This is a genomic window from Flavobacterium sp. FG19 (assembly GCF_057809475.1).
Map to the genome: position 1 here is coordinate 115,344 of NZ_JBMDKA010000001.1, position 57,671 is coordinate 173,014.

Consider the following 57,671-nt stretch of genomic DNA (forward strand, 5'->3'; position numbering starts at 1 on the left):
TTAATAAAAGTCGGTTTCTTTTATTCAGTAATTTAATTTGATTTTTTCCCGGATAAATTAAACTTGGTGCATTTGGCAAAACGGCCAAAACTGCATTTTCCGCCCACGACAATTGATTCGACTGAACGCCAAAATAACGCCACGAAGCCATTTCTAATCCTACAACATTTCCTCCAAATGGCGCATGTGCTGCGTACATTTCCAGAATTTCATGTTTAGAATAACCTAATTCTAATCTTGTAGCGAGAATTATTTCGATAATTTTTTCAAAATAAGTTCTGTTTTTTCCTTTTCGGGATAATCGAATGACTTGCTGTGTTAATGTACTTCCACCTCGAACCACTTTACCCGCTTTTTTATTTTGTTTAAAAGCATTAATCATCGCTCCCGGATTAAATCCTGGATGTTTATAGAAATATTCGTCTTCAAAATAGACAATACATTTTTTGAATTTATCCGGAACACTGTCCTGAGCAGGAAAACGCCATTGTCCGTCTCTCGCGATTTTGGCTCCGAGCAATTCTCCTTCTTTGCTTTCTATAACTGTTGAATACGGTTCTTTGAACAAAGTTCGGGGTATCGAAAAATAGTAAATCAGCAAGAGCAGAAATGCAATTGCTGATTTTATTTTGTTTCTTTTTATCCAGTTTAGAATGCGTTGAAGAAACGCTTTTAATTTATTTTTCAATGCTTGTTTTTTTTAACCGCAAAGGCGCTAAGTTATCGCAAAGCTCACAAAGTTTTTTTCTCGCAGATTCTGCATTTATTTTATCTGCTTGATCTGCAAAATCTGCGGGAGACTTTTTATCATAAAGTTTTTTTGCCACAGATTAAATTGATGAGCACAGATTTATAAAATCCTTTTAATCTGTGGCTAATAAATTTTACTTCACAACCTCAACCCAGAATCCTTTTGTTCGGGCTAAGAAAGTATTATCATACATCGCTTCGCATTGTAAGCCTGGCAGGTAATAATTTCCTAGATACGATGCGTTCAGCAGGATTCTGAATACTTTCGTTTCTCTGGCTTTCAATCCGAAATAGAAATTCGTTCTGTCGTCACGGATATCGATATAATCAGCAATATTATTTACTGCGTCTCCGTAATCTGTGAAACGAGTATTTACAATTTCGAACCCTGAAGGCAGAATCTGCGATAATGCCACATTCTGTACACTTTCTCCTCTTTGATTTTTAATCGTAACCTCAGCAACAAACTCCGTTCCCTGATTGATTCTCGAAACATTGATGACACTTCCTTTTCTGTTTTTAAATACAATACTAGCCGAAACATCATTTTGTGTTGCATTTTCCTGTCCAATTGGCAATATTCCTGTGTTCAATACACGAATATAAACTGTATTCGCCTTATTATTTTTAAGCGTAATGCTGTTTGTGCCTGAAGCAACAGGCAAACTGCGGTCTGCAACCGATTTACCCGTGTTTATTGTCTCTGCTTTTCCATTTTTACTAAACTGGATATTGATTCCCTTTGGACCGTTGCTCACTGCAAATTTCGACATGGCATACAAACAATAAGCGGTTGTCTGGGTACTCATCCACTGATTGGCCGACATTTCTTTAGCTAACTTTGTCGCTGTTACAAATGCTTTTTGTTTTTGATCCAGAAGAAGCATAGTTTCCAATGCCATCGCTCTGTTTCTTTCGCTTGAACCGTAGTAGTAATAACTGTAGCCGTCTGAAGTTCCTTCAATACTCGTTTTTAAGAACAAACTTTGTCCAGCCGATTTCTGGCCTGCCAAAACATAAGCCGCTGCCAAACGCAGCATACTTTCATTTGAAATGCCTTTGGTTTCTCTCAATCTGTTCATTGATGATAAGTCGGCATTTCCTGCTAATGCTAAGGTGTATAAACGATACGCCTGTGCTAAATCATTTCCGTATTTCGGTTCAAAACGCCATTGTTTTGCTTCTTTCTGCTGATAGGACAGCCATTTCGATTTGAAGTTAATTGGCAGTACATATCCTTTTTTCTCTGCTTCAATCAAGAAATGTCCTGCATAAGAAGTTCCCCAATCGTCTGCAATCGCATTTCCCTGCCAATAAGGCATTCCTCCATTTGATAACTGGAAATTCCCTAATCTGGCGATTCCGGCTGCAATGTTTTTCTGAATCAAATCTTTTCGTTTCGCATCAATATCGGCCACATCACCTAAATACAATTGAGGAAAAACTGATGACGTAGTCTGCTCTACACAACCATGCGGATACTGAATTAAAAACTGCAGTCTTCCGTTCAGATTCATCGACGGCATAGACGAAACTTCCAATCTGGCTTTGTTGCTTCCAGCTATTCCAAACGTTTTCCAGGAAATTGTTTTAGTGCTATTTGGTGTTAAAACAACATCTGTAAAGGTACTTGTAACTGGATTTGGATTGGTCATATCAATTTCAACATCATAGGTTGATTTCTCACTTCCTGATGTTGCGATAACCTGAACTTTTGCAATTCCGGTGGCAGAACCAACCACTAAATTGAAATATGCCATTTTCTCATCTGGCTGTGCAAAACTTAGTTTTTGAACGGCACTTCCTGCTACTTTTAATCCGTTGCTGGTTTTTACCTGAATCGAAACATTTTTAATCTTGTTTTCAGTCGCAAAAACAGTAACCGGAAGTGTCACTTTTTCTGATGGCGAAATTTTTCTTGGCAGCGAAGCCAAAACCATCAGCGGACTCTTAACCTGTGTTGCTTTTTCTGCACTTCCATAAGCGCTTGTTACGGCATCTCCCGCAACCACCATAGTTCTAACTGAACCAATGTATTTTGGAAGTTTTAACTGATGCGATTTTGTTTCACCTTTTCCTAATTTAAATGGTCCGTAATACAATACAACCGGTTTAAAACGATTGGCTTTTTTCGCTTTTCCGCCACCTAAATCCTGATCTCCACCAATACTGAAAATTTGATTTATTTTTCCGCCGTAAGCTCCAATTACATCATCGTAAACGTCCCAGGTTTTTACGCCCAAAGCTTCACGAACATAGAAACTATCCCATGCATTTGGTGTTTTGAAACGGGTTAAATCTAGAAGTCCTTCATCAACAACAGCAATCGTATACGTCATTTCTTTTCCTGATTTCTCACCCACTTTAACGGTAAACGGCTGTTCTGGTCTAAGAACGTCAGGCATGTTTAACGTTGGAGCTAAAATCGTGTTTTTATCTACCACTTCAATTGGAACAATTCCATACATACGAATTGGCGAATCGTTTTTGGTTGAAGCGTGTGGTTGCAATAAGGTTATATTAAAATATACATTTGGCGCCATAGCTCCTGTAATCGGAATTTCGACTTTTGTTTCTCCTTTTTTGGTTTCAGCCCAAACCGTTTGTACAACTCTTGATCCGTTTTCTATAGAAATTAAAGCACGACCGCCTTCACTTGAAGGGAAAGAAATCTGCGCTTTTTCTCCTACTGCATAGTTTTTCTTATCGGTAGAAAACACCAACATATTAGCGGTTGAAGCATCTCTGTTTCGTGTTTTTCCTGACCAGATTGGCCAGTCGATATTTACGGTTAAAGAAGTGGCATGTTCGCTTTCCCCGTCTTCAACACGAATTAAATAACGTCCCCATTCTTCATCTGCCAAAGCAAACTGAAAACTTCCTTTTCCGCTGGAATCAGTGTTAATTACAAACGATTTATATGATGTTGTAGAATTCGAAGAGTTATAATTGGACAAATTATCGCTTGAAGAATCCCACCACCATCTCCAGTCTACTTTGTAAACTCTGACTTCGAGGTTACGAACAGATCTTGGTCTTCCGTTTTCATCAACAGTCACTACTTCAAAACGATTGCTTGTTCTCGTTTCAAGCATATTATACTTGTTTAATTCAGGTGTTTTTAATCCAACATAGGTTTGGTATGGCGAATAGGTTGTAGACATCACATCGGTGCTAAAATCTCCGCCTTCTTCATACACTTTTGTAATGAATGAAGCACGAAGCATTCCCGGTGCCTGTCCTTGTAGTCTTGGCTGAATGTTTACAGATGCTTTTCCGCTTTCATTTAATTTTCCGGAGAAAACATTAATTTCTTCTGTACTGAACTGACGCGCCAGATCATCAAAAGTATATTTCTCATAACCTTTAAAAGTGGTGGTTTGCTGCGAAAATTTAGCCTGCATTTCTACATTCAGGTTTTTCGCAATCGCTCCATGAAGCCAGGTTACTTCCAGATTATCGGTATTTGGATAAGATGCCGAAAGTGTTTTTCTGCTAAACGTATTTTTGATTTTTAAACGATTCGGTTTAATCGTTTCTATTTTAATGCTCTTATAGAATTTAGCACCACCAACGCTTACCATTGCTTCCCAGTTTCCTGTTGGCGCATCCTGATTGGTTGGTACTGTAAAAGCGTAATGATTTAAATCGTTTGTTTTTTGAACAGTCTGATAAACCGTTTTCCCATTCGGATCATTCAATCTGAATTTAATTGGATGCGATTTCGGAAGTTTATTCGCTGCATCATTCAAGATAAATGATAAATACAAATTATCTCCTGGACGCCAAACACCTCTTTCTCCGTATATAAATCCTTTCAGACCTTTTTGCAAAGTCTCTCCTGCAACATCAAAATTACTGACAGATAATGAAAGTCCGTCATCCAGTTTCACATAAGTTGACTGATCTCCTAAAGTCACAATGGCAAAATAAGCGAATTTATCTAATTGGAAAGAAGCAATACCTTCGCTGCTTGTCGCCTCAGTTGCAATTTTCTGTTGTTGGAAATTATATAAATCTACTCTTGCGTTTGAAACTGGTTCTGTAGTCACGATATTATTTACGGCAAACAAATACGATTTATTTTCGCCTCTTTTGGCAATAACTCCTAAATCAGAAGCTAAGATGTTAGTCGCAATTCTTGCATTGTAATAATAGGAACCTGTACAAGGATCCTGGCTTTCTCTCCAGTCATAATCATCATAATAGTAATAATCGTCGTAAGAGTTTCCACTGTAGTTTACATCATTTTCATCTACTTCTTCTTCCTCCGCTTCATCGTCACTGCTATCTGATGTTTCACATTTGTACAGTGAATATTTCTTTTTGTAGACAAACTCCACTCGGTAAATTGCTCCTGGTTCTGGTTTGATTATTTTAGATAAATCCAAAGCATACGTATTCCATTTGGATAGATTGACGAGCGTGCTTTCCCTTAAATTGAGTGTAGTTTTGGCAATTGGCTGTGCTACTTTTTTAAGATTTTGTCCGCCGTTTAATTCGTTATATTGTAAAAACTGAAGAATATTGTTTTTGTAAATTTTATACACTTTTACATCCACAGCGCTTAAGTTTACCGCTTCGAAATTCAGTTTTAAATTGTTCGAGCTTGGCAGAATCGTTCCGTTTTTAACAAAGCGGATATTTGGTTTTATCTGATCAAACGAGATTTTTTCTGAGTAATTGTTTTCCATTTTTTTGCCATACTGGCTTTCAATTCCTTGAAAAACTTCCAATAATAATTCTCCCGTAACCACTTGTTCCGGTTCTTCATCAGGAACATATTCAACAGCTTCTTCTACAACTGCGGCTGCTGAATCTACAGCAACTGCAGCCGAATCAACCATAACAGCAGCTGAGTCTACTGTAACCGCAACTGGTTCTGTAACAGCTACTGCTATTGGCTCTTCTTTTTTAGGAGCTTTTTGATTGGTAAAATATACTTTTAGTAAATTTCCTTGTGTAGAAAACTTTAGGTTATTGGTATTTTGAATCGAAACCAATCCGGCAAAATCCTGTCCTTTTTCTAAAGGTTCAGAAAAGTTAATCAAAACCTGCTGATTGTTTCCATCCGGAACTTCAACCTTAATCACTTTAAATTCGTTGATACTTGTAATCGGGAAATCGATTTGTCCTTTCTGGTCAATGTCAAAATCATTTCCGTCATAAATAATCTCTAGATTTGAAGCTTCTGACTGACGCTGAATACTGTCAATTATAAAACGGAATTCTTTTGCAGGACCATTTGTTTTCTCAAACTTGATTTTAAGGTTATTCCCATTATGTTTGGCTTCAACCAGCTTTTGGGCCGTTTCCAAATCAATATTATCGGCTGTTTTTAAAACACAGTTTAAATATTGATATTCTTTGCTATACGACTGGATATCACCTGTATTGATCGTAAAATCCTGTTTTACCGTTTTAACTGTAAAATTGAATTTTGAAAGTTCCTTTTCTTTTTCTTTTGGAATTGCAGTCAGTTTATCAAGGTTTAAAGTAACTTGATATTCTGTTCCCATTTTTAGTTTTTTCTCCGGAATAAAAGCTAAAGTATTAGTTGAAAGCGCAACAATTTTTCCTTTTACACTTGGCGAAATATCTAATAAATCATCGTCCAATTCCTGATTAGGTTTCCAGTCGTTTTTATCAAAAGCCAGGACTACACGAATATCAGAGTCTGCCGAAACGATGCCGCCCGTAAAACTGGTTATGTAATCTTTAAATAATGAAAAATCCGAATTGAAGTCGGCAGCTGATTTTCTGCCGCAGGATTGAAAAATAAAAAACACAAAAAATACGAGAACTAAACCTTTTGCTTTCACTTTTACTTAAGTTAATTGGTTAATAAAGTAGTAATTTAATCTTTAGACTATTAATGCCATAACAGCAAAAACCAAATTAAATTATTATAAAAGTAAACTATTTTCTAAATCTTTTAAGAGGAAAATTCTCTAGTACTGGTTATTTAACTTTTGTTGAAGTTTTAGGGTATTTGATAAAATAAAAAATAATATATTTCTCACTTTTTAAAACATATAAAATGGCAGCCAATTCTCAAAAATATTCTTCTGAAAATGAATTCATTATAAAAAACAAAAATGTAATTGTATATCTATTAGGGGTAATCTCTTTTGTTATTCTGATTGCTTTTACAGATTATTATATTTTACCTTCTTCAAATACTAACGATGTAATTACTGATTACTTTGTTCGAACTTCCGGAAAATCCAAACAAAAAGTTTCCTATCATTATTTTACTCACAAAGGATTTACCTTTTCAACAACTAAAGAGTATATTGAAGAAAATAATATTAAAATCGAAACTTCTCCATTACTCAAGTCTGTAACAAAGATAAAGTCCAAAACAAAAGACTACACCGATTTGCTTTCCAGCGGCTTAAGCATTAACGGGATTCAATTCTACACTTGCCTTGTTTTACTGCTTTCACTAGGAATAAGTATAAAAATACTGCTTTCAAAAAAAGGCTTTTCTGAAAACACATTTTACAATATTGTTTGTTTTAATTGCTTTATGATATTTATTTGTATTTATCTGGGAGGATATTTGTTTTAGGCAGAATGTTTTTTATTTAAAACTTTAAAATTCCGTTCCCAGTTTTGACAATACCTTATCCAATTCTGTAAAATGTTCCTGACTTGCTGACGAATAAAAGAGCTGATTATTACTCATGACAATAATTACCTCATCATCATGATTGCCATAGAAACTAACCCCTTCTATCCATTGTGTAAAAGAAACGCCTTTATTTTTATAATTTTCAGCAATAAAGGTTAAATCTTTATCTTCTATTTCATAAAAACATTCAGCGGTATATTCCAAAGCAAAACCAGCCTGAAGAAAAGCCATAGCTTCAAAGAAATCCATTAAAGTTTCGGTTTCTTTTTTCCACTCTTTATCATCATAACTTATATAAACGGGAGGATTCGGGGTTGACAAATCATCCCTATGAATTCCCCAGACACAAACTCTTTGATTTTCGCAATAAAAAATCAAATAGTCATTATGTTTAAAATATTGAAATTGGTCTGGTTTATTTAAAGAATCCTGAGTATTATTTAGATTTTCGATTTTACCTAATTGGCTATAATAATCAACAAAAACTTTCGGAAGATTTCCAAAAATATCTTTTACAGTCTTAAGTTCATTTTCTGTGAACCCATTAGATTCAGTAATACCAAAAAGCTTTTTTATTGCTGAAAAGTCCGTCATAATTTCGGTATTTATTTTCTTCTTTCCAGAAAAAAACGTTTCATTAAATCAGCCGCTTCGTAAGCCATTACGCCCGAAACCACAGTAGTTTTTGGGTGCAGTTTGGTTCCCATGTTTATAAAACCACGCTGTTCGTCTCTCGCACCAAAAACAATTTTAGAAATCTGGCTCCAGTACAAAGCACCTGCACACATCTGGCAGGGTTCAAGTGTTACGTAAAGCGTACAATCTTTTAGATATTTCCCGCCAAGAAAATTTGCGGCCGCAGTTATGGACTGCATTTCGGCATGAGCCGTAACATCATTCAGCAGTTCTGTTAAGTTATGGCTTCTTGCAATTACTTTATCAGCAACGACAATGACAGCCCCGACAGGAATTTCGCCTTTTTCAAAAGCTTCTTCGGCTTCCTGTAAAGCCTTTTTCATAAAATATTCGTCGGTAAAAGGATTTTCCATAACTGCAAAAATAGGATTTTTACAACGTATTTTTTATTACATTTAATTTTTGATATTTGAATATGGAAAGAAATTATAAAATCAGCATTCCGGAACCTTGTCACGAAGACTGGAACAAAATGACGCCGGCTGAAAACGGCCGTTTCTGCATGAGCTGTTCAAAAACGGTTGTTGACTTTACATCGATGCTGCCGGAAGAAATTCAGCATTTTTTCATTCAAAATCAAGGTAATAAAATTTGCGGAAGATTTAAAAGTGAACAATTAGATTCGATAATAATTCAGATTCCAAGCCAGGTATTATATACACAAACCAGCTATTATAAAATTTTTGTTCTTGCAATGTTCATTTGTATGGGAACAACTCTGTTTAGCTGTTCTGATAAAGATGGAAATAAGAGTAGTATTAATAAGATCGAGATTGTTAATAATACTGATCAAAATCAGGATGAAAGCGAAGCATTACCCGCATGTTACGGACATCAGATCGAATCGAAAAAAGTAAACTCAAAAAAAACTCAGGAGAGAATTGTGATGGGAATGCCTGTTCCTCCTAATTCTATTCAAACAGGAAATTTTCACTACGACATTATTTATGATACTGCTGATTTGGATGTTTTACCTGTTCCTGAAAGCGGACAAAAAAAATTCTATGATTTTTTTACTGAACATTACACTGCTCCTAAGGAAACAGAAAAATTTCGGGGAAAAATCTATATTTTATTCGTTGTAGAAAAAGACGGCAGTTTAAGCAATTTTAATATTGTGAAAGGTACACCTCAAAAAATTGGGGAAGAAGCTGTTAAAGTTTTAAAAAAGACTCCAAACTGGATTCCCGGAAAATTCAAAAACAAAATTGTACGTTCGTCGTATTTTTTAGCTCTTACAATTAAATAATGGACAAAAAATATAAAATAACCCTTCCCGAACCTTGTCGGGAAGACTGGAATAAAATGACGCCGGCTGAAAACGGACGTTTCTGCATGAGCTGTTCAAAAACGGTTGTTGACTTTACATCGATGCTGCCGGAAGAAATTCAGCATTTTTTTGCGCAGAATCAAAACCATAAAATCTGCGGCAGATTTAGAAAATCACAGCTGGATACTATAACCATTCAAATTCCTAATCAGGTGTTTTACACACAAACTAATTATTATAAAATGTTTCTGCTCGCTTTATTTACAGTGATGGGAACTTCATTGTTCAGCTGTCAGAATAAAGACGGGCAAAAACAGAAAATTGACAAAGTAGAAGTTGTAAAAGATACAACAGCCGAAGTCATTTCAGTTGGAGAAGTCCCCTTTGATCCAAATGATTCTGCTCATGCTGTTTTACCGCCGCCGCCGCCGCCGCCAAAAACAGATCAGGTTAAATTTGTTAAAAATCCAGTAACTAACACAAAAGAAGAAAAGCCTGCTGCTAAATCAAATTCTAAAAAAACAGCAGAGGAACCCGTTTATAACGGTGGAACTGCCATTGAAACCAATGCAGAATTCCCGGGCGGTATTGATCAGTTTTACACTTTTTTTGCAAAGGAATTTAAAAAACCTGAAGAATCGGGAATTTACAAACTCAAAATAAACCTCTCTTTTGCGGTAGAAAAAAATGGTTCCGTATCTTTTCTTCAGTCTGTACCGGCTATTGACAAACCTCTGGAAGATGAAATTATCCGGGTTTTAAATTCATGTCCCAAATGGCAGCCCGGAGAAATTAATGGCAAAAAAGTAAAGAGACAGTATTCCCTGCCAATCGTACTGCAGTAGAGATTATGCAAATATCCCGCTGATAAAAAATTTAAAAACCGTAAATTTGCTTTTTACCTTACAATGAAAAGCGATTTACTTTCCCACATATATAATCCAGCCGATTTACGTCTGCTTCAGGAACAACAGCTTCCTCAGATTGCACAGGAATTACGTCAGTTTATTATTGATGTGGTTTCGGTAAAAGAAGGTCATTTAGGTGCCAGTCTGGGGGTAATTGAACTGACCATTGCCCTGCATTATGTTTTTAATACTCCGGATGATTTACTAGTTTGGGACGTTGGACATCAGGCGTACGGTCATAAAATCTTAACCGAAAGAAGGGAAAATTTCCACACGAACAGACAGCTTGGCGGTATTTCGGGTTTTCCAAAACGGGACGAAAGTATTTACGATACTTTTGGTGTCGGGCACTCTTCTACTTCTATTTCTGCAGCACTCGGAATGGCTATTGCTTCCAGACTGAAAGGTGATTTTGAAAAGGAACATATTGCCGTAATTGGCGACGCTTCTATTGCCAGCGGAATGGCTTTTGAAGGTTTGAATCATGCCGGGGTCACTGATGCTAATATTCTGGTAATTTTAAACGATAATGCTATCGGAATTGATCCCAGTGTAGGGGCTTTAAAAAAGTACCTGACAGCTGTTAAAAACGGGAAAAACCCAAAACAAAACAATATTATAAAGTCGCTGAATTTTGATTATTCGGGGCCAATTGACGGACATGATTTTCCGACTTTAATCAAAGAACTCAACCGGTTAAAAAAGATAAAAGGCCCTAAATTCCTGCATATAGTAACCACAAAGGGAAAGGGGTTACAGCAGGCCGAAGAAAATCAGGTGAAATATCATGCTCCTGGAAAATTTGATGCTTCGACCGGAGAAATCCATTCCAGACCGGAAGAAAATCTTCCGCCTAAATTTCAGGATGTTTTTGGTCTGACTATTTTAGATTTAGCCAAAAAGAATGAAAAAATTATTGGAATCACACCGGCAATGCCATCAGGAAGTTCATTAAAATTTATGATGGAAGAACTGCCTGAACGTGCTTTTGACGTGGGAATTGCAGAACAGCATGCCGTAACCCTTGCTGCCGGAATGGCAACTCAGGGCATGATAGTGTACTGCAATATTTATTCTACTTTTTTACAGCGTGCCTACGATCAGGTGATACACGATGTGGCATTACAGAATTTACCTGTAATTTTCTGTCTTGACAGGGCCGGATTAGTGGGCGAAGACGGTGCGACTCATCATGGTGTTTTTGATATTTCGTACCTGCGTTCTATTCCCAATATGATCATCTATGCGCCAATTAATGAAAAAGCACTTCAAAACATTCTCTATACCGCCCAATCAGGCCTGAATAATCCTATTGCAATCCGGTATCCAAGAGGCCGCGGAGTTCTTGAAAACTGGGAAGTAGAAAATTTCGGACAATACGAAAAAATTAAAATCGGTGAAGCTGAATGCTTAAAAAAAGGTACTAAAACTGCCGTTTTATCAACCGGAACAATCGGAAATAATGTAATTACAGCCCTGAAACAATGTCCTAATTCAGAGGAAATTGCGCATTATGACTTTCCATTCATTAAACCACTCGACATCAATGTATTACAACATATTTTTTCAACATACGAAAGCATAATAACGATCGAAGACGGAGCCCAAAAAGGCGGTTTCGGAAGTGCCGTTTTAGAGTTTGGGGCATCGCATAATTTTAAAAACAGTATCCAGGTTTTGGGCATTCCCGACGAATTTATTGAACACGGAAGCGTTACGGAGCTGCAACAATTGTGTAAAATCGACGTTAAAAGTTTAATAAATCTTTTTTCTAACGGCACAAAATAATTATTTTGCGGCACCTAAAAAAAACAAATCTAATGAAATTATTACGTTCTATCTTTTTATTATTATTCCTGTTATCTGCCTCAAATAACTTCGCCCAGATCATACAGACGACTTTGAGTCCGAATCAGGCGCCAAAACCTCCTTCTAATTGGTCAAAAAAGAATCAGCTGGGTTTTGATATTTCCGAAATTGCTTTTGTGAACTGGAGTGCCGGGGGAACAAGCTCTATTTCGGGTTTATTTAAAGGAGAATTTGGAAGAACTTATGTAAAGAAAAACCATAAATGGGTAAACGAACTTATCGTAAAATATGGTCTAAATAAACAAGACGGAACAGAGTTAAGAAAAACTGACGACGCTGTCCAGTTTAACTCGACTTACGGGTTTAGAAAAGATACGGCATCAAACTGGTACTACTCTTCAAAATTAAATTTCAACACTCAGTTTACAAACGGTTATAATTATCCTAACAGAGATGTTGCTATCTCTAAACCTTTTGCTCCTGCCTATATCTTTCTGGGAGCCGGAGCGGAGAATGCTAATAAAGCTAAAAACAGGGTATTTTATTTCTCTCCTATCACATTAAAAACTACTTTAGTATTAGACCAATATCTTGCTAATCAGGGTTCTTTCGGGGTTAAGAAAGCGGTGTATGCACCGGATCCGCTGGATCCAAACAACCAGATTATGGTTCAGGAAGGGCAAAAAGTAAAAGCGGAGTTTGGTATTCTTTTCACGGGATATATGAAAAACGAAATCTATAAAAACGTTTTTTATGAAAACAGGCTGAGTTTATATACGGACTATTTAAACCGATTCGGGAATGTCGACATTGATTATGACACCCGCTTAGATCTGGTTGTAAATGCTTATGTAAAAGCGAATATTGGGGTGCATCTGGTATATGACGATGATATTAAAACGAAAAAAGATGTTGTTGATCCTGCTACCGGAACTACTTCACAGGTGAACGACGGACCACGAATGCAGTTAAGGCAGGTATTGGGAGTAGGTCTTGTTTATGCTTTCCAGTAATTAAAAATATTACTTACCTAACGTTCTGTTCAGAGAACATTATAAAAAAGGCTTTTTAGAAAATTTTCTAAAAAGCCTTTTTTATGTTTCAGTGTTATTATTTAACTCTTTTTTCTCCCCTGGATCATTTCATATAATTCTAAGGCATTCCCGTCTGTTAAAAGCGAAACATAATGACAAATATGCAGCAGACGTTCGTATAAATTTTCTTTTTCTAAATGGTGTTTTTCCGGCAGCATTTTCAGGATCAGTTTATCGTAATTGGATGCCGTTCCTTCGTATTTGTTATTAAATGCAGTAATAAACTTATCCAGTAAAGTCTGGATGATCTGATAGCCTACGATTTCTTTTTCGATTACTTCACGGCTTTGATAAATTTTATCAACACTTAATTTGATAATATCATCCATCTGTGCTTTGTACTTGCTTTTTTCTGTTAAAGCAAAAGGAAAGTTTCCGCTCAGAATGGCTTCTTCATTTTCAATAAAAACATCAACAGCATCATTAATTAAAGCGCCAATTGCCAGAGCACGTAAATAACTTATACGGTCTTCTTTGGTTTCCAGCAAATTGTACTTTTCAATTCCGATATTGTCTTTTACCAGCTTAATTAAATATTCTAAGGCGTAATCTTCAGAAACCAGCCCCAGATTAATTCCGTCTTCAAAATCAATAATGGTATAACAAATATCATCTGCTGCTTCCACCAGATAGGCCAGCGGATGTCTTTCAAAACCAATATCACCGTCGGTTTTATTCGGGATTAATCCCATATCATCGGCAACTTCTTCAAAAAATGATTTGTCTGCCTGAAAGAAACCGTACTTTTTATCTGCAATATTACTGGTTGGCTTTTTCGGAAGGCTTTCTTTTGGATATTTCATAAATGCACCCAAAGTAGCATATGAAATTCTAAGTCCGCCTTCGATTCCCGGACGGCTTGCTGTTAATACCGAAAACCCGTTTGCATTTCCTTCAAAATCTATTAAATCCTGCCATTGTTTGGCTGTTAATTTGTCTTTGTATTTTAATCCTTTTCCGCTTGAAAAATACTCTCCGATTGCTTTTTCACCCGAATGTCCAAAAGGCGGGTTCCCAATATCATGCGCTAAAGATGCCGCAGCAACAATAGCACCGAAATCGTTCATATGATAACCGTGAACTTCTTTTAAATACGGGTATTTTTCAATAATTTTTTTTCCAACCAAACGTCCTAATGATCTTCCTACCACCGAAACTTCCAGACTGTGTGTTAAACGGGTATGAACGAAATCTGTTTTGGAAAGCGGAATTACCTGGGTTTTATCCTGTAAAGACCTAAAGGCCGCCGAAAATATAATTCGGTCATAATCGACTTCAAAACCTAATCGGGTATCATCTTGTTCTGCACGTAATCTTTTAATTGTATCTCCCTGTCGTTTTAATGATAAAAGTTGTTCCCAGTTCATTTTTGAATTTTAGATTTCTGATTTTAGACTTTAGATTTTTCATCTAAACGTCAAAAATACGTTTTATTTTAGGATAAAAACAGGCAATAGATTAAGTTTTATTCACCACGAATTCACGAATTATTGCAAAGCATTTCGTTTAAAATAATACATGAATTCCTGACTAGAAAAAAATCAAAACTCCAAAGCCGTACTATGCTTAATTTCACCCATCACAAAAATACTATTTGTATTCCCAATGTTTTCTATGGTTGAAAGTTTTTTCATAAGTTTACTAAAAATCAAAAAATCGAATTGTTTTTTGAAGCAGAAAATTTTCATTTTCAGAATTGTGTTCTGTCCCGCTATTCACTATATCTTTTCCTGACCGAAAAAGTCAGAAAAAGGATGCCGTTTCTATCGGGGCTAAGCAATATGTTTTAGTTTTCATAAATTTCCGTACAAAAAAAGCACCTCAACAGAGGTGCTTTATAAAATATACCTTTTAAGTCTAAAAGTTTTTAGAAATTCCGATACTAACCGTTTTACCAAAGTTGAAGTAAAAAGAGTTTTCATCTGCATGAACAGCATCATAATTGACAGTTCTGTAACCTAATCCGCCAATACTGAAATTTAATCCAAAGCCTTTTTTCATATTGATAAAAAGAGCCGGGGTCAGGTCTGTGTAAATACCGTCTGTTTTGCTTTCTGAAATAAGCAGCCCGTTCTGGTAATTTTTTCCTTTACCATTGTGAAAACCTGCTCCCAAATCGGCAAAAACAGAAAAGGTATCGCTCAACGGCATTGTATAACGTACAAATGCACCTGCCTGAAAGGTGTTGTATTTTGACTCGTCTGTTTCTGTTCCGGCAGTTTGTTTTGAAGATGAAATCCCAAATTCTACTCCTGCAGTCCAGTGCTCGTGAAACTGATAACCGGCTTTGGGAGAAAAATCAAAGGTGTGTGAATTTGAATCCGATAATTCGCTGTTGAAATTTTTGGAAGTATATTCGATACTTCCGCCAACTAAAATGGTTCCCTTTTGGGCATTTGCAAAGCCAAAAACGGACAAAGCAAGAATAAGTAACATGTTTTTCATAGGTAAATAATTTATTAAGTTTTCACATATGATCAACAACAAAAATACCAATCCCCTGCTGTCATCTGTTTCGTAACAATTACTTAAAAACAGCCTGCTTTCAGGGATTCAAAAATGAATAAACCTTAAAAAAAATGTTAAGATAAAAAAAAGCATCCGCCGCGGCGGATGCTTTCTGAAATTGAATTTACAAAACTAAAGATTAGAAGTTTTTAGAAATTCCAATATTAAATGTCTGACCAAAGTTGAAGTAGAAATTACTGTAATCAGGTCCGTTATTATCAAAACTTAATGTTTCATATCCTAAACCTCCAATACTGAAGTTTAAACCGAAACCTTTTTTCATATTGATGAAAAGAGCCGGAGTTACACCTACATACAGACCGTCTGCTTTAGATTTTGACTCTAATAATCCATTTTCGTAGCTCTTAACTTTTTGATTCTGGAAACCAGCTCCCATATCTGCAAAAACAGCAAAAGTCTGACTTAACGGAACAGAGTAACGAACAAAAGCTCCAGCTTTGAATCCATTGATTTTTTCTTCGTCACCAATGAAACCGCTTTTTGAAGAAGCAACTGTAAATTCACCTCCAACAGTCCAGTTATCGTGAAACTGGTAACCTACTTTAGGAGAGAAAGTAAATTCATTTGTTTTGGCTTCAGTAAATCTGTACTCGCTTTTTTCAGAAGAGTATCCAATGTTACCTCCTACTAAGATGGTTCCTTTTTGAGCGTTTGCGAAACTGCAGACAGCTAATGCAGCCATCACTAGAAATTTTTTCATAATTTGGGTTTATTTTAATTTTAGCATTCCTTTAACAATAACAATGCCGTGAATTCAGGGCTTTCCAATTTTTATTTATACTTACTTTAAACGGCAAATTGTAGTAATCGAAGCTATTTCTGTTTACTTTTGTAGCAAATAAAAAGTCATGTCGATAGAAGTAAACAGTATATCAAAAAGTTACGGAGAGCAAAAAGCTTTAAATGAAATTTCTTTTAAAATTGAGAAAGGAGAAATCGTTGGATTTCTGGGGCCAAACGGTGCCGGAAAATCTACTTTAATGAAAATTTTGACCACTTATTTACTTGCCGACAGCGGCTCAGCCCTTGTAAATGGTCATGATGTCATGACAATCCCAAAAGCGGTCCAGCAGTCCATAGGCTATTTACCGGAGCACAATCCTTTGTATCTTGATTTGTATGTCCGTGAGTATTTGGCTTTTAATGCTGATGTTTATAAGGTGTCGAAATCAAGAATTGAAGAAGTTATTCAACTGACAGGACTGACACCGGAAAGCCATAAAAAAATTGGCCAGCTCTCTAAAGGATACCGCCAGCGTGTAGGACTTGCCAACGCTTTACTGCACAATCCCGACGTTTTAATTCTGGACGAACCTACTACGGGACTGGATCCTAATCAGTTAATGGAAATTCGAAATGTGATCAAAAATATTGGTAAAGACAAGACTATTTTTTTATCAACACATATTATGCAGGAAGTAGAGGCTATCTGCGATCGTGTCATTATTATTGACAAAGGACAAATAGTTGCCGACAATAAACTGGACCATCTGGTTGCCGACAATAAAGAGCAAATCATTGAAGTTGAGTTTGATTATAAAGTCGAAGAACAGCTTTTAGCTAAACTGGAAAACATTTCTTCCTACATCAACACACATGACATGACCTGGGAGCTGACTTTTGTAACTGACAAAGACATGCGTCCGGCAATTTTTGACTTTGCCAATGAAAACGGATTAAAAACTTTACAGTTAAATCAGAAAAATAAAAATCTGGAAGCAGTCTTCAGGGAAATTACAAAATAAGTTTTTCCATTTTTTCCTGATACCTATTGGGAATGTGTTACCGTTTTAAAACCAGTTTATTCTTTTTACGGGAATAAACTGGTTTTCTTTTTTAGAAAATTTCTTATTTCTTCGCTAATCTTCGTTTTATAAAAAAAAGCTGTTACCTTCTCTTTATCAAACGATTAGATTTTTTTTGGGTAAATTTTAACTATTTTTATTTAGACTTGTTATAAATAGTGTTATATTTGCCAACACAAACTTAATAATACCACATAATGTCATCTTTATTCGCCCATATAAAAAACTTCTTCTTATCCATTTTAAACCGTACCGTGAGTTTTCGCAAAAAACTATCGGATAAAATTGAACAAATCGTTTTACCTTAAAAAAATACGCCTGTTTACAAAATTAAAAGCCCAAAAACGACATGAAGAATATTTTAACCTCAATTATGCTGGCATTTTCCGTCTATTCCTATTCCCAAACAGAGCAGGAAAATGACAGTATAGTTGAGACCTCTATTAATGTTTTAGATGAAATTGTAATTACAAAAAAGAAAGTCTTGTATACTCAAAAATCAGATCGTCTTGTTTTTAATGTCGAAAACAGTATTGTTTCCGAAGGAGGAACGGCACTCGATGTTTTGTCCCGTGCTCCCGGCGTCGTGGTTTCGCAGGACGGCGATTTATCGATTCGCGGGCAGCAGGGTGTTGCGGTCATGATAAATGGAAAACTGACACAGCTTTCGCAGAAAGAACTGGCCAATTACTTAAAATCGACAACTTCATCCAATATCAAACAAATTGAAGTAATTACCAATCCTTCTTCTAAATATGATGCTGCCGGAAAAGCCGGAATCATTAATATCATCCTGAAAAAACCAAGCAATTCAGGTCTAAAAGGAACTGCTTTTACCAGTTATGCAAGAGGCCGTAAGAACAGAACCAATTCCGGACTAAACCTGAGTTACAACAAAAACAAACTGGGCTTTTACGGAAATTACAGCTATACTTTCAGAGGCGAAGAGGAACGCAAAGAGTTTAACCAGATTCAGTATACTGATCAGACCCGCCAGCAGATTGCAACAACAAACCATCAGACTTCTGTTACTGATGAGCCGCTCACGTCTAACAATTTTAAAATTGGTACACAGTATGAAATCTCCTCAAAAACAAATATCGAAGCTTATGCAGATGCTAAAATAGGACGTTACGAAAACAGGGCCGACGGAACCAATACGGTATTAAATGCCATGAACCAGCCGCAGTTTGATGCCCTGACGTATAATGACAGCAGAGAAAAATGGTTTGATTACACCTATGCTTTTTCGGGAATTCATAAGTTTAATAACGAAGGAAAAAATATGGCTTTTGATTTTGAGTATGAAACCTCAAAATTCAGATCCAATCAGTTTCAGAGCGCCGATGATTTTTCTAATACAACCAATATTAACGACCGCAGAGGATATATTCCTTCTCAGTTAAGGGTATTTACAGGAAAAGTAGATTTTACCAATCCGTTAAAAGAAAAACAAACTCTGGAGTGGGGATTTAAAGGCAGTATTAAAAACAATGATAATCCATCAGTTTATGAATATTTCGACAATAATTCGTGGGTAATCGATGCCAATTCGACGAATCATTTTGAATATAAAGAACAGATCTATGCCGCCTATGCGAATTACAAATACCGAATTGGTGATTTTAATCTTCAGGGAGGATTACGAACAGAATATACAGCCATTAACATCCTGCAGAAAACACTGAATGAAGAACATAAGGACGATTATTTAAAATGGTTCCCAAGTCTTTCATTAAAGTATGATTTCACCAGCAGTCATGCTGCACATATTTCATACAGTAAACGAATCAACAGACCAAGTCAGTTTGACCTGAACCCGTTCCGTTTTTATGATGATGCTTTTAATTATTCTCAGGGAAATCCAAATCTGGTTCCTGAAATTACACATACAGCAGAAATTGGATATGCCTGGAAAAATGCCTTTATGGCTTCGCTGTATTTCAATACAACCAAAGATGTTTTTACAGAAGTTTACAATTATGATCCGGACACTAATATTACGGTAACCACGCAGGTCAATATTTCAAAATCGTATAATTACGGGCTTAACATTACACATACTGCCGACCCTACTAAATACTGGTCTGTAAACACTCTTTTTAATGTTTTCGAAAACCGCTTTATGGGAAATGTGCTGAACTCTTCTACCATTACCCCTGTTACAACGGTTAATCTGAATGTACAGAATTCGTTTACCATAAACGAAAACCTAAAAGCAGAGGCCAATGCAAGATACCAGTCTAAATCGAATCTGGGCGTTTATCAAAGAGATGGCTTTTTTGATTTGAGCATCGGGGTTTCGAAACAGGTACTGGCCGGAAAAGGAAATTTTAAACTGAACTTTACCGATGTACTGAATACGAATAACTTTTACATAAACTCAGTAGTGGGGCAAACTGCAATAAACAAACGATACGACCTGGATAATCGTATTGCCACGCTGGCGTTTACTTATAGAATTTAATCATCCCTTGAAACTTGTTTTTTTGTTTTTTATTTTTTTTTGAAAAAAGAGCCTGCTGATTTCAGCAGGCTCTTTGGTTTTATGACTTATTTTTTGCTTTTCTTTCGTCCCCACCAGATGTAAAATCCGGTAATAGGTAAACTGGCACAAATTAAACTGGCTATAAAATAAATTATTTTAGTGTAAATACCTCCTATTGCGCCAACATGCAGACTATAATTGGAACGCCTCATCCAGTCATGAAACTTTTCATCGCCAATATATTTTCTGGAATCAGGAAGCATTTCTAAGGTTTTCCGGTCAAAATACAAATCTCTCCAGTTTCCGTTATACATATCGGTACAGGCGTAAAAATTATCTTTAGGTTCATCCGGAAAATGAATAATTACAGCTTCTTTATTCTGTTTCGCAATTTCTTTTCGGACCTTATTAAAGATCAGGTCCGACGAGGTAAGTATATCGTATTTAGGCTTTAAAAGTGTATCTTTTAGAGGCGCTGCAGCGATCTCTTTCTTTTCTTTTTCATTACTAAAACCTCCTGTAATCCAGTAGGTGCTTTCACGAACCCAATGAAAACTCATGATTAAACCAGTCAGTGCAATTAAAGCAGCCAAAACAAGTGAATAAAAACCCAAAACATTATGCAGATCATAATTAATACGTTTGAATTTAGCCTTCCATTTGATTTTAAAACTGCTGTTAAAAGTTGTTTTATTCCACTTTTTAGGAAACCATAAAATCAGACCGCTGATTAAAAGAAAAAAGAAAATCAAAGTAGCCCAGGAAGTTATGATGGTGCCTGTTTCGCGGCCCAGCCATACATAACGATGCCCTTCATCAATTTCATGAAAAAAATCTTCATGGTCTACCATTCCGGTAATTTTGCCATTGTACGGATTTACATACACCAAAGTATCAGAATCAATATCTACTTTTATGGTTTTATCCAGACCGTTGTACCATAAACCATGAATGTCTTTTTCGGGCAGTGCTTTTTTTACGGAAGCATAAATTACAGAAGGCGGTAAAACTTTTTCCGGACTTTGTGCTTCAACCTTCAGCCAGGGCGATGTGAGTTCTCTTATTTCCTGTTCAAAAACCAGAATACATCCGGTAATTCCCATTATAAAAACAACAATTCCGGAGGCCAGTCCCAGCCATAAATGCAGCCAGGCGTTTATTTTACTAAATCGGGATTTGCTTTTAGACTTAGATTTTTCTTTATTATTCATCATTCTGTTTATTTTTTAATGCTTTTTTTCTTCCCCCACTTTCGGTTGTACCAAATTATAAATCCGGTAATGGGCAGACTGGCTCCAATGAGGGCCGCACAAAAAGCAAGTACTTTTCCGGGAAAACCTAAGATAGATCCTATATGAATATCGTAATTCAGTTTTCTCAGTTTTCCTCCAAAACCTGCTTCCTCATAACTTTTGGCATCGAGTCCGTCATCTGTGATACGTTTTGCCGTATGCTGATCGAAATAATAAAAATTGGCATTATAAAATTGTCCTCTTGTTGGATAGGCCATCATATAAATCGCTTCTTTGGCTTTTGTAGTATCCGGAAAGCGATAATAGAATCCCTGAGCTCCCGGATTATCGGCGATTACTTTTTTCCAGGAAGCGTCCATTATTTCCTTTACAGTGCCGTATTTTCCTTTTTGTAAAGAATCAGACTGTCGTTCTTTCCATTCAACCAGTTTTTCGCCTCCCGAAGTAGTCCAGTACAATCCTCTGCTGTACCATTCAATACCCCAAACCATTCCTGTTAGTGCTATGGCAAGTAAAAACAATAAGGAATAAAAACCTAAAACGTTATGAAGATCAATGTTTACACGTTTCCAGCTGGCACTCCATTTAATTTTAAAACTTTTTTCTCTTGTGGTTTTATTCCATTTTTTAGGATACCACCAGATTAGTCCTGTGATTAGCAGAATTACGAAAACCAGGGTCGCATAATTGACAATCGGTCTTCCAATTTCCCATGGCAGCCATAAAAAACGGTGTCCTTTTAAGATCCAGTTAAAAAATACAAATTCGTCTTTCTGATGGGTCTCTGCCTTTACAATCTTACCGCTGTAGGGATTTAATTTTAAAGTATAACGCTCTTTGTCTTCCCATTGGCCTATTCCAACATCGATAGTTCTTCCCTGCTTAAAAATAGCCGATTCTACTTTTTTATGGGGATATTTTTTGACCGCAATATCCATTATTTCCGATGGAGTCAAAAGAGCTTTGTTTTCTGTTTTGGTATTGCCTTCCGGATCGGTTAATGCTGTTATTTCCTCGTTAAAAACCCAAATACAGGCCGTTACACAAACTACAAATACAATGGTTCCCGAAATAAGGCCCAGCCATAAATGCAGCCAGTCATTGACTTTACGAAAAGCTGATTTTGATTTATTGCTTTTATTTGGGATCTGTTTTTTGGTAAAAGTCATGATTTACAATATTTACATCCGATAAAAATGTCTGTTAGTAAAAAAACCATACAATCAATACCCCAGGGCAGTGATTATATGGTTTAAGAAATTTTAAAAAAAAATTATTTTGCTGTTGTCGCAGGTGTTGTATGTGTTAATTTAGTGATAGCAGATATATCTACTCCTCCCCCTGTTACCAATGCTCCTTTTGTTGCGACACCGGTAGTCAGGTCAATTTTATATACACGAACCTCATCATTTGTTTTAAATGCTTTATAAGCTTTTCCGTCTTCTACATATAAACTTCCAATTCCAAAATAATTATCTCCCGCGTGGTCTGGCAGTCCAGTTACTTTTGTTATGGTTTTTGTAGGTAAGTCTATAATAGCAGATTTAAACTTGTAAGAAACATGGTTTAAGAATCCCCAAAGCGCTGTATCTTCAGCAGTTGGAATATAAACAACATATGCTTTTTCTCCTCCAATAGGATAAGCTGCGATTACTTTTCCGCCCAATGAACTTGATTCTGTTTCAAAGAAATAGTTTGCATCAAATTCTGATGCTCCTTTGTTTATACGAAGAATTCCTGATTTTTTATCTGCTTCAGGAGTTTTGTAACCTGCAGAAAGAGCATTAGAAGAAAAAGTATACACATTTCCTGAGTCGGTACGGATCACCCCTGTACCTGTATAATACATACCGGCAGCTGTAGTACGGGTATCTTCAATTCTTTTTACAAAAGTTAATGACGGGTAATCATATACTCTGATATATGCTTTATCCTGAACCATATTCCAGTCTTTATCTCTGTTGAAAACAGAAACATAAATTTTACCATCGCTTACCGTTACAGCTGTAGGGAAATCAAAACGTCCTGTTTCAGTTTGAAAATCATTGAATTTACGGGCTGTAATAGCTTGTTTTTCCGGGTCGTAAACGATTAACTCATTATCTGTTGATGTTCCGTCCCAGGATGCTCCAATAATTAATAGCTTATCATCATCAGTAACACCATAAGCAAAAGAGGACTCAATAAAAATACGGTTTCCTGCTACTAACTGGCTGGCGGCATTTAAGTAAAAAGGCGCTGCACCTGTTGCCTCGGTATCAAGAGCAAACAAGGTATTGGCAACCGGTACATAAGATCCTCCCTGTTCAATACCTTTACCTGTCATATCAATTGTTCCTGACATTAATTGCTCTAATGAATCAAATGCCCATAAATAGTTAGCGTTCCAGGTTTCTGTCCAGTATCCCAGTACATATTTACTCACTACGATTGGTTCCGGAGTCTCTACTTCTGGTTCTTCCTCTTTTGGAGCGTCGTCACTGCTGCATGAAAATAGCGTAACTGAAAACAGCATTATAGCTAACAGGTTTTTAATTTTAAATGTTTTCATAATTGTGTATTTAATTAATTAACATCTGCTGAAAAAAGCAGATTTGAATTGAGTTATTTATAATTCGATTACATTAAGAAGTATCTCAGTTTAACTGTGAAAGAACGTCCCGGTTTTTGCACCATAAAGTAATCGTATAATCTTTCGTTCGTAATGTTACGGCATTCAAAAGCCACATTGTATCGGCCATTTTTAAGCGAATAAGCCAGCGAAGCAGAGTAAAAAAGCTGTTCCGGAATTTCCTTTTTGTATTCTGGCGCTCCTAATGAAGGATAATTTAGATAATATCCGTCTGAATAATTGGCGAACACATTTACAGAGAACAGATCCTGTGTATATTTTAAATTTCTGAAATAGAGTCCTAAGTCAGCATTACCATACAAAATAGGAACATTAGGCAGTTGTTTTTTATACAGATAGTTAATCTGATTAGTCCCATACTCTCCGTTTGGATTCATGTCTACTGTTTTTTGGTAAGTTGCATTTACCTGAAAAGTCAGCCAGTCTTTGTATCCGTAATTAAAAACTCCGTCTAACCCTGTAACACGTACATTGGTTTTATTTACGGACATACTGTGTGTTCCTACCGCTGTAGGCTGAATAAAGTCTTTGGCTTCCCTGTAAATAAAACTTCCCTGCAATTCGAAAGAGTGAGCATTGTAACCTTTTTTATAACCAAAACCGACATTAAAATTATCACTGCTTTCCGGTTTCAGACTTGGATTTGGATCAACTAATAATCCGTCTCCTAACAATTCAATTGGAGACTGAAGTCTGTAAGCATGCTCATAAGACGCTTTTAACTGCAGTTCTTCAGGAATTATAAAATAAGCTGTGGCAATACCGTAACCAATATCATTAAAAGAACTAGTCTCTGTACCTTCTGTTTTAGAAACTTTTGATTTTAAATCATACATTTTACCAAATGTATTTACGGTCAGACGCTTTTCCAGAGCGCTTAAATTATAAGCCACACCAAGAAAGTTTTTAATTAAATACGGTTTTACCTGTACATCATCTGTACGGTATTCATCATCCTGTTCTCTTTTGTATCCCAGATAAGTATAATTAAGTGAAAAAGAGTTATTCTCATTTACATCATATTTAAAATTGGCATTACTCTGCAATGACTTAACATCAAACACCATTATAGACTTTTTATCCGGGTTCACTTCTCCCCCGCTTGCGTAGTTTTTAACTTTTGGAATTCCGGACCAGTCATATCTAGCAGATGACGTATCTATCTTTCTTTCTTCAGCAATATTATAAGACATGGCTAAATTTGCACTCAGATTCTTTACAAACAAATTGGTCTTTTTGTATTTTAAAGAGGTTACTATATTTTTACTTTCTGTAAAGGCATCCCCAATAACGGCATACATAGTAGCCCCCTGCTGAATTTCTTTTTTATTGGCACTTCCAGCAACTCCCACGAGCAAATAGTCGGCATAACTTTTATCTTTCACACCTGCTTCGGCCATAACAGTTCCCTGCTTATAACCATCGTGAAAATGTTTGAGCTCCTGCTCAGGTCCAAATACTCCAGAAAAAGAATCCGGAATTTTTGCATTAATCGTATAACTGTTATCCGAATAATTCAGAAAAGCATTGATGTTGGCAACGATACCATTTTGAGTAGTAAAACGGGTATTTACCGCTGCTTTATGGGTATTAAATGAACCAAAACTATAAGAAGCATCAACAAATTTTTTAGCTGCTTTATTGGTTATAATATTAACGGCTCCTCCAATAGCATCTCCCCCAAGTTCAATAGGAACAACCCCTTTGTAAACTTCAATACGTTCTGCCATAGTTACCGGAATATTATTCAGTGTAAAAGAAGATCCGTAATTATCCATTGGAATTCCATCCAGAAAAAACTTAACCTGATCCCCGGAAAAACCATTTAATGTAAATTTAAATTCTGATCCCATTCCTCCGCTTTCCCTTACACGAACACCAGTAGTTCGGTTTAAAACCTGATTCAGGTCGGCAGAAGTGTTGTAAAGCTGTTTCAAATCAACAGCTGTAATATTAAATGCTTCTTCACGGACACGCTGTACTTTTGATTTTCCTTTTACCTGTACCTCGTCTAAAGAAGCCATATCTTCTTCAATAGTAATGCTTGTAATTGTTTTAGACTGATCTAAGTTTATCCTGGTTTGTTTAGGTTTGAAACCAACATAACTTACTGATAAAGTATACGTACCCGGAGCAGCACTAATTTCATATTTTCCTTCGGCATTCGTTAATGTCGAATATGCTGTTCCTTTTAAAGCTACCGAAACTCCTTCAAGAGGCTGTCCGTTGTTTCCTAATACGACACCATTTAAAACAACTTTGTTATTTTGCGAAAATCCCTGCTGTAGTGAAGTAAAGAAAATGAATAACAGTACTACTATTCTATTGACCTGCATTATTATTTAGAATTAGTTTAAATTAAATTTGTCGCAAAATTAACATCACTAATCAGGTTTAACAAATTATTTTTAATTATTCTAAATAATTTTATCAATCCATATAAAAAATGGTTTTCCAATAAAAAAAAGAAAAAATCTTAAGATTTTCTTAATGTTAGATTAAAATAACATTAAAATATAAAATCACTTTATTGCGATTTCAGAATTAAGTTTTATAAAAAAACTTACAAAAAACAAAAAATCCTGCCTTATAAGCAGGATTTTCTAATAAAGACCGTTTTATTCTGAAATTAAATTATTCTAATAGTGATTTCATCTCCTCTATCACAATTTTAATATCTTCCTCGGTTGTTCTCCAGTTTACAAATGAAGCACGAATACCTTTTTTATTCTGATAGAAAGTCGGTGTCATAAATACTTTTCCGGTATCATTCAGCTCCGTTAAAAATGCAGCCACTTTGTCCTGATTTTCATTTCCTTTTAAAGTAAAACAAACATTGTTTAATCGGATTGGTGCTAAAAGTTCAAATCTACCATCATCAACTAACGCATTTCCAAAATGAAGCGCCAATAATGTACTTTTTTCAATTAAATCCTGAAAACCTTCTTTTCCATAAGCCACCAGAGAAAACCAAACCGGAAGCGCTCTTAAACGGCGTGAATTTTCAGGAACTACATTCAGGTAATTAAAATTTTCCCGAGCATTGCCTAAATAGGGAGCATTTGAATTTTGGAAGGTTTCAATCTGTAAATTAATATGCTCTTTTTGAATCAAATAAAAAGCACTTTCGTAAGGCACATTCAGCCATTTATGACAGTCAATCGTGATACTGTCTGCTTCTTCCCAGCCTTTTACATAATGTTTGTATTTTTCTGAAACCACAGCAAATCCACCAAAAGCACCGTCAATATGCCACCAGAAATTGTATTTTTCTTTTAGTGCTGCAATTGCTTCAAAATCATCAAAATCAGCAGTATTTACGGTTCCGGCACTTGAAATTAAAATGAAAGGTTTTCCATTTAAGGCTTTTATTTTTTCTTCTAAATCTGCAATATCCAAAGCTTCACGATTGCCTTCGATTGTTTTTACAACCGTATAATTCTGGCTTCCGATTCCTAACATTGATAATGATTTCACAGAAGAAGAATGCGGTGTTGCTGTTAAAATATTGATGGTTTCAGAGATTCCGTTTTTAGCAAAGTCTTTTCCAAACTGTTTCCCAAACCATTGTCTGGCAACGGCTAAACTCGTAAAATTGGACATTGTAGCTCCTGTCACAAATCCGCCCAAAAAGGAGTCTGGAAGTTCTAATAACTGAAGCAGCAAATTAATCGTTTCAAATTCAATTAAAGCCGAATTTCCACCTTGCGAAGTTACCGATTGTGTATTTTGATCATAAACTGATGCCAGCCAGTCACCAACAATAGAAGCTGGTGTAGAACCTCCCGTTACAAATCCCCAATAACGAGGTCCTGGAGAAGAAACTAATAAAGGCGCTAATCGTTCTTTAAACTCTTTTAAAGCTTCATCAGAACCTAAACCTAATTCGTTCAAACCGCGTTTTGGATCAATTGTGTTTTTGTTTGAAGTTGGAATAGCATCCAGATTATTCAGGAAATCCATCCCCTGTTGTTTTGCCTTTTCTAAAATATTTTCGAAGTTATCGAGATCGTGTTGTAATATTGAATTCATAGTATAGAGTATTAGATTTCATGCTGGTTGATTCAGATGAAAATAAATTTAATATCATTTTTATTTGAAGAACTGCTGATTTGATCTTCGGCAGATTTTGGAATTTGGAGTTTAAGACTTGGAATTTTTAAAATCTAGCTACCATTTTGTTTTTTCGGAGAATCTTGAAACCATCATAGAACAGATTACGTCGCCGTTGGCATTTAATAAAGTAGCTATTGGGTCAACCAAAGTTCCCAAAATCATAGCAACCGGAAGCGCTTGTTCCATTGGGAAGCCGTAAACTGTTATAGCTAGAATTTCTCCAATATAACCTCCGTTTGGAATTCCGCCTTCGACGATAGAAACGACAACTGTAATTCCTAAAGCGAGAAGAATCGTCATTGGATCTGAAAAATCTTTACCAAACATGGCAAACAAAAAGGTTATTTTTAAGATAGACGACATACTGGAACCGTCTTTATGCAAAGGCGCTCCAAGCGGAATTACTAAATTCCTGACATGTGATGGAATTCCCATTTTTTCTGCTGCGTCCAAATTCGCAGGAATAGTAGCAATACTACTACAGGTTCCTACCGCGGTTAAAGATGGTGTAATATTATTGCTCCAAAAGACTTTAAAAGCTCTTTTTCCGCCAGCGACAAGTGCATATAAACTAAAAAAAACGAAGAAATAAAAAATGCAGGCACCATAATAAACTGCCATTGGTTTTGCATAAACGCCAAATAACTGCGGGCCAAAAATACCAACCTGATAAGCAAAATAAGCTCCTAAACCTATTGGTGCCGATTTCATGATGATGTTCAAAAGCTGTTTCATTACCTCATTTCCTGAGTCCAAAAAACTCTTAAAAGCTTTTCCTTTTTCACCGGATTGTAGTGTAGCAAAACCAACTAAAAAAGAGAAAATAATCAATGCCAGCATGCTTTTTCTGGACAATAATTCGAAGAAATCATTGGCTGTAAGCAGTTTTGCAATTTGATCTCCTGCTGATCCTGAAGCTACTTCTTCAAACGGAACTTTGGCAATTGCTATATCTTCATGTATCGGAAAAAGATAAACGGCGCAAATCATTACAATGGCTGAAATCAAGATTGTAGCCAGAAAAACCAGAATCATGATAACAAACAATTTTCCTAATTTTTCTGTCCGTTCCAAATTAGCAATCGAAGAACCAATCGTGAAAAAAATCAACGGAATAATGGCTGTGAAAAGTAAATTCAGGAAAATATCGCCCAACGGTTTTATAATCAGAACATCTTCTCCAAATACTAACCCGAAAACACTCCCAATTATAATACCGCCAAGAAGCCATAAAATACTGCTGTAATTCTGCAAAAAATTGATTTTCTTAACTTCCATATTGAAGAGAATTATAATTCAGAAAGGTTAATAATAAAGAATGAAAGTACTGAAAAATTTGCGAAGATTTTTTTTGCCACAGATTAAAAAGATTAGAAAGGATTTTTTAATCTGTGTTAATTCGTGTAATCTGTGGCAAAAAAAATTATTTCTCCAGAACAATAGTTGTAAATGCTCTCTCGACCAATTCGCCGGTTTTGCTTTTTACTTCTTCTGTCTGTGTTTCAGTATAAACGATTTTAAAATCTGATTTTTTGATTAATTCCTGCGCTTTTTCGGTACTGTACAATTCAAATTCAAATTGCGTAAAAGGCAGTTTTTTCATAAAATCTTCTTCAGCAAATGTCAGACAGAAATTTCCGTTTGGTTTTAAAACTCTGTAGATTTCCGAAAGCAATTCTTCGGGTTTCTGCCAAAAATAAATGGTATTTACAGTGAAAATCTTATCGAATAATTCATCTTCAAACGGAACTGCGTTTCCATCATAAAGTGAAAAGAAAGCCTGTTTTTGAGAAACAAAATTTCGGTTAATCTGTCGTGCCTCCTGAAACATCAGTTCCGACATTTCCAGTCCGTAATATTTGAGTTTTTCGGCTTGTTCAAACAAAAATTCTACGTGGCCTGCGTTTCCGTGGCCTAGTTCCAGAATTCTGTTTTCATTTGAAATATTTAGATTCAGAATCGAATGTTTGGTCATATTGATGTTCGTTTCGTTCATCATATTTCCCATTTCGATTCCTTTTTCTCCCGATGGATGTTTTAATTGAGAGGCTATGGCTTGTAGTTCTTCTTGTTTCATGATTTTTAAAATTAAATTCCAATTAAAAAATTCCAAATTCCAAACATCATCTTCCACATTCTTGTCATTTCGACGAAGGAGAAATCTTCGCGAGAAACTCTACAAAGATTAGACTCCCGTTACGGAGCTACTTGCGAAGATTTCTCCTTCGTCGAAATGACAAACCGTATGTTATATCAGTCAGAAGACTAAAAAACCTGACTAGCAATCTGACGAATATTCTCAGATTTACCCATTGAATAATAGTGTAAAAACGGAACTCCAGCGGCTTTTAATTCTAATGACTGCTGAACTGCCCATTCGATTCCGACTTGTTTGATTTCAGCGTTGTTTTTGCATTTATCTACAGCATCGATTAAATCTTCTGGTAAATCAATTCTGAAAATTTGTGGCAAAACTTGTAAATGTCTTTGAACAGCGATTGGCTTAATTCCAGGAATAATCGGAATTGTAATCCCCATTTCTCTTGCTTTTTCTACGAAAGCAAAATATTTTGAATTGTCAAAAAACATTTGAGTAACTACGTAATCAGCTCCTGCGTCTACCTTTTCTTTTAATCTTTTTAAATCTGATTGTAAAGAAGGTGATTCTAAGTGTTTTTCCGGATAACCCGCAACTCCAATACAGAAATCTGCTTTGTTATCGGTATCGATTACTTCGTGAAGGTATTGCCCGCAGTTTAAATCTTTAATTTGTTTTACCAAATCAACTGCGTAATGATTTCCTCCTGCTTTTGGCACAAAGGATTGCTCGTCTTTCATAGCATCACCTCGAAGCGCCATTACGTTGTTAATTCCTAAATAATGACAGTCAACCAGCATGTATTCGGTTTCTTCTTTGGTAAAACCGCCGCAAAGCAAGTGCGGCACCGTATCTACATTATATTTATGTTTTATAGAAGCGCAAATTCCGAGCGTTCCCGGACGCATACGAGTCAGTTTTTTGTCTAAAAGTCCGTTGCCTTTATCAATGTAAATATACTCCTCACGAGAAGTCGTTACATCAATAAACGGCGGATTAAACTCCATTAACGGATCAATATTATCGTATAATTCCTGAATACTTTTCCCCTTTTGAGGCGGAATAATTTCAAATGAGAATAATGTTTTTCCTTTGGCGTTTTCTATATGTTCTGTTACTTTCATTATTTATTTTTTGTTTCAAGTTTCAGGTTTCAGGTTTCAAGCTGCCGTAGAGAACTTGAAACCTGAAACCTGAAACCAAAATAACTTTTATTAATCTGCTATATTAGGGTTTAACCATTTCATTGCGTAATCAAGTGGTACATTTCGGCGTTTGGCGTAATCTGTTACCTGATCTTCTTTTATTTTTCCGAGTCCGAAATAGCGGCTTTTTGGATTTCCAAAATAATATCCTGAAACCGATGAAGCTGGCCACATCGCCATGCTTTCTGTCAGCTTTACTCCTATTTGTTTTTCAACATCTAAAAGCTTCCAGATTGTAGGTTTTTCCAAGTGATCTGGACAAGCCGGATAACCCGGAGCTGGACGAATTCCTTTATAATTTTCTTTAATCAATTCTTCGTTGGTTAAAGATTCTTCGCTGTCATAACCCCAGAAATCTTTACGCACTCGCTCGTGAAGATATTCGGCGAAAGCCTCAGCAAAACGATCCGCAAGGGCTTTAACCATAATCGAATTATAATCATCTAGATTCTTTTCGTATTCTGCAGCCCATTCGTCAACACCAAAACCAGTTGTTACGCAGAAAGCTCCCATATAATCGGTTACACCGTTATCTTTTGGCAAAATAAAATCAGCCAAAGCGATGTTTGGAGCGCCTTTTGTTTTTTGAGATTGTTGACGAAGCGTTAAGAATTTCTCTAATACTTTTCCATTTTCATCACGCAATTCGATATCGTCATCATTCACCTGATTTGCAGGGAAAATTCCGTAAATACCTTTTGCTTTTAGTTTTTTCTCTGCTAAAATTACTTTCAGCATTGCCTGAGCATCATTAAAAACAGAAGTCGCTTCTTTACCTACAACCTCATCCGTTAAAATTGCCGGATATTTTCCGTACAATTCCCAAGTCTGGAAAAATGGTGTCCAGTCGATATACGGAACTAAAACGTCCAATTCTACTTCGATGGTTTGTGCGCCGATTACTTTTGGTTTAACTGGAGTATATTCGCTCCAATCCAATGGTAATTTGTTTTTACGCGCGTCTTCAATCGTCAAGAAGTTTTTATCTCTCGAACGATTTAAGAAGGTTTCTCTAAACGAATCGTATTCTGCACGAATATCGGCAGCATATATTTTTCTATTATGATCCAACAGATTTCCAGCAACGGTAACGGCTCTCGAAGCATCGTTTACGTGAATTACGGTTTCTCTGTACTGAGGCGCAATTTTCACGGCTGTATGTGCACGTGAAGTTGTTGCTCCACCAATCATAATTGGAATTTTAATATCTTGTTTGTCTAATTCTTTGGCCAGATACACCATTTCGTCAAGCGAAGGCGTAATCAGTCCGCTTAAGCCGATGATGTCAACTTCATGTTCAATCGCCGCTGCAATAATTTTCTCAGGAGCAACCATTACACCAAGATCTACAATCTCGTAATTGTTACAAGCCAAAACTACCGAAACGATGTTTTTACCAATATCGTGAACGTCACCTTTTACAGTTGCCATCAGGATTTTTCCGTTTCCTTGTTTGTCTCCGGCTTGTTTGCTGGCTTCAATAAAAGGCAATAAATAAGCCACGGCTTTTTTCATTACACGAGCCGATTTTACTACCTGAGGCAAGAACATTTTTCCGCTTCCGAACAAATCTCCAACCACATTCATTCCCGCCATTAAGTTGATTTCGATAACTTCGATTGGTTTTGTTGCTGCCAAACGCGCTTCTTCAACATCATCTTCAATAAAAGTATCAACACCTTTTACCAACGAATGCGTAATACGCTCCTGAACAGTTCCTAAACGCCATTCCTGAACAGCTTTTTCGTCGCTTTTTGCTTCGCCTTTTATGCTTTCGGCAAAATCCAAAAGTCTTTCGGTTGCATCATCACGTCTATCTAAAATTACGTCTTCAACGTATTCTAATAAGTCTTTCGGAATATCATCGTAAATCGTCAACATTTCTGGGTTTACGATTCCCATTGTCATTCCTTCTTTAATTGCGTGATATAAAAACACAGAGTGCATCGCTTCACGAACGGTATCATTTCCTCTAAAAGAGAACGAAACGTTACTTACACCACCGCTTATATGTGCATGTGGCAAATTTTCACGAACCCATTTTGTTCCTCTAAAGAAATCCAATGCGTTCAATCTATGCTCTTCCATTCCCGTTGCAACTGGGAAAATATTTAAATCGAAAATGATATCCTGCGGAGGAAACCCAACTTTGTTCACCAAAATATCATACGAACGCGCACAAATTTCCACTCTACGATCGTAATTATCAGCCTGACCTACTTCGTCGAAAGCCATTACAATCGCCGCCGCGCCGTAACGTTTGATTAATTTAGCATGGTGAATAAAGGCTTCTTCTCCTTCTTTTAACGAAATCGAGTTTACAACGCTTTTTCCTTGTACTACTTTTAGACCCGCTTCAATGATTTCCCATTTCGAACTGTCGATCATAATCGGCACTCTCGAAATGTCTGGTTCTGCGGCAATTAAATTCAAAAATTTAGTCATTGCCGTAACACCGTCAAGCATTCCTTCATCCATATTAATATCGATGATCTGTGCTCCTCCTTCTACCTGTTGTCTTGCAATATCAAGTGCCTCGTCATATTTCTCTTCCTTGATTAGTCTCAAGAATTTTCTTGAACCTGTTACGTTTGTACGCTCTCCAACATTTACGAAAACACTTTCCGGCGTAATAATCAACGGTTCTAATCCTGATAATACAAGGTCTCTTCTTTTTTCTGCCATTTTTTTTAAAGTTACTGAGATCCTAAGATGCTTAGATTCTGAGTTTTTTTATTCTTATTTCTATCCTGCAAGGTTTTTACAACCTTGTAGGTATTTATGATTTCAATTTTAATTTGGGCGTGTTTCGCCGCGGCGAACCGGGCTATCCGTTACAAGTCCTCGTCTCGTCAAAAGACGAGACTGCGGGCTTTTCACTTCTATCCCTCACGCAGACTCGGTTCCAAAACAACATTTTTATTATTAATGATTTCAATTATCATTTCGAAATCAATTTTTTCGTTGCTACCAATATATTGTTCCTACGGAACACTATTCTCTGCAAAACATTCTAGTTTGTCAATTTACTTTAATCCATAAAAACATGTTTCTCGAATCCTCCATAAAACACCTTCTCTATCCATGTCTTAAATTCTAAATTTGTCGTAATAGGGTAAATTTTGCCATTACTTTCTATGTTGAATTTTTCGTTATTGTCAATCTTCCTTTTAATACTTTTTAATTCGGACACACAAAATAAATATGGACTCACTGTATCATACCAGTGTGAATTTAAAAAAGCTTTAAAAACTTCTCCGTTTTCTGAATAAACAATATGTTCTACAGCCACTTTTGAAATTGCTAATCTTTAAACATCTGTATCTATTTAAATCTACAAGGTTTTAAAAACCTTGCAGGAAACATTTATGCAAATACCGGCGCCACTCTCGGTTTATAATCCTTCGCAACCTCAGCCATTAATCGAATATGATCTGGAGTTGTTCCGCAACAACCACCGATGATATTGATTAAATTATCTTCTAAATATTCTTTAATGAATGCTTGTGTCTGCTCTGGTGTTTCATCATATTGTCCGAAAGCGTTTGGCAATCCTGCGTTTGGATGCGCCGAAACATTGAAGCTTGTGTTATGTGCTAATGTTTTTAAATATGGTTTTAGCAAATCGGCTCCAAGGGCACAATTGAATCCTACGCTTAACAAAGGAATATGTGAAACTGAAATCAAGAAAGCTTCAACTGTCTGCCCAGAAAGTGTTCTTCCTGAAGCATCTGTAATCGTTCCTGAAACCATGATTGGAATATCCAGATTACGCTCTTCTTTTACTTCTTCAATTGCAAAAAGCGCTGCTTTTGCATTTAAGGTATCGAAAATCGTTTCTACCAAAAGTAAATCACAACCTCCATCCATTAACGCTTCTACTTGTTCTTTGTACGCAATTCTTAAATCGTCGAACGTTACAGCTCTGTAACCCGGATCGTTTACGTCTGGCGACATACTTGCTGTACGGTTTGTTGGTCCGATTGAACCGGCAACAAAACGTGGTTTTTCGGGATTTTTTGCGGTAAACTCATCAGCAACCTCGCGTGCAAGTTTTGCCGATTCGTAGTTTAACTCGTAAACCAAATCTTCCATGTGATAATCGGCCATACCGATTGTCGTTCCGGAGAAAGTGTTGGTTTCTACGATGTCAGCGCCTGCCTCAAAATAAGCGGCATGTACATCGCGGATGGCGCCGGGTTGTGTTAGGGATAGTAAATCGTTGTTTCCTTTTAACGGATGCGGGAAATCTTTGAAACGCTCTCCTCTGAAATCTTCTTCTGAGAAATTATAGCGTTGCAACATTGTTCCCATTGCGCCGTCAAGGATTAGGATATTTTTTTTTATTGCTTCTTTTATCGTAATTGCCATGTTGTTTTGCCACTAAGACGCTAAGGCGCCAAGTTTTTTTATTTTTAATTTTTAAGGCTCTATTTAAACCTAACAGTCCCGAAACCTCTGGATTGAAAACCTGTCGGATTTAGCCTTCTATATTTTTTCACTTTGATTCCAAAAACTCACTATTGCTGGCTCATTAGCCCCGATTGAGCCGGCATCCTCGCAATGAAATGGAGAGATATAGGCGAAAGCGGGAACTATTGACTGCAAAAATGCGCCAATGATTCGCTCCTTACTGAATTGCTTCGGTAAATATTGTATGTTGTCTGGAAAAGTTTTGAGAAATACTTGTAATGTATTTGTGTTATCTATCTTGAATACTGGAAAATGTCGTATAAAAGTAGAATTTAGCACCTTCTTTATGGTAAAGGGTTGCTAAGGTTTCATCGGGTCTATCCCTCCGCCTTTCGTGATAACGAACAATAATTTTAAGAACAGTGCAAAGGTATGAAATAGGGTTTCGATTTGCAAATGTTTTTTCTTCAAGCTTCTAAGGTTCTAAGTTGCTAAGATTCTAAGTTTTAAAATTGGCTCCTTTTTTCGAACATAGCCCGTGGTTTTAACCACGGGGAACGTATTGTGATTATGCGTTACGTCTATTCGTTGTGTTCCAGTGGTTGAAACCACTGGCTATGTTTTATATACTTTGCTAAAAAATAAAGCCCAAACTAAAAGTTTGAGCTTTCTATATAAAAATCTTAGTATCTTAGAAACTTAGAATCTCAGCAACTTAAACAATCGCCTTCACAACCGCTTTTGGTGCTTCTTTACGAGTTCCGTCGAAACCGTCTACTCCAGATACTGTTGTATATTTCAATACATATTTTTTACCTGGGTTGATGATTGAATAAGCAGCCTGACACATTAAAGTTGCTTCGTGGAATCCGCAAAGGATTAACTTTAATTTTCCTGGGTATGTGTTTACGTCTCCAATGGCGAAGATTCCCGGAATGTTAGTTTGGTAATCTAATGCATTGTTTACTTTAATAGCATTTTTCTCGATTTCTAATCCCCAGTCGCCAATTGGGCCTAATTTTGGTGTTAATCCGAAAAGCGGGATGAAATAGTCGCAATCGATTTTACGGTGTGCTCCGTTTTCTTCGATGTCTAATGACTCTACGTGCTCTGCTCCGTTGATTCCAATAACCTCAGCTGGCGTGATCAATTTGATTTTCCCTGCTGATTTTAATTCCTGTACTTTTTCTACTGAATCAAGAGCTCCTCTGAATTCGTTTCTTCTGTGAATTAAAGTTACTTCTGAAGCTACGTTTGCTAAGAAAATCGACCAGTCTAATGCTGAATCTCCTCCTCCTGCAATTACAACTCTTTTGTCTCTGAATTTCTCAGGATTTTTGATGAAGTATTTTACTCCTTTATCTTCATAAAACTCGATATCTTCGATAAGTGGTTTACGAGGCTCGAAACTTCCTAAACCTCCAGCGATTGCGATAACTGGCGCGTGGAATTTAGTTCCTTTGTTTGATGTTACAATGAATGTTCCGTCTTCTTGCTTTTCAACTGTTTCAGCACGTTCTCCTAAAGTAAATCCTGGCTCAAATTGTTTGATTTGCTCCATTAATCCGTCAACTAAGTCTCCGGCTAATACTTCTGGGAATCCAGGAATATCATAGATTGGTTTTTTTGGATATAACTCTGATAGTTGTCCTCCTGGTTGTGGAAGCGCATCTAAAATGTGGCATTTTAATTTTAACAATCCTGCCTCGAATACGGCAAATAAACCTGTTGGGCCTGCTCCAATTATAAGTATATCTGTTTTAATCATTATGTTGTTGTTTATAATCATTCTTAATAACGCAAAGAAACGAATAAATCCTTGTACTTTCAATGATTTTTATCATTAATTTCTTTCCGAAACCTTTTTACTCTTTATTTTTTAATCTCATCGTTCATCGGGTTAAAACCCGACGCTACAAAATGAAACGTTCCTTCGGAACTTTTACGATTCTTTATTTTTTAATGACGAGGTAATCTCGTTCATTCTTTTAACCTTTTCTTCAAAATTGCCTTTTAGAGTTTTTCGGTATTCATTCAGATTCTCAACCATTTGATTGATATCTTCGGGAATTACTTCTTCGAAAAACTCTCGAAGCCTTTTGGCTGTTGTTGGCGATTTACCGTTTGTTGAAATGGCAATTTTTACATTTCCTTTTGTTACAATTCCGCCCAGATAATAATCGCATAAATCTGGTGTATCGGCGATATTGCAAATCAGATAACGTTTTCTGGCTAAATCGTAAACCTTTTTATTGACTTTCAAATCGTCTGTACACGCAATTACCATGTGGCGCTTTTTGAGCATTTTCTTTTTAAACTTCGACCTCGTCAATGTTATCGAAGGATGCTTTTCTGCAAGAACTTTTATTTCTAAATGAAATTCTTTTGCCACTACCTCTACATTTGCATTCGGACTTGACTTTAGCAAGAAAGAAAGCTTTTCCAGACCTACATTTCCTCCGCCTACAATCAAGACATTTAAATTGTGAAGCTTTAGAAATATTGGATATAATTCGTTTTGTTCCATTTTAATTTAATTTCATCTAAACAAAATTAGATGATTTTTTGATGCATTTTTGAATTAAATATCCATGCGTTCCCGAGGTTGAAACCTCGGGCTATGTTTTATTATCTTGAAACTTCTTTTGATAGAAATTCTTCATAAAATCCTTTTAGTTTGTTGCTTTCGCGGACAACTTCGCCTAAAACAATAATTGCCGGCGAACCTAATTCTTTTTCTTTTACAATATTTAAAATCGAATCAACCGTTCCAACTCCAACTTTTTCTTCTGCTGTTGTTCCATTTTGAATAATTGCAACGGGCAAATTTCCTTTATCTTCTTTTTGAAACAAATCGATGATTTGAGGCAATTTGTGCATTCCCATTAAAATTACAACTGTTGCAGAAGATTTGGCTGATAAAGCAATATCCGAAGATAATTTTCTGTCAGACGTTGTTCCTGTAATTACCCAAAAGCTTTCTGAAACTCCTCTTTTTGTGATCGAAATTCCCTGACTTGCCGGAACTGCAACTACTGATGAAATTCCCGGAACTACGATTGTTTCTATTCCGAAACTTTCTGCAAAATCAACTTCTTCTCCGCCTCTTCCAAAAATAAAAGGATCTCCGCCTTTTAATCTCACCACGTTTCCGTAGGTCAGTGCATTATCTACAATCAGCTGATTGATTTGATCCTGCGTGTAAGCATGATTTCCGATTCTTTTTCCAACAAAAATTCTAATGGCATTTTTAGGCCCATAATCCAGAATTTCTTCGTTGGCTAAAGCGTCGTACAAAACCACATTTGCTTCAGCCAATGCTTTTACAGCTTTCAGCGTCAGTAAATCGGGATCGCCCGGACCTGCACCGACTAAAGTTATTTTGGGTTTTATATTATGCATTTGCTAATTCCTGTGCTCTAAATGTTTCGATTTTATCAAAGAAAACTACTGCCTGAGCAATGTAATCTTTAGCGAAAGCTTCAGATGGTTCTTTTTGATTGATTTGGTAAACCAAATCTTTAAAAGTTGAATTCAATTCAATTTTACTAGTTTCGATAAAAACAGTGTCAAACAAATCCACGATTCCTGCGTGGTGGTTTGTTTTTTGGTTTTCTGCTAATAACAATGCTTTTGCACCGTTTACAAATCCTGCGTAAGCATGATAAATGGCATCTGACCATTTTTTCTCGTCGAAAGATTCCTGAGCTAGGATTAATTTCTCTTTAGCTTCAAACAACAATGTCGCTACTAAATCAATCACTACTCCAGCACATTCTCCAACTCCAACTGCTTTTACGTAGTTGTCTGCGTTACCCCAATCCACAAAATCCGCTTCTGTTAAATTGGTTACATCTGCGAAAGGTTTTAAGATTTCGTAGAAATATTTCTCTCCTTTTAAGTCGTAATAGTTTAGGAATTTCTCTCCGTTTGCATTTGCATCAAAATCATTTAAGATTGTACGCAATGCATCTGGACCTCTGCGGCTTGGAATTTTAATTACTTTATCAGCAAAACGTCCTGCTCCGTTTCCTAATCTTCCTCCACCCAATAAAACTTGCAAAGCCGGAGCTACTAGTTTTCCTGAGTTGATAGACATTCCCTGAAATCCAATTGCAGACATATTGTGTTGTCCGCAGGCATTCATACAGCCCGAAATCTTAATTTCGATTTCTCGGTTGTTTAAATACTGAGGATATTCTGCCGTTAAAACTCTTTCTAATTCTTCTGCAATACCGGTACTACTTGCAATCCCCAAGTTGCAAGTATCAGTACCCGGACATGCCGTAATATCTCCAACTGAATTATATCCTAATTGAACAAAGTCAAGTTTGGCTAATTCTTGATAAAAGAAAGGAAGATTCTCCTCTTTTATGTGACGTATTACAATATTTTGACGCAATGAAAAACGCAATTCATTTGCTCCGTAATTCTTGATTAAATCGGCTAATAATCTCGCTTTATCAGTATAAAAATCCCCTAATAAAACTTTGATTCCGATAGCATAATAACCGTCTTGTTTCTGTTTGATTACATTCGATTTTCTCCACGCTTCATACGCTTCTGTATCTTCAATTGTAACTTGCGGAACTTCTAATAACGGTTCTGTAATTGGTCCGTCGAAAGCGGTTGTATCTATTTCGTAAGTTTCGAAAGCGATGGCTTTTTTCTCTTTTTCAACCAAATCAAGGAAAACATCTCTTCCCATTTCTTTGATTAAGAATTTCATACGCGCTTTCATTCTTTTGGCACGTTCTCCGTATCTGTCGAAAATACGAATGATTCCTTCTGCTGTTGGAATGATTTCGTTTACGGGAACAAACTCTGAAAGTAATTCAGCATGTGCAGGCTGAGATCCTAAACCTCCACCAAACATGATTTTGAAACCTTTTTGTCCGTCTTTAATTTTCGGAATAAATCCTAAATCATGCAAATAACTCAAAGCCGTATCTTCATCTGAAGATGAGAACGAAATTTTGAATTTACGTCCCATTTCCTGACAGATTGGGTTTCTTAACAAATATTGGAAAAGTCCGTGTGCATAAGGCGAAACATCAAATGGTTCGTTTACGTCAACTCCAGCCAATTCGCTTCCTGTGATATTTCTAACTGTATTTCCACAAGCTTCACGAAGTGTGATATCGTCTTTAGCCAAATCTGCCCAAAGCTCAGGAGTTCTGTCTAAACTTACGTAGTGAATCTGAATATCCTGACGTGTTGTAATGTGCAAACGTCCTGTGGAATATTTGTCTGAAACTTGTGTAATACGCACTAATTGCTCACTGGTTACTTTTCCATAAGGCAATTTGATACGAATCATCTGAACGCCTTCCTGACGCTGACCGTAGATTCCACGCGCTAAACGAAGGCTACGAAAACGCTCATCATCAATTTTTCCTCCGCGGAATAAGTGAATCTTTTTTTCTAATTCGATAATCTCCTTCTGAACTACCGGATTTTCTATTTCTGTTCTAAAACTTTCCATTTCTCTTAGTTTGTAGTTAGTTGTTGATTGTTTATAGTTGGTTGTTGACAGCAGAACTATCAACTAAAAACTACAAACTATCTAATGAAACCTACTCCTGCTGTTGTGTTAGTTGCTGTATCAATTAAGATGAAAGCTCCGTTTGATTTGTTTTCGTTGTATGAATCAAAATATAACGGTTTGCTTAATTTGATTGTTACTTCTCCAATTTCGTTGATGGCTAATTGTGAAGCTTCTGTCGTTCCAGAGTAATCTGTAGCAATTGTATTTTTGATGCTTTCTACTTTTGCTAAAACTCTGTTGGTATTGTGTTGTACCAAATATTTAGTTCCTGCAACCAGTTTTTTACTGTCCATCCAGCAAACTGTGGTTGTGATGTCTTTCTCAATTTTTGGAAGTTCGCTTGATTTTACAATCATATCACCTCTCGTTACATTGATATCATTTTCTAATTCGATTGTGATTGAAGAACCTGCAGTAGCCTCATCAAATGTTTTATCGAAAAAGTGAATTTTAGTAACTGTTGATTCTGTTAAAGAAGGAAGAACCGTTACAGCATCTCCAACTTTAATGGAGTTTCCGTATAATTTTCCTGCGTATCCTCTAAAATCATGGTATTCGTCTGTTTTCGGACGAATAACTGTCTGAACTGGGAAACGTGCTTTTCCTGCTTCGTAAACATCATGAGAATGTAATCCTTCTAAATGTTCTAAAACAGTTTGTCCTTCGTACCAAGGCATATTCTCTGATTTATCAACCACGTTTCCACCGTTGATTGCACTTAACGGAATATAACTTACGTTTTGCTCTTTGAAAGTACTTTTTGCATTTAAAGCCTCAAAATCAGCTTTGATTTTATTGAAAACTTCTTCTGAGTAATCTACTAAGTCCATTTTGTTGATGGCAACGATTACTTCTTTTACTCTCAATAAATTATTGATGAAAAAGTGACGGTAAGTTTGCTCAATTACACCTTTTCTAGCATCAATCAAAATGATAGAAACCTGAGAAGTCGAAGCTCCTGTAACCATGTTTCTAGTATATTCTACGTGACCTGGAGTATCGGCGATAATGTAACTTTTCTTTGCAGTCGAAAAATAGATATGCGCAACGTCAATCGTAATTCCTTGTTCTCTTTCTGCTACCAATCCGTCAGTTGCCAAAGAAAAATCAAGGTAATCGTATCCTTTTTGTTTACTGCTTTTTTCGATTGCTTCTATTTTATCAGTCGTCAATGATTTTGTATCATACAATAATCTCCCGATCAAAGTACTTTTTCCGTCATCTACACTTCCTGCTGTTGCTATTTTTAAAACGTCCATCTTAATATATTGTTTCAGGTTTAAAGTTTCATGTTCTCTCGAAACTTTTAAATCTGTATGTTTTTGTTTTCTTGATTCTAACTTTTAATTTTTAATTCTAGATTTTTAATTGAATTAAAAGTATCCCTGTTGTTTTCTTTTTTCCATCGCCGCTTCAGAACGTTTGTCATCGATTCTGGCTCCTCTTTCAGAAATGGTTGATGACCTGATTTCTCCAACTACTTCTTCGATTGTTGCTGCGTAAGATTCAACAGCTGCGGTACAACTCATATCTCCAACGGTTCTGAAGCGAACAATTCTTTCTTCGATTTGTTCGTCTTCTTCTTGGTACACAAAAGGAGAATGCGACCAGATTAAACCGTCTCTCAAAAAAACTTTTCTTTTATGTGAGAAATAGATTGAAGGAATCTCGATTTTTTCTTTCTCGATATAACTCCAGACATCTAATTCTGTCCAGTTTGAAATTGGGAAAACACGAACGTTTTGTCCATTTTCAATTTTTCCATTTAATATATCAAACAACTCAGGTCTCTGATTTTTTTCGTCCCATTGTCCGAAATCATCACGAACAGAGAAAATACGTTCTTTAGCTCTTGCCTTTTCCTCATCACGACGTGCGCCACCAATACAAGCATCAAACTTAAATTCTTCAATTGCATCTAAAAGTGTTGTTGTCTGCAAGCTGTTTCTACTAGAATATTTTCCAGTTTCTTCCACCACTTTTCCTTCATCAATAGCATCCTGAACATTACGAACGATCAACTCTAAACCTAATTCTTCTACCAATTTATCTCTGAAAGCAATCGTTTCAGGGAAATTGTGTCCCGTATCAACGTGCAAAAGAGGAAACGGAATCTTAGCAGGGAAAAATGCTTTTTGCGCTAAACGCACCAACGTAATAGAATCTTTTCCTCCTGAGAAAAGTAAAACCGGTTTGTCAAACTGTGAAATTACTTCTCTGAAAATGTATATCGCTTCACTCTCTAAAGCGTTTGTTTTTAATACTGAACTCATTGTTTTTTTGTTTGATATTTTGTTTGTGAAAAGTTTTGTTTCAGGTTTAAAGTTTCAAGTTTTTCACCTAATCTAAAATCTCCACTCTTTATTCTATAATCTATATTCTATTCTCTTTACTCTTTTTTCGCACTATGAAGCCCACACTCTTTATGGCTTGACTCCCACCACCATCTTCCTGCTCTGATATCTTCTCCTGGAAAAATTGCTCTCGTACAAGGCGCGCATCCAATACTTACGAAACCTTGTTTGTGCAAAGCATTTTGAGGAACATTGTTTTCAGACAAATACGTTTCAACTTCTTCTAAAGTCCATTTTAGTAACGGATTGAATTTGATGATTTCGAAACCTCCGTCGTATTCAAACAGACTTAAATCTTGTCTGTTTTCTGATTGTTCTGCTCTTAATCCCGTAATCCAGACTGAATTTCCTGCCAAAGCTTTTCGTAACGGAACCACTTTTCGAATAAAACAGCATTCTTTTCTGTTTTCAACTGAATCGTAAAAGCTGTTTGGTCCTTTTTCCTGCAACAGTTTTTCTACTGATGCTGCTTCGGGAAAATAAACCTCGATTGGTCTTTTGTATTTTTTTAATGTTTTATGAAAAACATCATACGTTTCCTGAAATAATCTTCCTGTATCTAAGGTAAAAATGGTAATATCTGTATCACTTTTTGCAATAAAATCGGTAATTACCTGATCTTCCTGCCCGAAAGAAGTCGAAAAAATGACTTTTCCCGGAAATTCTTTTGCTAAAAAAACTAAGGTTTCGTCAAGCGAAAGAGCTGCAGTTTTCTCTAATAATTCTTGTACAATACTCGCACTCATAAATCTCTCCTTTCTAAAATTATCTTTTACAATAATTTAGATAATGTTTTCAAACTCAATACTATAATTAGAATCCCAACGGCAATCATCATTGGTTTTCTTTTAATTCTTGTTACTAAAAATGCCGCAATTGGCGCTGCAATAACTCCTCCGGCAATTAATCCAATAATAACCTGCCAGCCGTGAATTCCTCCAAAAAGCATAAATGTGATACCGCTTGCAAATGAAATTGCAAATTCAGCAGCATTAACAGAACCAATTGTATATTTAGGGTTTCTTCCTCTTCCTAATAATGTTGAAGTTACAATTGGTCCCCAGCCGCCGCCGCCAACTGAATCCATAAAACCTCCAAAAACAGCTAAAACGCCTAATTTTTTAGTTTTCTTTTTTTCAACATTTTTCTTCAACGCTTTTTTGATAATAATCGAAGCCAAAACAATCATGTAAACCGCAATAAAAGGCTTGATAACATCACCGTCAATTACATCAGACAATAAATAAGCTCCCGTTATAGAACCCAAAACTCCCGGAATCAATAAATGTTTTACCAGTTTTTTATTGATGTTTCCAAAACGATGATGAGACAATGCCGACGCTCCCGTTGTAAACATTTCTGAAACGTGAACTGCCGTACTGCTCACAACCGGCGGAACTCCATAAGCCAATAAAAATGACGTTGAAGTTGCTCCGTATCCCATTCCTAAAGCACCATCAACCAACTGTGCAAAAACTCCAATGGCAAAAAACACTAAAAATTCCTGATTGAATCCTGCTACAAATCCGTCCCAGGAAAATTCAGCGTGATGATTGTATATCAAAGTGAATAATAAACCTACTAGTAAAACAACAGGAATGCCAATCCAAAGCTTCTCTTTAAAAGAAGCAGTATTATTTATTTTCAGTTCTTTCTCCATGTTAACAAGTTTAAATTTGTCTTGAAAACCCATTACCCTATCGGGTTAGTAGATTACTTTGCAAAAATACTACTTATTTCTAAATTACAAAGCAATATTTTTATTTTTTTAAGCCCTCAATTAACCTTTTATCACATTCTAAAAGAGAGTTTTAAGAATTATACCGTATAATTTCACAAATAATGCACTTTTACAAGATATTTCAACAATTTATACCTCAAAAAAATTTGGTTATTAAATACATTTTTCAATCTCTATAAAATCGATAGGATTATTGTAAAATTGTTGTATTTTAGCCCCCAAACTTTTATTTATGGATTTTCAAATAGGTCTTGTAATTGCAGGATTAGTCGTTGGTTTTATTGTTGGACTGACTGGAGTGGGCGGCGGTTCTTTAATGACTCCCATTTTATTATACTTTAATATTCCGCCAACAACCGCAGTAGGAACCGATTTATTATACGCCGCATTTACCAAAGCAGGAGGTGTATTTGTACACAACAAAAAAGGAAACATCAACTGGAAAATCACTGGCTGGCTGACTCTTGGCAGTGTTCCCGCCGCATTAGTAACTTTATGGATTTTAAACAGCATCAAAACTGACATTGAAACTATAAATAGTGTTATAAAGTACAGTTTAGGATGGGCATTATTATTTACTTCTGTAGCCATTATATTCAAAAATAAAATTTTGAAGTTCTCTCAAAAACACGCAGGAGATAAATTTCACAGTGAAAGCACTACGCAAAATGCACTGACTATCGGAATTGGAATATTACTTGGTGCAACTGTAACCTTAACTTCTATTGGAGCCGGAGCTTTAGGAACTGTCACTTTATTTTTCCTTTATCCATTATTACCAACACCAAGATTAGTCGGAACTGAAATTGCTCATGCTGTTCCTTTGACATTAGTTGCCGGAATTGGGCATGCTTCTATGGGAAATTTAGATATTGGTTTATTGGGGCAATTATTAATGGGATCTCTTCCCGGAATTTACATGGGAAGTATGCTGAGCGGAAAAGTACCGGATCAATTTCTTAGGAATGCGATTGCTGTAATGCTATTTATGGCGGGATATAAATTGATTTTTTAGATCAAAATACTTTTACAACATAAAAGACCATTTCTGTTTATTGAAATGGTCTTTTTTATTTCCAAAAATATAATCTTAAAAAGCAATATCTGCTAAAGAATTACTTTCTAATATTTTAAGTGTATTATCTCTGACTTCGGTCATTAATCGTCGTGCTGCACAAGTAGCTTCATCATCACAATCATCACATTTTTCATAGAAATTATGACTGGCACAGGGAAGTAATGCAATTGGTCCTTCCAGAATACGATAGACTTTTGCCATACTGATGTCTTTTGGATCTTTTATTAAATAATACCCGCCTCCTTTGCCTTTTTTAGCGCCCAGAAAACCTGAATTACGCAGCAGCAATAAGATACTTTCCAGAAACTTTATCGAAATATGTTCGCTTTTCGCAATTTCGGCAATTTGAACAGGTTCGTTATTTTCTCTCCTGGCTAAATATGTAAGGGCTTTAATTCCGTATTTTGTCTTCTTTGAAAGCATTTTTATATTTTAGATAAGACTGCAAATTTTAGATTTTTTCCAAAATAAACACACTCCCTGTTTTTCTGCAACAAAAATAGGCTTTTTAAATGAGAATACTAACAGTTGATTAGTTAAATTCTACTAATCCTATCAAACTATTTCACTATTTCCGATTAAATTGAATTCATAAAACAATTTTACTTCTTTCTCCAAATCCTTTTTATTAACTACATAGGTATCAGAAATAGAGTCATGCCAGCCTCTGCTCCCTAAAAAAGAAAAACCGTCAAAAGGAATTAAGCGGCATAAAGTTCTCTTAAAAATAGTACCAAAAGCAGGTTTTTCACCATTCTCATCCACTACAATAGTTCCGGTTACAAATTTTCCAAATGATCTTCCAAAAAGACCTTCCATAAAGGAATAATAAAAAATAGAAATAACCAAAAAGACCAGCTGCCCTTCTAAATCACTTAAATTTCCCAGCCAGTACAAAAATTCATTCATTCCCAGAAAACTTGCTATGAAAGCAAATATTAATGAAATAACAAAAATAAGAACAAGTATCGCAATAATATCAATAATATAATTTACGAAACGGCTGCCGCCGGAAGCTAATAATTTATCATCAAGAATGTAAGTAGAGTTACTCATGGCTGGTTAGTTTATTAAATTGACTATAATAGGTTTACAAATTAAAAATGAAAAACAAAAATAGACCTTTTACACAAACTACCAACAAAAAAACGACGGTTTTTAACAGTAATTCATTTACAGTTAAAACCGTCGTTCTATAATTTAAAATCTACGACTTAATATCTAAAGTCTAAAATGGTTTATCCAAGCGCCTGCTTCAAATCTGCAATTACATCTTCTACTGTTTCCAAACCAACAGAAACACGAACCAAACCTTGTGTGATTCCCACTGCCAATTGATCTTCTTCAGATAATTTGCTGTGTGTTGTAGAAGCCGGGTGCGTAACAATTGATCTTGTATCGCCAATATTTGCAGAAAGAGAACAAAGTTTTATTGAGTTTAGGAATTTTCTTCCTGCTTCGATACCGCCTTTAATTTCAAAAGCGATAATGTTTCCGCCATGTTTCATTTGCTTTTTGGCAATTTCGTATTGCGGATGCGATTTTAGGAACGGATATTTTACGCTGTTTACATTTGGGTGGCTTTCTAAAAACTCAGCTACTTTTAGCGCATTTTCGCAGTGTCTTTCAACGCGAATTGCCAAAGTCTCTAAACTTTTTGACAAAACCCACGCATTAAATGGCGCTAAAGCAGGTCCCGTATTTCTTGAAAACAAATAAATCTGTCTGATTAAATCGGCATTTCCAACGGTTATTCCTCCTAAAACACGTCCCTGTCCGTCGATTAATTTTGTTGCTGAATGAATTACCAAATGCGCTCCAAATTTAATTGGCTGTTGCAAATATGGCGTTGCAAAACAGTTGTCAATAATTAAAATCAGGTTGTGTTTTTTAGCAATATCACCCAGTAACTGCAAGTCAATTACATCTACTCCCGGATTAGTAGGCGATTCAGCGTATAATATTTTGGTGTTTGGTTTAATGAAACTCTCAATTGTTTCCGGCTTATTAATTTCGAAATACGAAGTTTCGATATTCCATTTCGGAAAATAAGTCATAAACAAGGCGTGAGTAGAACCAAAAACACTGCTTGCAGAAACAATATGATCTCCAGAGTTTAATAATGCCGCGAAAGTAGAATATACTGCTGCCATTCCTGTAGCAAATGCATAACCAGACTCAGCCCCTTCCATTTTACAGATCTTATCTACAAATTCTGTAGTGTTTGGGTTGCTGAAACGGCTGTAAATATTTCTTTCTTTTTCTTCTGTAAAAGAAGCACGCATGTCTTCGGCATCTTCAAATACAAAACTTGACGATAAGTATAAAGGCACCGAATGCTCTAAATATTGTGATCTTTCTAATTGTGTTCTGATGGCTTGTGTTTCAAAACCAAATTCTTCTGTATTCATTGTGTTGTTTTTTGTTTTTTTGTTTGAAGTTTCAGGTTTAATGTTTCAAGTTATTACTAAACTTAAAATTCAAACTGCCTAAAGAAATTTTCTAATTTCCCTAATTGACTAATTATCTAATTTACAAAGCTTCGTTGTTCAAAACAACTTTGTAGCTAATGGTGGCTGTTGGCTCCACTGTTTTAGCAACTGAACAATATTTCTCGAAAGAAAGCTGTGCTGCTTTTTTTGCTTTTTCCGGATTGATTTCTCCTTCTAAATAGAAAACCACATCGATTTCTTTAAAAGGTTTTGCTTCTTCAATCTGAACTCGCGTTCCTTCAACCTCAGCGTTAAAAGAAGTAATTTCCTGACGCTGTTTTTTTAAGATCGAAATCATATCAATAGCACTACATCCTGCAACACCCATTAATACCAATTCCATCGGGCTTGCCCCTAAATCGCTTCCGCCAAATTCGGCTCTGCTGTCAACGTCAACTATGTGGCCGCGTTCATTTTTTACTTTGAAATGAAATGCGTCATTTACTCTGTTTAAAGTTACTTTCATTGTGTTGTTATTTTTTTTGTTTTTTATTCTTCTCAATCTTGTCATTTCGAGGAACGAGAAATCACACTAGAAATTCCATAATGAATTTCGTCAATCTTTGTCGAGCTACTTGCGGAGATTTCTCCTTCGTCGAAATGACAAACTGAATTCAAACTAGATACAAATCTTATAATCTAAACTCTAAAATCTGCAATCTAAAATCAATTATCCTTTATCAGACAATCTTAAAATATCTCCAAAAACTCCTCTTGCTGTTACCGCAGAACCTGCACCGGCTCCCTGAATAACGATTGGACGGTCTCCATAAGATTCTGTGTAAATTTCGAAGAAAGAATCAGAACCTTTTAATCCGCCTAATGCCGTGTCTTTTGGTACTGAAACTAATTTTACTTCAAGATTTCCTTTATCATTCTGCAAATCTCCAGACAATTCACCAATGTATCTCAACACGTGATTTGATTGTTGATCGGCTTTTATTTTAGCATAAATTGGGTCGAATTCTTTTAATTTCGTCAGGAAATCAGCAGCGCTTCCTTCACGTAAGTGCTCCGGAATAAGATTCTGAATAGAGATTTCTTCAAATTCATTTTGTAAATCCAATTCTCTTGCCAAAATCAATAATTTTCTTCCCACGTCATTTCCGCATAAATCCTCACGCGGATCTGGTTCTGTATATCCATTATCAATTGCTTCCTGCAGGATTTCGCTAAAAGGCGCCTCTTTTGCAGAGAAATTATTGAATAAATAACTCAATGTTCCAGAGAAAACTCCTTTGATTTTTGTAATATTTTCTCCTGAAAGGTGCAATAATTTAATCGTATCAATTAACGGCAATCCTGCACCAACATTGGTTTCGTATAAATAATTCTTCTGGTTTTCGGCCAAAGCTTTTCTCAATTCCTTATAAAACCCATAGCTTAATGTGTTAGCCACCTTATTAGAAGAAATCAAATCGAAACTGCTTTCTACCAGCGTTACATAGTTTTCTACAAAGGAAGCACTGGCTGTATTGTCTACAGCAATTAAATTTTCTAAATGATACTCATTGGCATAAGCAATAATATCCTGAATAGTATAAGGTTCACCTTTGGTCTCAATGTCGTTTTTCCAGCCTGAAGTTACACCATTTTTATTTAAAAGCAGCTTTTTAGAATTGGCAATAGCAAAAACATTCAGCTTAATGTCTTTACGTTTTTCAATAGCTGAAGCCGATTCTAAAATTTGATTAATCAAAGTTCCTCCTACTAATCCGTGACCAAAAATCGCAATGTTGATTTTTTTGGAAACTCCAAAAATCTCTCCGTGAATTACATTTAAGGCTTTGTTCAGTTCTTCTTTTTTAACAACCAAACTCACGTTTTTACCCGTAACTGTGTTGTTGAATAAAATTGGAACAATTTTATTTTTAATTAATGCTGTATACGGTTTATGAAAAGTACTTAGATCCTGCCCGATAATCGAAATTACCGAAACATTATCAGTAACTGTAATCTGGTTTACGTCTTTAGAATAAAAGTCATTTTCGAACTCTTTTTCTAATTCAACCATTGCCAAAGTCGCTTTGTCTTTAGCCACAACCAGTCCGATTCCTCTTTCTGAAGAACCTTGTGAAATAATGCTTACGCTGATATTATGATCGCCCATTACCTTGAAAATACGGGCATCGACTCCGGCTTTTCCTAATAATCCGCGTCCTTCAAGATTTACAAGCGAAACATTTTCTAAAACAGAAAGCGTTTTAATTCCTTCTTTTTGAGAATTTGAAGTAATTAAAGTTCCGTGATTTTCGTGATTGAATGTATTTAAAATACGAAGTGGAATATTCTTTTCTAATAACGGAATTATCGTTTTGGCGTGCAAAATTGTTGCACCAAAATTAGCTAATTCGTTTGCTTCATTAAACGACAAAAATTCGATTTTTTTAGCGTCGGCTACTAAATCCGGATTTGCGGTATAGATTCCATCAACATGCGTAAAGTTCTGAAGCTCCTCGGCATCCAGATAGTTAGCAATTAACGAAGCAGTATAATTACTTCCGTTTCTTCCTAAAGTTGTAGTGTCGTTGTTGTTGTTTGAACCAATAAAACCGGTAACAATGTTTACCGTTTCACCATTATGAAGTTTAAAATAATTGATAACATTTTTCTTGGAAAGCTGTTCTAAAGGCTGTGCATCTCCAAATTTAGAATCGGTTTTAAGCAATTCTCTTGTATCCACAAAATTAGCAGGAATACCTTTTTCAACCAGAATAGAAGTCAGTAATTTAGCCGAAAGCAATTCTCCTTTAGACAAAATCTGGTCTTTAATTTTACTGCTGTAATCGCCTATAAGACTTACTCCTTCGAATAATTTATCTAAAATATTGAATTCTTCAGACAAGTCAACCTGCGGATAATCTGATGTCTGGTAAGCTTTAAAACTTTCTAACAGCGGTTTGTAATTACCATTTTTAGCGGCAATTCTTAAGATATCTTCTAATTCATCTGTTGCATTTCCTCTGGCAGAAACGACCACAGCAATCTGTTCGCCCTGATTTACTTTATCTGAAATGATTGAAACTACTTTGTTAAGTCCTTCTCCGTTTGATAATGATTTACCTCCAAATTTTAATACTTTCATTTTATTTTGCTATTGTTTCTGCCTTAAAAATACCGGCAAGTAAATGATCTAATTGTTTGTACTCGATTAAAAAAGCGTCATGTCCGTGAACGGAATCTATTTCGCTGTAAAAAACATTCTTTTTAAATTGCCGCAATTCATTGTAAGTCTCCAGATTTTCTTTGGGTGTAAAAAACAAATCTGAATTAATCGCCACGATATGAATTGAAGCGGGCGTTTTAGAGAGTAAGGTTTCGAAATCCTCACTATTCCTGGTAATATCTATGGTTTTAAGCAGCTGATTCATCAATTTGTAGGATGATAACTGATAGCGTTTCTGGAGTTTTTTTCCGTGATGTGCCAGCCAGCTTTCGATATTAAAAATCAAAAGATCCTGATTGATAGTTCTCTGAAATTTTTCTTTGAATGATTCCGGCGAACGGTAACACAACATAGCATGGATTCTGGCATCTTCAACCGGTTTTGACGAATTGTTTAAAATCTGTTCCTGCAGGTAACAGTTGGCAATCATCCAGTCAGTCGATTTCCAGTCGGTTGCAATAGGAATCAGGTGCTGGGTTATGTTAGGTTCCAAAGCCAGAATTTCCCAGGCAATTCCGCCGCCTACCGAACCGCCTATTATGGCAAATAGCTGCTCAATATGCAATGCCTGAAGTCCTTTAATAAAAATTCTGGCAATATCACGGGCTGTAAAATCCTGATAGTTTTCGATTATAAACGAATCGTTTCCGTTTCCGGGAACATTAAATGCTAAAACGGTGTATTGATTGGTATCGATAGTTTTGGCTTCGCCGATTAAATCACTCCACCAGCCATTTTCGCCGGTAACCTGTGCATTTCCGGTAAGGGCATGGTTAACCAGAACAATAGGAGCAGTATACAGCGGTTTGCCGGAAAGTGTAAAACTTAGCGGTAACGATGAATACAATGCACCACTTTCGGTGATGAAATCCTGAATTATAATGGGACTTGGTATATTTTCCAATTTCAAATCTTTTTACTTTTTGATTTGTATGTGGAAATATTAGAAAGAAAGTCTAGAGTGAAACTAGAAAAATTCTTGTTGTTATCTTTCCACGTTAGGCGTGGTAGAATGCAGCACCTTCTTCGAATTAACGAAGGGTTGCTAAGGATTCATCGGGTCTAATCCCTCCTCCTTTCTTTATAACATTTTCAATACGTTTTTGAACTTAACGGTGCAAATTAACTACTAATTTCTTAAACTAACAAATTTTATCGAAACTGATTGTTTAATTTCTTAAACATTATTCAGCCCGAAATTATTGTACGCACAAAATTACCGAACGTTATGCCCAGTAATCTCATGCAGGTTTTAACCTGTTATTATAATACTTTTCAACTTAAATGAAAAGGGTTTCATTTTCTTTAGAATACATCAAAAACAATAATGAATTTGGTGCTTTTCTTTCCGCTTTTTTATCTGTTTCAGCTACGCCGAAACTTGGGTGAATTAATTCGTTTACCGGCGGCGGGTTGTTTCTTTCCTCTTTGTTTTTGAAAAGTTTTTTTCTTAAGTAGTTAATTGCGCTCATGATATTAAGTTTAAGTCAGTTATTTTTTATTTATCTTATCTTTAATTCTTTGTTATGCTGTTAAAAGGAATAAAAAAACCCTTTTGGATTTTTAATACCAAAAGGGTTTAAGTTTTATATAACTTATAATTCTTTTAGTATCAACAGACGCATACACAAATACGTGCGACATTGAACATCTTGTTCATCTGTAGGGACTTATTCATTTGTGATTTGACTGTTATTTTAAAAAAATCTTGCATTTAGTATTTTTTATAAACTTTTAAGATGTGATTAAGACCTCAAAAGTGCTTATTTATTTTAACAATTTATTTTGCTTTTTAACAAATTTTAGTTTGCCTTACAAATGTGCGAATATTTTTTCAATATTCCAAGTTACAAAAGCTTATTTTTTCTTAAAAAACGTTAAAAAACAGCTTTTTATCGTTAAAAAACATCTTACAAAATTACAATTCAAAACAAAAGAAGTTTAATCTTACAAAAAAATAACTGGCTTTTCTGTTTCAATCTGTCAAAGAACCACTCACTAATATTGAAAACACGTACTTACAGCCAGACAGCTTCTTTATTTTTTATTTTTTCGGCCACTTTTAAAATATCAGTTATAACTCCTCTTGCAATGGCCTGTCTGCAGGCAGCAGCACTTTGAATTACAATTGGTGTATTGGCATAAGACTGTGTATAAATTTCAAAAACAGAATCGGAGCCTTTTAACTGCCCTATAGCCGATGTAACAGACTCTGAAACCAGTTTAACCTCTAAGGTATTTTTTTCGACATCATACTCTCCTATATACCTTAACACATGATGATCTGCCTGGGTTATCTTGGCAATTTTAAACGATTTATCGACAGCTTCTTTATTCAGTATACCGTTTTTCTCCAGATGTTCTTCTTTTATCAGGGAATTGATTTTGATATCAGAGAAATTAAATTCTTTTCCTATTTCACGGGTCAGAATCAAAAGTTTCCCTGCCGTATCATTTCCGGACAGGTCTTCTTTAAAAGTAGACCTCATCAGGCCAAGCAGACTGGCATCTTTCAAAATAGAGGAAAAAGTGTTTTCTTCAGCAGAAAAGCGGTTAAAAACATAACTCAGATTGTCCGAGAAAACACCCCTGATTTTGGTGATCTTTTCTCCTGAATAATACAAATCTCTAAGGGTCTGCAATACCGGGAATCCCGTATCAACCGAAGTTTCATACAAAAACTCTTTATCGTATTTCTTCAGGTTTTCTCTGAGCTGCTTGTAGAGATCTATCGGAAGTGTATTGGCTTTTTTATTCACTGCTACAATATTAAATCCGTTTTCAATCAGTGTGTTGTAATGCCCAATCAGTTCATCGCTGGCTGTAGCATCAACGGCAATCAGATTTTCGAATTCATTTTCTTTGGCAAATTCAATGATATCTTCTACCCTAAATGGTACCGCCAGTTCTCTGAAATTGGTTTCCCAGGCATATCCAACGCCTTCTTTCTCAAAAAAGGCTACCGTAGAATTGGTAATAATAGGAAAATGAAAATCAACATTTTTACTCTCCAGAAAAAACGCCTGACTTTCAATAATCTGATTGATTAAAGTGCTTCCTATATTTCCTATCCCAAATAGAATAATATTTATTTTAAGCTTTGACATAATTTTAATTTTTTAAAACATATCTGTATTTCATAAACGATATAAGTTATTTAAATTCATTTCATTTATTCCAGCCACTACAGTCCGTCTCTACTAAAATGAACTTATATTACTGATATAATGAATTTTTATCCGGATTTCTTTTTCATAAAAAATCACCTCTAGCAGAACTCACGCTGCTAAAGGCAATTTTTCAAACAAAAAACAAAAAAACCTAATTCTTATTGATGCTGTACTGCGATTGTGTAACACTTTCGAAAACTGCTTGTAAATCGGCAATTAAATCTTCAACATCTTCTATTCCAACTGAAAGTCGGATTAAATCTTTTGAAACTCCTGTAGATAATTGATCTTCTTCTGACAATTGCTGGTGTGTTGTGCTCGCCGGATGGATAATCAGCGATTTAGTATCTCCAATATTCGCAAGAAGAGAGAACAATCTGGTTTCATCAACTACTTTTTTAGCGGCGTCAAAGCCTCCTTTCAATCCAAAAGTAATGATACCGCTTTGTCCCTCCGGAAGGTATTCCTGAGCCAGATCATAATATTTATTTGATTTCAGTCCCGGATAATTTACCCAGACCACCTCGTCTTGTTTTTCTAACCATTCGGCCAGAATCAAAGCATTTTCACTGTGTTTTTTAATTCGGATTGGCAGTGTTTCCAAACCCTGAATAATCTGGAAAGCATTAAACGGACTCAAAGCGGCTCCAAAATCACGCAGTCCTTCGATTCTGGCTTTAGCAATAAAAGCTGCATTTCCGAGGGCTTCATGATAAATTAATCCGTGATATCCTGCTGAAGGTTCTGTAAATTCAGGGAATTTTCCGTTAGCCCAATCAAAATTTCCGGCATCGATAATAACACCCCCAAGTGAAGTTCCGTTACCGGCTATATATTTGGTTAAAGAATGAATTACAATATCGGCACCATATTTAATCGGGTTTAATAAATACGGTGTCGCAACTGTATTGTCTACTATAAAAGGCACTTTGAATGCTTTGGCTTCTGCCGAAATTGCTTTTAGATCTAATACGTCTAATTTTGGATTCCCCAGAGATTCTACAAAAAAAGCTCTGGTATTTTCTTTCGCCGCTTTGGTGAAATTTTCTGCTTTGGACGGATCAACAAAAGTAGTGGTGATTCCTAAACGCGGCAGTGTTACACTCAATAAGTTATACGTACCGCCATACAAACTATTTGACGCAACAATATGATCGCCCGCTCTTAGTAAAGTTAATAAAGTGGTTGAAATGGCCGACGCTCCCGATGCTGTTACCACGGCTCCGATTCCGCCTTCAAGGGCTGCCAGACGCTGCTCCAGCACATCATTGGTCGGATTATTTAAACGGGTATATATAAATCCGGCTTCGGCAAGACCAAACAAATTGGCCGCATGATCGGCGTTATTAAATACATAAGAGGACGTTTGGTAAATAGGTACTGCTCTGGTTCCTGAATTTTTAGTAACATCGTGTCCTGCGTGTAATGCGTTTGTTGCAAATTTTTGTGTGCTCATGATTTCTTAGTTTTTTAGATATTGTTAATACTATATATTGTGAAATGTGAATTGATTTAAGCAAAAAAGTCATCTGCTGCTTCCTCAAGATCATACATATAAAATAATAATGATTTCTCATTTTTTAAATTCTGCTCTACATGTATTCTTCTAACTTCTTTTGTAATTCCTTCTGATTTGTTATTGTCTTTTTGAGAATCGTTTCTCAATAAATATTCTACTGCTATTGAATTTAATGTTTTCATGATGTTTAATTTTTAAATTGTGGAAATGAAAAAAGCCCTTTCGGATGGCGGCCAAAAGGGCTTATAGTTTAACTATAACAAAGATTGTATCTTTTACTTTTGGCAACAGCAAGGTTGGATGCACATCTGCATCATACTACAACACATCATATTTTTTCCTGCTATTGTTTTCATTTCTATTAAAACTAATTTTCTTTTTTAAACTCGACTAATTCGATAGAGTAAATGTAATAACTATTTTTTGAACTGCCAAATAAAAGTTTGATATTTTATTATTTTTTTCAATTAAAGGTCAGCCATTCCCAATAACTATCGGGAGCAGCCGAGCTTTTTTAGAATTTAAAGCTTAAACGGGCAAATCCAAATCTTCCGTTTAATCCAAATTGTGATACCGCTCTGGAATAAGCAAACTGATTAGCATTACTCAAATCCGTACTTGGTGCCGGAGACAACGTTGGAGTTGCATTGGTAAAAGCAGGAGTTGCAGGATTATTTCTGTCCGGATAAACATCTCCTATATTGTTAAAACCAACTGTTGCTCTGAAATGTTCATTAATCTGATATCCAAAAGATAAATCGGTTACCAGTTTTGCACTGTATTCAGGATGTTCATACACAGAAGCGTATCCATCTAAGTTAACATCTGTAGCTCCCGGGTCTGTAACTTTTCCAAAATAGCTGTTTCTTAAATAAATATCCAGTTTTTTGATACTGAAAG

45 protein-coding genes and 2 riboswitches (2 of these 47 cut by a window edge) are annotated in these 57,671 nt (G+C 35.9%); of the genes, 8 read left to right on the forward strand and 37 right to left on the reverse strand.

Annotation, left to right across the window (positions count from 1 at the left end; genetic code table 11):
- The 3 genes in view from pbpC to ACODST_RS00525 are tightly spaced (at most 57 nt apart) and all read right to left on the reverse strand, a layout consistent with a single transcriptional unit that may run on beyond the window.
- Positions 1 to 688, reverse strand: the start of a protein-coding gene (pbpC, locus tag ACODST_RS00515; RefSeq protein ID WP_488930160.1) for a penicillin-binding protein 1C. It extends 1,688 nt beyond the left edge of the window; only the first 688 of its 2,376 coding nucleotides appear in the window; its start codon is at positions 686 to 688; its stop codon lies beyond the left edge, outside the window.
- The gene (locus ACODST_RS00520) at positions 678 to 827 is read right to left on the reverse strand and encodes a hypothetical protein (protein ID WP_488930161.1); all 150 of its coding nucleotides are present in this window, start codon (positions 825 to 827) and stop codon (positions 678 to 680) included. Before ACODST_RS00520 ends, pbpC begins: the two co-directional genes overlap by 11 nt.
- A 57-nt stretch (positions 828 to 884) precedes the next feature.
- Positions 885 to 6,572 carry an alpha-2-macroglobulin family protein gene (locus ACODST_RS00525; RefSeq protein WP_488930162.1) on the reverse strand — a complete coding sequence of 1,896 codons (5,688 nt, stop codon included), beginning with the start codon at positions 6,570 to 6,572 and terminating at the stop codon, positions 885 to 887.
- 218 nt (positions 6,573 to 6,790) lie between these two features.
- Here ACODST_RS00525 and ACODST_RS00530 point away from each other — a divergent pair, with 218 nt between their 5' ends.
- Positions 6,791 to 7,324: a hypothetical protein gene (locus ACODST_RS00530; RefSeq protein ID WP_488930163.1), complete on the forward strand. Its 534-nt coding sequence runs from the start codon at positions 6,791 to 6,793 to the stop codon at positions 7,322 to 7,324.
- Between the two features lie 24 nt (positions 7,325 to 7,348).
- On the opposite strand, the gene ACODST_RS00535 is transcribed toward ACODST_RS00530, so the two are convergent.
- Together ACODST_RS00535 and ACODST_RS00540 are read right to left on the reverse strand one after the other, a co-directional pair.
- Positions 7,349 to 7,981, reverse strand: coding sequence for a hypothetical protein (locus ACODST_RS00535; RefSeq protein ID WP_488930164.1), 633 nt, complete (start codon positions 7,979 to 7,981; stop codon positions 7,349 to 7,351).
- 11 nt (positions 7,982 to 7,992) lie between these two features.
- Positions 7,993 to 8,436, reverse strand: a complete 444-nt coding sequence (locus ACODST_RS00540) for a nucleoside deaminase (protein WP_488930165.1) — start codon at positions 8,434 to 8,436, stop codon at positions 7,993 to 7,995.
- A gap of 62 nt (positions 8,437 to 8,498) precedes the next feature.
- Between ACODST_RS00540 and ACODST_RS00545 the strand changes: the two genes are divergently transcribed.
- The 4 genes from ACODST_RS00545 (at position 8,499) to ACODST_RS00560 (ending at position 13,083) form a co-directional block, all read left to right on the forward strand.
- Positions 8,499 to 9,332 carry an energy transducer TonB gene (locus ACODST_RS00545; protein ID WP_488930166.1) on the forward strand — a complete coding sequence of 278 codons (834 nt, stop codon included), beginning with the start codon at positions 8,499 to 8,501 and terminating at the stop codon, positions 9,330 to 9,332.
- Positions 9,332 to 10,198 carry an energy transducer TonB gene (locus ACODST_RS00550; protein ID WP_488930167.1) on the forward strand — a complete coding sequence of 289 codons (867 nt, stop codon included), beginning with the start codon at positions 9,332 to 9,334 and terminating at the stop codon, positions 10,196 to 10,198. The genes ACODST_RS00545 and ACODST_RS00550 overlap by 1 nt, the downstream gene beginning before the upstream one ends.
- Positions 10,199 to 10,261: 63 nt before the next feature.
- Positions 10,262 to 12,049, forward strand: coding sequence for a 1-deoxy-D-xylulose-5-phosphate synthase (locus ACODST_RS00555; protein ID WP_488930168.1), 1,788 nt, complete (start codon positions 10,262 to 10,264; stop codon positions 12,047 to 12,049).
- A 32-nt stretch (positions 12,050 to 12,081) separates the two neighbouring features.
- Complete coding sequence (locus ACODST_RS00560; RefSeq protein WP_488930169.1) at positions 12,082 to 13,083, forward strand: DUF3078 domain-containing protein; 1,002 nt, start codon at positions 12,082 to 12,084, stop codon at positions 13,081 to 13,083.
- 101 nt (positions 13,084 to 13,184) lie between these two features.
- Here the strand turns inward: ACODST_RS00560 and ACODST_RS00565 are convergent, their stop codons facing one another.
- From ACODST_RS00565 to ACODST_RS00575, 3 genes are all read right to left on the reverse strand, one after another.
- Positions 13,185 to 14,531, reverse strand: a complete 1,347-nt coding sequence (locus ACODST_RS00565; RefSeq protein WP_488930170.1) for a deoxyguanosinetriphosphate triphosphohydrolase — start codon at positions 14,529 to 14,531, stop codon at positions 13,185 to 13,187.
- A gap of 490 nt (positions 14,532 to 15,021) precedes the next feature.
- Positions 15,022 to 15,609, reverse strand: coding sequence for an outer membrane beta-barrel protein (locus tag ACODST_RS00570; protein ID WP_488930171.1), 588 nt, complete (start codon positions 15,607 to 15,609; stop codon positions 15,022 to 15,024).
- A gap of 202 nt (positions 15,610 to 15,811) precedes the next feature.
- Positions 15,812 to 16,393 carry an outer membrane beta-barrel protein gene (locus tag ACODST_RS00575; RefSeq protein ID WP_488930172.1) on the reverse strand — a complete coding sequence of 194 codons (582 nt, stop codon included), beginning with the start codon at positions 16,391 to 16,393 and terminating at the stop codon, positions 15,812 to 15,814.
- Positions 16,394 to 16,541: 148 nt separating this feature from the next.
- Here ACODST_RS00575 and gldA point away from each other — a divergent pair, with 148 nt between their 5' ends.
- Both gldA and ACODST_RS00585 read left to right on the forward strand, forming a co-directional pair.
- Complete coding sequence (gldA, locus tag ACODST_RS00580; protein ID WP_488930173.1) at positions 16,542 to 17,438, forward strand: gliding motility-associated ABC transporter ATP-binding subunit GldA; 897 nt, start codon at positions 16,542 to 16,544, stop codon at positions 17,436 to 17,438.
- Positions 17,439 to 17,847: 409 nt separating this feature from the next.
- On the forward strand, positions 17,848 to 19,965 hold the full coding sequence (locus tag ACODST_RS00585; protein WP_488930174.1) for a TonB-dependent receptor domain-containing protein: 2,118 nt from the start codon (positions 17,848 to 17,850) through the stop codon (positions 19,963 to 19,965).
- An 86-nt stretch (positions 19,966 to 20,051) separates the two neighbouring features.
- Here the strand turns inward: ACODST_RS00585 and ACODST_RS00590 are convergent, their stop codons facing one another.
- The 18 genes from ACODST_RS00590 to ACODST_RS00675 form a co-directional block, all read right to left on the reverse strand.
- Positions 20,052 to 21,200 (reverse strand): PepSY-associated TM helix domain-containing protein, encoded by a 1,149-nt coding sequence (locus tag ACODST_RS00590; RefSeq protein ID WP_488930175.1) that lies wholly within the window; start codon positions 21,198 to 21,200, stop codon positions 20,052 to 20,054.
- 5 nt (positions 21,201 to 21,205) lie between these two features.
- A complete protein-coding gene (locus ACODST_RS00595; RefSeq protein ID WP_488930176.1) occupies positions 21,206 to 22,408 on the reverse strand; it encodes a PepSY-associated TM helix domain-containing protein in 1,203 nt (400 codons plus the stop codon).
- Between the two features lie 104 nt (positions 22,409 to 22,512).
- Positions 22,513 to 23,790 carry a DUF4374 domain-containing protein gene (locus ACODST_RS00600; RefSeq protein WP_488930177.1) on the reverse strand — a complete coding sequence of 426 codons (1,278 nt, stop codon included), beginning with the start codon at positions 23,788 to 23,790 and terminating at the stop codon, positions 22,513 to 22,515.
- A gap of 68 nt (positions 23,791 to 23,858) precedes the next feature.
- A complete protein-coding gene (locus ACODST_RS00605; RefSeq protein WP_488930178.1) occupies positions 23,859 to 26,207 on the reverse strand; it encodes a TonB-dependent receptor in 2,349 nt (782 codons plus the stop codon).
- A 298-nt stretch (positions 26,208 to 26,505) separates the two neighbouring features.
- Positions 26,506 to 27,903 carry a pyridoxal phosphate-dependent decarboxylase family protein gene (locus ACODST_RS00610; protein WP_488930179.1) on the reverse strand — a complete coding sequence of 466 codons (1,398 nt, stop codon included), beginning with the start codon at positions 27,901 to 27,903 and terminating at the stop codon, positions 26,506 to 26,508.
- Between the two features lie 138 nt (positions 27,904 to 28,041).
- On the reverse strand, positions 28,042 to 29,265 hold the full coding sequence (locus ACODST_RS00615; RefSeq protein WP_488930180.1) for a dicarboxylate/amino acid:cation symporter: 1,224 nt from the start codon (positions 29,263 to 29,265) through the stop codon (positions 28,042 to 28,044).
- A gap of 145 nt (positions 29,266 to 29,410) precedes the next feature.
- Complete coding sequence (locus tag ACODST_RS00620; RefSeq protein WP_488930181.1) at positions 29,411 to 30,064, reverse strand: class I SAM-dependent methyltransferase; 654 nt, start codon at positions 30,062 to 30,064, stop codon at positions 29,411 to 29,413.
- 188 nt (positions 30,065 to 30,252) lie between these two features.
- The gene (gene metF / locus ACODST_RS00625; protein ID WP_488930182.1) at positions 30,253 to 31,209 is read right to left on the reverse strand and encodes a methylenetetrahydrofolate reductase [NAD(P)H]; all 957 of its coding nucleotides are present in this window, start codon (positions 31,207 to 31,209) and stop codon (positions 30,253 to 30,255) included.
- Between the two features lie 90 nt (positions 31,210 to 31,299).
- Positions 31,300 to 33,975, reverse strand: a complete 2,676-nt coding sequence (metH, locus tag ACODST_RS00630) for a methionine synthase (protein WP_488930183.1) — start codon at positions 33,973 to 33,975, stop codon at positions 31,300 to 31,302.
- 681 nt (positions 33,976 to 34,656) lie between these two features.
- Positions 34,657 to 35,661 (reverse strand): homocysteine S-methyltransferase family protein, encoded by a 1,005-nt coding sequence (locus ACODST_RS00635; RefSeq protein ID WP_488930184.1) that lies wholly within the window; start codon positions 35,659 to 35,661, stop codon positions 34,657 to 34,659.
- Between the two features lie 328 nt (positions 35,662 to 35,989).
- Positions 35,990 to 36,107, reverse strand: a riboswitch (SAM riboswitch).
- 311 nt (positions 36,108 to 36,418) lie between these two features.
- Positions 36,419 to 37,471 carry an NAD(P)/FAD-dependent oxidoreductase gene (locus ACODST_RS00640; protein ID WP_177211081.1) on the reverse strand — a complete coding sequence of 351 codons (1,053 nt, stop codon included), beginning with the start codon at positions 37,469 to 37,471 and terminating at the stop codon, positions 36,419 to 36,421.
- A 174-nt stretch (positions 37,472 to 37,645) separates the two neighbouring features.
- Entirely contained in the window at positions 37,646 to 38,230 is a 585-nt protein-coding gene (locus ACODST_RS00645; protein ID WP_488930185.1) for a precorrin-2 dehydrogenase/sirohydrochlorin ferrochelatase family protein, read from the reverse strand.
- 101 nt (positions 38,231 to 38,331) lie between these two features.
- The gene (gene cobA / locus ACODST_RS00650) at positions 38,332 to 39,105 is read right to left on the reverse strand and encodes a uroporphyrinogen-III C-methyltransferase (protein ID WP_488930186.1); all 774 of its coding nucleotides are present in this window, start codon (positions 39,103 to 39,105) and stop codon (positions 38,332 to 38,334) included.
- On the reverse strand, positions 39,098 to 41,188 hold the full coding sequence (locus ACODST_RS00655) for a HEPN domain-containing protein (RefSeq protein WP_488930187.1): 2,091 nt from the start codon (positions 41,186 to 41,188) through the stop codon (positions 39,098 to 39,100). The genes cobA and ACODST_RS00655 overlap by 8 nt, the downstream gene beginning before the upstream one ends.
- Before the next feature lie 77 nt (positions 41,189 to 41,265).
- Positions 41,266 to 42,510 (reverse strand): sulfate adenylyltransferase subunit 1, encoded by a 1,245-nt coding sequence (locus ACODST_RS00660; protein WP_488930188.1) that lies wholly within the window; start codon positions 42,508 to 42,510, stop codon positions 41,266 to 41,268.
- 114 nt (positions 42,511 to 42,624) lie between these two features.
- Positions 42,625 to 43,524, reverse strand: coding sequence for a sulfate adenylyltransferase subunit CysD (gene cysD, locus ACODST_RS00665; protein WP_008466601.1), 900 nt, complete (start codon positions 43,522 to 43,524; stop codon positions 42,625 to 42,627).
- A 116-nt stretch (positions 43,525 to 43,640) separates the two neighbouring features.
- Positions 43,641 to 44,351, reverse strand: coding sequence for a phosphoadenylyl-sulfate reductase (locus ACODST_RS00670; protein ID WP_488930189.1), 711 nt, complete (start codon positions 44,349 to 44,351; stop codon positions 43,641 to 43,643).
- Positions 44,352 to 44,377: 26 nt separating this feature from the next.
- Positions 44,378 to 45,265: a sulfite exporter TauE/SafE family protein gene (locus ACODST_RS00675; protein WP_488930190.1), complete on the reverse strand. Its 888-nt coding sequence runs from the start codon at positions 45,263 to 45,265 to the stop codon at positions 44,378 to 44,380.
- 313 nt (positions 45,266 to 45,578) lie between these two features.
- Here ACODST_RS00675 and ACODST_RS00680 point away from each other — a divergent pair, with 313 nt between their 5' ends.
- Entirely contained in the window at positions 45,579 to 46,361 is a 783-nt protein-coding gene (locus ACODST_RS00680) for a sulfite exporter TauE/SafE family protein (RefSeq protein ID WP_488930191.1), read from the forward strand.
- Positions 46,362 to 46,436: 75 nt separating this feature from the next.
- Here ACODST_RS00680 and ACODST_RS00685 read toward each other — a convergent pair whose 3' ends face one another.
- The 11 genes from ACODST_RS00685 to ACODST_RS00735 form a co-directional block, all read right to left on the reverse strand.
- Positions 46,437 to 46,847, reverse strand: a complete 411-nt coding sequence (locus ACODST_RS00685) for an RrF2 family transcriptional regulator (RefSeq protein ID WP_115888189.1) — start codon at positions 46,845 to 46,847, stop codon at positions 46,437 to 46,439.
- A gap of 132 nt (positions 46,848 to 46,979) precedes the next feature.
- Positions 46,980 to 47,480 carry an RDD family protein gene (locus ACODST_RS00690; protein WP_488930192.1) on the reverse strand — a complete coding sequence of 167 codons (501 nt, stop codon included), beginning with the start codon at positions 47,478 to 47,480 and terminating at the stop codon, positions 46,980 to 46,982.
- Between the two features lie 182 nt (positions 47,481 to 47,662).
- Positions 47,663 to 48,835 carry a trans-sulfuration enzyme family protein gene (locus ACODST_RS00695; RefSeq protein ID WP_488930193.1) on the reverse strand — a complete coding sequence of 391 codons (1,173 nt, stop codon included), beginning with the start codon at positions 48,833 to 48,835 and terminating at the stop codon, positions 47,663 to 47,665.
- 121 nt (positions 48,836 to 48,956) lie between these two features.
- Positions 48,957 to 49,382, reverse strand: coding sequence for an OsmC family protein (locus ACODST_RS00700; protein ID WP_091493828.1), 426 nt, complete (start codon positions 49,380 to 49,382; stop codon positions 48,957 to 48,959).
- Between the two features lie 204 nt (positions 49,383 to 49,586).
- Positions 49,587 to 52,001, reverse strand: coding sequence for a bifunctional aspartate kinase/homoserine dehydrogenase I (gene thrA, locus ACODST_RS00705; RefSeq protein WP_488930194.1), 2,415 nt, complete (start codon positions 51,999 to 52,001; stop codon positions 49,587 to 49,589).
- Between the two features lies 1 nt (position 52,002).
- Entirely contained in the window at positions 52,003 to 52,986 is a 984-nt protein-coding gene (locus ACODST_RS00710; RefSeq protein ID WP_488930195.1) for an alpha/beta fold hydrolase, read from the reverse strand.
- A 78-nt stretch (positions 52,987 to 53,064) separates the two neighbouring features.
- Positions 53,065 to 53,172, reverse strand: a riboswitch (SAM riboswitch).
- 190 nt (positions 53,173 to 53,362) lie between these two features.
- Positions 53,363 to 53,554 (reverse strand): hypothetical protein, encoded by a 192-nt coding sequence (locus tag ACODST_RS00715; protein WP_488930196.1) that lies wholly within the window; start codon positions 53,552 to 53,554, stop codon positions 53,363 to 53,365.
- 546 nt (positions 53,555 to 54,100) lie between these two features.
- Positions 54,101 to 55,189, reverse strand: a complete 1,089-nt coding sequence (locus ACODST_RS00720) for a homoserine dehydrogenase family protein (protein ID WP_488930197.1) — start codon at positions 55,187 to 55,189, stop codon at positions 54,101 to 54,103.
- A 214-nt stretch (positions 55,190 to 55,403) separates the two neighbouring features.
- Positions 55,404 to 56,708: an O-acetylhomoserine aminocarboxypropyltransferase/cysteine synthase family protein gene (locus tag ACODST_RS00725; RefSeq protein ID WP_488930198.1), complete on the reverse strand. Its 1,305-nt coding sequence runs from the start codon at positions 56,706 to 56,708 to the stop codon at positions 55,404 to 55,406.
- A 56-nt stretch (positions 56,709 to 56,764) separates the two neighbouring features.
- Positions 56,765 to 56,953, reverse strand: coding sequence for a hypothetical protein (locus ACODST_RS00730; RefSeq protein ID WP_488930199.1), 189 nt, complete (start codon positions 56,951 to 56,953; stop codon positions 56,765 to 56,767).
- A gap of 332 nt (positions 56,954 to 57,285) precedes the next feature.
- On the reverse strand, positions 57,286 to 57,671 hold the 3' portion of the coding sequence (locus ACODST_RS00735; RefSeq protein ID WP_488930200.1) for a TonB-dependent receptor plug domain-containing protein. Its footprint extends 2,461 nt past the window's final position; only the last 386 of its 2,847 coding nucleotides appear in the window; its start codon lies off the right edge, out of view; it ends in the stop codon at positions 57,286 to 57,288.

Coding starts and splice junctions, on each gene's coding strand:
- ACODST_RS00635 (WP_488930184.1), bottom strand. CDS start 35,661: ATGGCAATTACGATAAAAGAAGCAATAAAAAAAAATATCCTAATCCTT.
- ACODST_RS00660 (WP_488930188.1), bottom strand. CDS start 42,510: ATGGACGTTTTAAAAATAGCAACAGCAGGAAGTGTAGATGACGGAAAA.
- thrA (WP_488930194.1), bottom strand. CDS start 52,001: ATGAAAGTATTAAAATTTGGAGGTAAATCATTATCAAACGGAGAAGGA.
- ACODST_RS00715 (WP_488930196.1), bottom strand. CDS start 53,554: ATGAGCGCAATTAACTACTTAAGAAAAAAACTTTTCAAAAACAAAGAG.
- ACODST_RS00600 (WP_488930177.1), bottom strand. CDS start 23,790: ATGAAAACATTTAAAATTAAAAACCTGTTAGCTATAATGCTGTTTTCA.
- ACODST_RS00585 (WP_488930174.1), top strand. CDS start 17,848: ATGAAGAATATTTTAACCTCAATTATGCTGGCATTTTCCGTCTATTCC.
- ACODST_RS00560 (WP_488930169.1), top strand. CDS start 12,082: ATGAAATTATTACGTTCTATCTTTTTATTATTATTCCTGTTATCTGCC.
- ACODST_RS00725 (WP_488930198.1), bottom strand. CDS start 56,708: ATGAGCACACAAAAATTTGCAACAAACGCATTACACGCAGGACACGAT.
- ACODST_RS00550 (WP_488930167.1), top strand. CDS start 9,332: ATGGACAAAAAATATAAAATAACCCTTCCCGAACCTTGTCGGGAAGAC.
- ACODST_RS00565 (WP_488930170.1), bottom strand. CDS start 14,531: ATGAACTGGGAACAACTTTTATCATTAAAACGACAGGGAGATACAATT.
- ACODST_RS00570 (WP_488930171.1), bottom strand. CDS start 15,609: ATGAAAAACATGTTACTTATTCTTGCTTTGTCCGTTTTTGGCTTTGCA.
- ACODST_RS00730 (WP_488930199.1), bottom strand. CDS start 56,953: ATGAAAACATTAAATTCAATAGCAGTAGAATATTTATTGAGAAACGAT.
- ACODST_RS00645 (WP_488930185.1), bottom strand. CDS start 38,230: ATGGAACAAAACGAATTATATCCAATATTTCTAAAGCTTCACAATTTA.
- ACODST_RS00675 (WP_488930190.1), bottom strand. CDS start 45,265: ATGGAGAAAGAACTGAAAATAAATAATACTGCTTCTTTTAAAGAGAAG.
- ACODST_RS00530 (WP_488930163.1), top strand. CDS start 6,791: ATGGCAGCCAATTCTCAAAAATATTCTTCTGAAAATGAATTCATTATA.
- ACODST_RS00640 (WP_177211081.1), bottom strand. CDS start 37,471: ATGATTAAAACAGATATACTTATAATTGGAGCAGGCCCAACAGGTTTA.
- ACODST_RS00700 (WP_091493828.1), bottom strand. CDS start 49,382: ATGAAAGTAACTTTAAACAGAGTAAATGACGCATTTCATTTCAAAGTA.
- ACODST_RS00655 (WP_488930187.1), bottom strand. CDS start 41,188: ATGGAAAGTTTTAGAACAGAAATAGAAAATCCGGTAGTTCAGAAGGAG.
- ACODST_RS00605 (WP_488930178.1), bottom strand. CDS start 26,207: ATGCAGGTCAATAGAATAGTAGTACTGTTATTCATTTTCTTTACTTCA.
- ACODST_RS00590 (WP_488930175.1), bottom strand. CDS start 21,200: ATGATGAATAATAAAGAAAAATCTAAGTCTAAAAGCAAATCCCGATTT.
- cobA (WP_488930186.1), bottom strand. CDS start 39,105: ATGCATAATATAAAACCCAAAATAACTTTAGTCGGTGCAGGTCCGGGC.
- metF (WP_488930182.1), bottom strand. CDS start 31,209: ATGAAAGTAACAGAACATATAGAAAACGCCAAAGGAAAAACATTATTC.
- ACODST_RS00695 (WP_488930193.1), bottom strand. CDS start 48,835: ATGAATACAGAAGAATTTGGTTTTGAAACACAAGCCATCAGAACACAA.
- ACODST_RS00720 (WP_488930197.1), bottom strand. CDS start 55,189: ATGTCAAAGCTTAAAATAAATATTATTCTATTTGGGATAGGAAATATA.
- ACODST_RS00540 (WP_488930165.1), bottom strand. CDS start 8,436: ATGGAAAATCCTTTTACCGACGAATATTTTATGAAAAAGGCTTTACAG.
- ACODST_RS00545 (WP_488930166.1), top strand. CDS start 8,499: ATGGAAAGAAATTATAAAATCAGCATTCCGGAACCTTGTCACGAAGAC.
- ACODST_RS00670 (WP_488930189.1), bottom strand. CDS start 44,351: ATGAGTGCGAGTATTGTACAAGAATTATTAGAGAAAACTGCAGCTCTT.
- ACODST_RS00680 (WP_488930191.1), top strand. CDS start 45,579: ATGGATTTTCAAATAGGTCTTGTAATTGCAGGATTAGTCGTTGGTTTT.
- ACODST_RS00610 (WP_488930179.1), bottom strand. CDS start 27,903: ATGAATTCAATATTACAACACGATCTCGATAACTTCGAAAATATTTTA.
- ACODST_RS00690 (WP_488930192.1), bottom strand. CDS start 47,480: ATGAGTAACTCTACTTACATTCTTGATGATAAATTATTAGCTTCCGGC.
- ACODST_RS00685 (WP_115888189.1), bottom strand. CDS start 46,847: ATGCTTTCAAAGAAGACAAAATACGGAATTAAAGCCCTTACATATTTA.
- ACODST_RS00615 (WP_488930180.1), bottom strand. CDS start 29,265: ATGGAAGTTAAGAAAATCAATTTTTTGCAGAATTACAGCAGTATTTTA.
- ACODST_RS00555 (WP_488930168.1), top strand. CDS start 10,262: ATGAAAAGCGATTTACTTTCCCACATATATAATCCAGCCGATTTACGT.
- ACODST_RS00575 (WP_488930172.1), bottom strand. CDS start 16,393: ATGAAAAAATTTCTAGTGATGGCTGCATTAGCTGTCTGCAGTTTCGCA.
- cysD (WP_008466601.1), bottom strand. CDS start 43,524: ATGAGTTCAGTATTAAAAACAAACGCTTTAGAGAGTGAAGCGATATAC.
- ACODST_RS00595 (WP_488930176.1), bottom strand. CDS start 22,408: ATGACTTTTACCAAAAAACAGATCCCAAATAAAAGCAATAAATCAAAA.
- ACODST_RS00620 (WP_488930181.1), bottom strand. CDS start 30,064: ATGAAACAAGAAGAACTACAAGCCATAGCCTCTCAATTAAAACATCCA.
- ACODST_RS00535 (WP_488930164.1), bottom strand. CDS start 7,981: ATGACGGACTTTTCAGCAATAAAAAAGCTTTTTGGTATTACTGAATCT.
- metH (WP_488930183.1), bottom strand. CDS start 33,975: ATGGCAGAAAAAAGAAGAGACCTTGTATTATCAGGATTAGAACCGTTG.
- gldA (WP_488930173.1), top strand. CDS start 16,542: ATGTCGATAGAAGTAAACAGTATATCAAAAAGTTACGGAGAGCAAAAA.